This is a genomic window from Proteiniclasticum sp. (genome assembly GCF_032054185.1).
Lineage (GTDB): Bacteria > Bacillota > Clostridia > Clostridiales > Clostridiaceae > Proteiniclasticum.
Map to the genome: position 1 here is coordinate 57,672 of NZ_DAMBTF010000004.1, position 57,671 is coordinate 115,342.

61 protein-coding genes (2 of these 61 cut by a window edge) are annotated in these 57,671 nt (G+C 41.5%); 58 read left to right on the plus strand and 3 right to left on the minus strand.

What is annotated here, in order from left to right:
• The 31 genes from rplN to RTX25_RS03370 all read left to right on the plus strand — a co-directional run.
• Positions 1-239, plus strand: partial view of a 50S ribosomal protein L14 gene (gene rplN / locus RTX25_RS03220; RefSeq protein ID WP_312650430.1) — the 3' portion only. It extends 133 nt beyond the left edge of the window; 239 of the gene's 372 nt are visible here — the last part of the coding sequence; its start codon lies off the left edge, out of view; the stop codon is at positions 237-239.
• A 19-nt stretch (positions 240-258) separates the two neighbouring features.
• Complete coding sequence (gene rplX, locus RTX25_RS03225) at positions 259-573, plus strand: 50S ribosomal protein L24 (RefSeq protein WP_312650432.1); 315 nt, start codon at positions 259-261, stop codon at positions 571-573.
• A gap of 24 nt (positions 574-597) precedes the next feature.
• Positions 598-1,140: a 50S ribosomal protein L5 gene (gene rplE / locus RTX25_RS03230; RefSeq protein ID WP_312650434.1), complete on the plus strand. Its 543-nt coding sequence runs from the start codon at positions 598-600 to the stop codon at positions 1,138-1,140.
• A gap of 15 nt (positions 1,141-1,155) precedes the next feature.
• Complete coding sequence (locus tag RTX25_RS03235) at positions 1,156-1,341, plus strand: type Z 30S ribosomal protein S14 (protein ID WP_207599291.1); 186 nt, start codon at positions 1,156-1,158, stop codon at positions 1,339-1,341.
• A 28-nt stretch (positions 1,342-1,369) separates the two neighbouring features.
• Positions 1,370-1,768, plus strand: coding sequence for a 30S ribosomal protein S8 (gene rpsH / locus RTX25_RS03240; protein ID WP_312650437.1), 399 nt, complete (start codon positions 1,370-1,372; stop codon positions 1,766-1,768).
• A 39-nt stretch (positions 1,769-1,807) separates the two neighbouring features.
• Complete coding sequence (gene rplF, locus RTX25_RS03245) at positions 1,808-2,347, plus strand: 50S ribosomal protein L6 (protein ID WP_312650439.1); 540 nt, start codon at positions 1,808-1,810, stop codon at positions 2,345-2,347.
• 23 nt (positions 2,348-2,370) lie between these two features.
• Positions 2,371-2,730: a 50S ribosomal protein L18 gene (rplR, locus tag RTX25_RS03250; protein WP_312650442.1), complete on the plus strand. Its 360-nt coding sequence runs from the start codon at positions 2,371-2,373 to the stop codon at positions 2,728-2,730.
• A gap of 16 nt (positions 2,731-2,746) precedes the next feature.
• A complete protein-coding gene (gene rpsE / locus RTX25_RS03255) occupies positions 2,747-3,244 on the plus strand; it encodes a 30S ribosomal protein S5 (protein ID WP_312650444.1) in 498 nt (165 codons plus the stop codon).
• A gap of 12 nt (positions 3,245-3,256) precedes the next feature.
• A complete protein-coding gene (gene rpmD / locus RTX25_RS03260; RefSeq protein WP_312650449.1) occupies positions 3,257-3,436 on the plus strand; it encodes a 50S ribosomal protein L30 in 180 nt (59 codons plus the stop codon).
• A 23-nt stretch (positions 3,437-3,459) separates the two neighbouring features.
• The gene (gene rplO / locus RTX25_RS03265; protein ID WP_312650452.1) at positions 3,460-3,900 is read left to right on the plus strand and encodes a 50S ribosomal protein L15; all 441 of its coding nucleotides are present in this window, start codon (positions 3,460-3,462) and stop codon (positions 3,898-3,900) included.
• Positions 3,900-5,177, plus strand: a complete 1,278-nt coding sequence (gene secY / locus RTX25_RS03270) for a preprotein translocase subunit SecY (RefSeq protein ID WP_312650455.1) — start codon at positions 3,900-3,902, stop codon at positions 5,175-5,177. Before rplO ends, secY begins: the two co-directional genes overlap by 1 nt.
• Before the next feature lie 24 nt (positions 5,178-5,201).
• A complete protein-coding gene (locus tag RTX25_RS03275) occupies positions 5,202-5,852 on the plus strand; it encodes an adenylate kinase (RefSeq protein WP_312650457.1) in 651 nt (216 codons plus the stop codon).
• Positions 5,849-6,598 (plus strand): type I methionyl aminopeptidase, encoded by a 750-nt coding sequence (gene map / locus RTX25_RS03280; RefSeq protein WP_312650460.1) that lies wholly within the window; start codon positions 5,849-5,851, stop codon positions 6,596-6,598. Before RTX25_RS03275 ends, map begins: the two co-directional genes overlap by 4 nt.
• Positions 6,599-6,613: 15 nt before the next feature.
• The gene (locus RTX25_RS03285) at positions 6,614-6,886 is read left to right on the plus strand and encodes an RNA-binding protein (protein ID WP_312650463.1); all 273 of its coding nucleotides are present in this window, start codon (positions 6,614-6,616) and stop codon (positions 6,884-6,886) included.
• 7 nt (positions 6,887-6,893) lie between these two features.
• Positions 6,894-7,112, plus strand: a complete 219-nt coding sequence (infA, locus tag RTX25_RS03290) for a translation initiation factor IF-1 (protein WP_312650465.1) — start codon at positions 6,894-6,896, stop codon at positions 7,110-7,112.
• A gap of 18 nt (positions 7,113-7,130) precedes the next feature.
• Positions 7,131-7,244 carry a 50S ribosomal protein L36 gene (gene rpmJ / locus RTX25_RS03295; RefSeq protein ID WP_003373491.1) on the plus strand — a complete coding sequence of 38 codons (114 nt, stop codon included), beginning with the start codon at positions 7,131-7,133 and terminating at the stop codon, positions 7,242-7,244.
• 45 nt (positions 7,245-7,289) lie between these two features.
• Entirely contained in the window at positions 7,290-7,658 is a 369-nt protein-coding gene (rpsM, locus tag RTX25_RS03300) for a 30S ribosomal protein S13 (protein ID WP_312650468.1), read from the plus strand.
• Between the two features lie 12 nt (positions 7,659-7,670).
• Positions 7,671-8,072, plus strand: a complete 402-nt coding sequence (gene rpsK / locus RTX25_RS03305) for a 30S ribosomal protein S11 (RefSeq protein WP_312650470.1) — start codon at positions 7,671-7,673, stop codon at positions 8,070-8,072.
• Positions 8,073-8,167: 95 nt separating this feature from the next.
• A complete protein-coding gene (locus tag RTX25_RS03310) occupies positions 8,168-9,115 on the plus strand; it encodes a DNA-directed RNA polymerase subunit alpha (protein ID WP_312650473.1) in 948 nt (315 codons plus the stop codon).
• 14 nt (positions 9,116-9,129) lie between these two features.
• Complete coding sequence (gene rplQ / locus RTX25_RS03315; protein WP_312650475.1) at positions 9,130-9,471, plus strand: 50S ribosomal protein L17; 342 nt, start codon at positions 9,130-9,132, stop codon at positions 9,469-9,471.
• A 151-nt stretch (positions 9,472-9,622) separates the two neighbouring features.
• Positions 9,623-10,489, plus strand: coding sequence for an energy-coupling factor transporter ATPase (locus tag RTX25_RS03320; RefSeq protein ID WP_397428511.1), 867 nt, complete (start codon positions 9,623-9,625; stop codon positions 10,487-10,489).
• Positions 10,474-11,343, plus strand: a complete 870-nt coding sequence (locus RTX25_RS03325; protein ID WP_312650479.1) for an energy-coupling factor transporter ATPase — start codon at positions 10,474-10,476, stop codon at positions 11,341-11,343. Before RTX25_RS03320 ends, RTX25_RS03325 begins: the two co-directional genes overlap by 16 nt.
• On the plus strand, positions 11,336-12,151 hold the full coding sequence (locus RTX25_RS03330) for an energy-coupling factor transporter transmembrane component T (RefSeq protein ID WP_312650482.1): 816 nt from the start codon (positions 11,336-11,338) through the stop codon (positions 12,149-12,151). The genes RTX25_RS03325 and RTX25_RS03330 overlap by 8 nt, the downstream gene beginning before the upstream one ends.
• Positions 12,152-12,222: 71 nt before the next feature.
• Positions 12,223-12,975, plus strand: coding sequence for a tRNA pseudouridine(38-40) synthase TruA (gene truA, locus RTX25_RS03335; protein WP_312650485.1), 753 nt, complete (start codon positions 12,223-12,225; stop codon positions 12,973-12,975).
• A gap of 226 nt (positions 12,976-13,201) precedes the next feature.
• The gene (locus RTX25_RS03340; protein WP_312650488.1) at positions 13,202-14,335 is read left to right on the plus strand and encodes a GGDEF domain-containing protein; all 1,134 of its coding nucleotides are present in this window, start codon (positions 13,202-13,204) and stop codon (positions 14,333-14,335) included.
• A 323-nt stretch (positions 14,336-14,658) separates the two neighbouring features.
• Positions 14,659-15,093: a 50S ribosomal protein L13 gene (rplM, locus tag RTX25_RS03345; protein ID WP_312650491.1), complete on the plus strand. Its 435-nt coding sequence runs from the start codon at positions 14,659-14,661 to the stop codon at positions 15,091-15,093.
• A gap of 19 nt (positions 15,094-15,112) precedes the next feature.
• Positions 15,113-15,505 (plus strand): 30S ribosomal protein S9, encoded by a 393-nt coding sequence (gene rpsI / locus RTX25_RS03350; protein ID WP_312650494.1) that lies wholly within the window; start codon positions 15,113-15,115, stop codon positions 15,503-15,505.
• 343 nt (positions 15,506-15,848) lie between these two features.
• A complete protein-coding gene (locus RTX25_RS03355; protein WP_312650497.1) occupies positions 15,849-16,121 on the plus strand; it encodes a CD3324 family protein in 273 nt (90 codons plus the stop codon).
• A gap of 228 nt (positions 16,122-16,349) precedes the next feature.
• Entirely contained in the window at positions 16,350-16,952 is a 603-nt protein-coding gene (locus RTX25_RS03360; RefSeq protein WP_312650499.1) for a DUF1062 domain-containing protein, read from the plus strand.
• 346 nt (positions 16,953-17,298) lie between these two features.
• The gene (locus RTX25_RS03365) at positions 17,299-18,894 is read left to right on the plus strand and encodes a Na/Pi cotransporter family protein (RefSeq protein ID WP_312650684.1); all 1,596 of its coding nucleotides are present in this window, start codon (positions 17,299-17,301) and stop codon (positions 18,892-18,894) included.
• Positions 18,895-19,095: 201 nt separating this feature from the next.
• Positions 19,096-20,736 (plus strand): Na/Pi cotransporter family protein, encoded by a 1,641-nt coding sequence (locus RTX25_RS03370; RefSeq protein WP_312650502.1) that lies wholly within the window; start codon positions 19,096-19,098, stop codon positions 20,734-20,736.
• Between the two features lie 225 nt (positions 20,737-20,961).
• On the opposite strand, the gene RTX25_RS03375 is transcribed toward RTX25_RS03370, so the two are convergent.
• On the minus strand, positions 20,962-22,557 hold the full coding sequence (locus RTX25_RS03375) for a helix-turn-helix domain-containing protein (RefSeq protein ID WP_312650505.1): 1,596 nt from the start codon (positions 22,555-22,557) through the stop codon (positions 20,962-20,964).
• A gap of 204 nt (positions 22,558-22,761) precedes the next feature.
• Between RTX25_RS03375 and RTX25_RS03380 the strand changes: the two genes are divergently transcribed.
• Positions 22,762-30,189: a SpaA isopeptide-forming pilin-related protein gene (locus tag RTX25_RS03380; protein WP_312650508.1), complete on the plus strand. Its 7,428-nt coding sequence runs from the start codon at positions 22,762-22,764 to the stop codon at positions 30,187-30,189.
• Between the two features lie 275 nt (positions 30,190-30,464).
• On the opposite strand, the gene RTX25_RS03385 is transcribed toward RTX25_RS03380, so the two are convergent.
• Positions 30,465-31,412 carry a P1 family peptidase gene (locus RTX25_RS03385; protein WP_312650511.1) on the minus strand — a complete coding sequence of 316 codons (948 nt, stop codon included), beginning with the start codon at positions 31,410-31,412 and terminating at the stop codon, positions 30,465-30,467.
• A 538-nt stretch (positions 31,413-31,950) separates the two neighbouring features.
• Here RTX25_RS03385 and glmS point away from each other — a divergent pair.
• The 23 genes from glmS to RTX25_RS03500 all read left to right on the plus strand — a co-directional run bounded on the left by glmS (position 31,951) and on the right by RTX25_RS03500 (position 55,545).
• Positions 31,951-32,379: a methylaspartate mutase subunit S gene (gene glmS, locus RTX25_RS03390; RefSeq protein WP_312650513.1), complete on the plus strand. Its 429-nt coding sequence runs from the start codon at positions 31,951-31,953 to the stop codon at positions 32,377-32,379.
• A gap of 5 nt (positions 32,380-32,384) precedes the next feature.
• Positions 32,385-33,773, plus strand: coding sequence for a methylaspartate mutase accessory protein GlmL (gene glmL / locus RTX25_RS03395; protein ID WP_312650515.1), 1,389 nt, complete (start codon positions 32,385-32,387; stop codon positions 33,771-33,773).
• 10 nt (positions 33,774-33,783) lie between these two features.
• On the plus strand, positions 33,784-35,244 hold the full coding sequence (locus RTX25_RS03400) for a methylaspartate mutase subunit E (protein WP_312650518.1): 1,461 nt from the start codon (positions 33,784-33,786) through the stop codon (positions 35,242-35,244).
• Entirely contained in the window at positions 35,244-36,491 is a 1,248-nt protein-coding gene (locus RTX25_RS03405; RefSeq protein WP_312650521.1) for a methylaspartate ammonia-lyase, read from the plus strand. Before RTX25_RS03400 ends, RTX25_RS03405 begins: the two co-directional genes overlap by 1 nt.
• A gap of 95 nt (positions 36,492-36,586) precedes the next feature.
• Positions 36,587-37,429 (plus strand): fumarate hydratase, encoded by an 843-nt coding sequence (locus tag RTX25_RS03410; RefSeq protein ID WP_312650686.1) that lies wholly within the window; start codon positions 36,587-36,589, stop codon positions 37,427-37,429.
• On the plus strand, positions 37,429-37,998 hold the full coding sequence (locus RTX25_RS03415; RefSeq protein ID WP_312650524.1) for a Fe-S-containing hydro-lyase: 570 nt from the start codon (positions 37,429-37,431) through the stop codon (positions 37,996-37,998). Before RTX25_RS03410 ends, RTX25_RS03415 begins: the two co-directional genes overlap by 1 nt.
• Positions 37,999-38,202: 204 nt before the next feature.
• On the plus strand, positions 38,203-39,219 hold the full coding sequence (locus RTX25_RS03420) for a hypothetical protein (RefSeq protein WP_312650526.1): 1,017 nt from the start codon (positions 38,203-38,205) through the stop codon (positions 39,217-39,219).
• A 21-nt stretch (positions 39,220-39,240) separates the two neighbouring features.
• On the plus strand, positions 39,241-40,722 hold the full coding sequence (locus RTX25_RS03425) for a hypothetical protein (RefSeq protein ID WP_312650529.1): 1,482 nt from the start codon (positions 39,241-39,243) through the stop codon (positions 40,720-40,722).
• Positions 40,723-41,351: 629 nt separating this feature from the next.
• Positions 41,352-41,924 carry a citrate lyase holo-[acyl-carrier protein] synthase gene (gene citX, locus RTX25_RS03430; RefSeq protein ID WP_312650531.1) on the plus strand — a complete coding sequence of 191 codons (573 nt, stop codon included), beginning with the start codon at positions 41,352-41,354 and terminating at the stop codon, positions 41,922-41,924.
• A 62-nt stretch (positions 41,925-41,986) separates the two neighbouring features.
• Positions 41,987-43,603 (plus strand): phosphoenolpyruvate--protein phosphotransferase, encoded by a 1,617-nt coding sequence (ptsP, locus tag RTX25_RS03435; protein ID WP_312650533.1) that lies wholly within the window; start codon positions 41,987-41,989, stop codon positions 43,601-43,603.
• A gap of 204 nt (positions 43,604-43,807) precedes the next feature.
• A complete protein-coding gene (locus tag RTX25_RS03440) occupies positions 43,808-44,065 on the plus strand; it encodes a hypothetical protein (RefSeq protein WP_312650535.1) in 258 nt (85 codons plus the stop codon).
• 313 nt (positions 44,066-44,378) lie between these two features.
• A complete protein-coding gene (gene trxA / locus RTX25_RS03445; protein ID WP_312650538.1) occupies positions 44,379-44,693 on the plus strand; it encodes a thioredoxin in 315 nt (104 codons plus the stop codon).
• A 232-nt stretch (positions 44,694-44,925) separates the two neighbouring features.
• On the plus strand, positions 44,926-45,777 hold the full coding sequence (gene cdaA / locus RTX25_RS03450) for a diadenylate cyclase CdaA (protein WP_312650541.1): 852 nt from the start codon (positions 44,926-44,928) through the stop codon (positions 45,775-45,777).
• A complete protein-coding gene (locus tag RTX25_RS03455; protein ID WP_312650543.1) occupies positions 45,744-47,027 on the plus strand; it encodes a CdaR family protein in 1,284 nt (427 codons plus the stop codon). Before cdaA ends, RTX25_RS03455 begins: the two co-directional genes overlap by 34 nt.
• 47 nt (positions 47,028-47,074) lie before the next feature.
• Positions 47,075-48,667, plus strand: coding sequence for an FAD-dependent protein (locus RTX25_RS03460; protein ID WP_312650546.1), 1,593 nt, complete (start codon positions 47,075-47,077; stop codon positions 48,665-48,667).
• A gap of 223 nt (positions 48,668-48,890) precedes the next feature.
• Positions 48,891-49,982, plus strand: coding sequence for a butyrate kinase (gene buk, locus RTX25_RS03465; protein WP_312650549.1), 1,092 nt, complete (start codon positions 48,891-48,893; stop codon positions 49,980-49,982).
• Positions 49,983-50,016: 34 nt separating this feature from the next.
• On the plus strand, positions 50,017-50,871 hold the full coding sequence (gene ptb / locus RTX25_RS03470; RefSeq protein ID WP_312650688.1) for a phosphate butyryltransferase: 855 nt from the start codon (positions 50,017-50,019) through the stop codon (positions 50,869-50,871).
• Positions 50,872-50,925: 54 nt separating this feature from the next.
• Positions 50,926-51,993 carry a butyrate kinase gene (buk, locus tag RTX25_RS03475; RefSeq protein WP_312650552.1) on the plus strand — a complete coding sequence of 356 codons (1,068 nt, stop codon included), beginning with the start codon at positions 50,926-50,928 and terminating at the stop codon, positions 51,991-51,993.
• Positions 51,994-52,259: 266 nt separating this feature from the next.
• A complete protein-coding gene (locus RTX25_RS03480; protein ID WP_312650554.1) occupies positions 52,260-52,928 on the plus strand; it encodes a P-loop NTPase in 669 nt (222 codons plus the stop codon).
• Between the two features lie 18 nt (positions 52,929-52,946).
• Complete coding sequence (locus RTX25_RS03485) at positions 52,947-53,156, plus strand: 4Fe-4S binding protein (protein WP_312650556.1); 210 nt, start codon at positions 52,947-52,949, stop codon at positions 53,154-53,156.
• A gap of 12 nt (positions 53,157-53,168) precedes the next feature.
• On the plus strand, positions 53,169-54,239 hold the full coding sequence (locus tag RTX25_RS03490; protein ID WP_312650559.1) for a 3-methyl-2-oxobutanoate dehydrogenase subunit VorB: 1,071 nt from the start codon (positions 53,169-53,171) through the stop codon (positions 54,237-54,239).
• A complete protein-coding gene (locus RTX25_RS03495) occupies positions 54,239-55,003 on the plus strand; it encodes a thiamine pyrophosphate-dependent enzyme (RefSeq protein ID WP_312650562.1) in 765 nt (254 codons plus the stop codon). Before RTX25_RS03490 ends, RTX25_RS03495 begins: the two co-directional genes overlap by 1 nt.
• The gene (locus RTX25_RS03500) at positions 55,000-55,545 is read left to right on the plus strand and encodes a 2-oxoacid:acceptor oxidoreductase family protein (RefSeq protein ID WP_312650690.1); all 546 of its coding nucleotides are present in this window, start codon (positions 55,000-55,002) and stop codon (positions 55,543-55,545) included. Before RTX25_RS03495 ends, RTX25_RS03500 begins: the two co-directional genes overlap by 4 nt.
• A gap of 99 nt (positions 55,546-55,644) precedes the next feature.
• On the opposite strand, the gene RTX25_RS03505 is transcribed toward RTX25_RS03500, so the two are convergent.
• Positions 55,645-55,830, minus strand: a complete 186-nt coding sequence (locus RTX25_RS03505; RefSeq protein ID WP_312650565.1) for a hypothetical protein — start codon at positions 55,828-55,830, stop codon at positions 55,645-55,647.
• A gap of 362 nt (positions 55,831-56,192) precedes the next feature.
• Between RTX25_RS03505 and RTX25_RS03510 the strand changes: the two genes are divergently transcribed.
• The 3 genes in view from RTX25_RS03510 to RTX25_RS03520 are tightly spaced (at most 15 nt apart) and all read left to right on the plus strand, a layout consistent with a single transcriptional unit that may run on beyond the window.
• On the plus strand, positions 56,193-56,813 hold the full coding sequence (locus RTX25_RS03510) for a DUF4004 family protein (protein WP_312650568.1): 621 nt from the start codon (positions 56,193-56,195) through the stop codon (positions 56,811-56,813).
• 15 nt (positions 56,814-56,828) lie between these two features.
• The gene (locus RTX25_RS03515) at positions 56,829-57,548 is read left to right on the plus strand and encodes a polymer-forming cytoskeletal protein (protein ID WP_312650570.1); all 720 of its coding nucleotides are present in this window, start codon (positions 56,829-56,831) and stop codon (positions 57,546-57,548) included.
• 12 nt (positions 57,549-57,560) lie between these two features.
• Positions 57,561-57,671, plus strand: partial view of a hypothetical protein gene (locus RTX25_RS03520; protein ID WP_312650572.1) — the 5' portion only. It continues 81 nt past the right edge of the window; only the first 111 of its 192 coding nucleotides appear in the window; the start codon lies at positions 57,561-57,563; its stop codon lies off the right edge, out of view.

The window sequence follows — 57,671 nt, forward strand, 5'->3', positions numbered from 1 at the left end:
GTGCAACACCAGGCGGAGTTGTTAAAAAGGGTGAAGTCATCAAAGCCGTTGTTGTAAGAACCGTTAAGGAATCAAAGAGACCAGACGGAACATACATCAGATTTGATGAAAACGCAGCAGTAATCATAAAAGACGATAAAAACCCAAGAGGTACCCGTATTTTCGGGCCAGTTGCAAGAGAACTTAGAGACAAAGACAGTTTCTCTAAAATACTTTCTCTAGCACCTGAAGTTCTTTAGAAGGAGAGGTGGCTAAGAGATGAAAATACATGTTAAGAAGAATGATAAAGTTATGGTAGTTTCAGGTAAGGACAAGGGTAAAGTATCCGAAGTCGTTGCTGTATTACCTAAAGTTGGTAAAGTGCTTGTAAGAGACGTAAACATGGTCAAGAAGCACAAGAAACCAAGCAAGACAAACATGCAAGGCGGAATCATTGAGACGGAAGCTCCAATATTCAGCTCCAAGGTTATGCTTTACTGTGACAAGTGCAAGGCTGTAACAAGAATTGCAAAGAAGATCACAGAAGACGGAACAAAAGTTAGGGTCTGCAAGAAGTGCGACACCGTACTTTAGTAAATATTGAAAGGAGGACCACTGATGATTCCAAGATTACAGGAAGTTTATAATGATAAAGTCATTCCACAGATGATGGAGAAATTTTCATACAAGAATGTTATGGAAGTTCCAAGACTTGAAAAGATCGTAATTAATATGGGTGTTGGTAAGGCTAAGGAAAATGCAAAGATTCTTGAATCTGCTGTAGCTGACCTTACACTTATCGCTGGCCAGAAGCCGGTAGTGACTAAGGCTAAGAAGTCTGTCGCTAACTTTAAATTAAGAGAAGATATGCCAATTGGATGCAAGGTTACTTTAAGAAAGGCACAAATGTTCCAATTCGCCGACAAGCTGATCAACATCGCTCTACCAAGAGTAAGAGACTTTAGAGGAGTATCCGACAAGTCATTTGACGGAAGAGGAAACTACTCAATCGGTATCAAAGAACAGCTTATATTCCCTGAGATTGAGTATGACAAAATCGATTCAATCAGAGGAATGGATATCGTATTCGTAACAACAGCGAAGACAGATGAAGAAGCACGAGAACTGTTAAGGTTCCTCGGAATGCCATTTGCTCAATAATAAGGAGGGAATATCGTGGCACGTAAGGCTATAATAGAAAAATGGAAAAAAGATCCTAAATATCCAACACAGGCTTATACCAGATGTAACTTATGCGGAAGACCTCATTCAGTACTGAAGAAGTATGGTATCTGCAGAATATGTTTCAGAGAACTTGCATACAAGGGAGAAATTCCTGGTGTCAAGAAGGCAAGCTGGTAAACTTTAATTAGTGAAAGGAGGCAATTAAATGGTTATGACTGATCCTATAGCAGACCTTTTAACGAGAGTTAGAAATGCGAATTCTGCTAGACATGAAGTTGTTGAAGTACCATCTTCTAAAGTAAAGAAGGCGGTTGCAAATATATTACTTGAAGAAGGATACGTAAAGGGAATTGAGGAGTACAACGATGGTGTAGTTCCAATGATGAGAATCGCCCTGAAGTATGGTAGCAACAAAGAAAAAGTTATCACTGGACTGAAGAGAATATCTAAGCCAGGCCTTAGAGTATACTGTAAAGCTGAAGAAGTTCCAAAGGTATTAAACGGTCTTGGTGTTGCTGTAATATCAACATCTAAGGGTGTATTAGCCGATAGAGAAGCAAGAAAGCTTGGACTAGGTGGAGAAGTAATCTGCTACATTTGGTAGTCATTTGATTACTATCTTAATTAACAGGAGGTTAGATGAATGTCAAGAATTGGTAAAATGCCAATAGCAATTCCTGCCGGAGTAACCTTTAATGTAACACCAGAAAATGTTGTAACAGTAAAAGGACCTAAGGGCACACTGGAAAAAGCTATGCACAAGAATATCACAATAAACGTTGAAGATGGTCAGATCAATGTGACCAGACCAAACGACGAAAAAGAGAACAGAGCACTTCACGGACTCGTGAGATCTCTGGTAAACAATATGGTTATTGGAGTTTCCGAAGGATATCAGAAGACTCTTGAACTGGTTGGTGTTGGTTATAGAGCACAACTCCAGGGAAAGAAGCTTGTTATGAACCTAGGCTACTCACATCCGGTTGAATTTGATGCCATCGACGGTATCGATTTCGAAATCGTAAGCCCAACCAAGCTGATCGTAAGAGGTATCGACAAGGAACTTGTTGGTGATGTCTCAGCTGACATCAGAGCCTGGAGAAAGCCAGAGCCATACAAGGGCAAGGGTATCAAGTACGAAGGCGAAGTTATAAGACGTAAGGTTGGTAAGACTGGTAAGTAGAAATAAGAAAGGAGTGAAGCTTAATGTTTAAAAAGGAAGATAAGAGAGCGAATCGTGTAAGACGTCACGCCAGAGTTCGTAAGAAGATCAGCGGAACGACTGAAAGACCAAGACTTTCTGTTTACAGAAGTGAAAAGAATATATATGCTCAAATCATCGATGATGTTAACGGAGTAACACTTGTTTCTGCTTCATCAGTTGATAAGGATTTTGATGGAGTTGGAAGCAATAAGGACGCTGCCGTTAAGGTTGGAGTTCTAGTTGCAAAGAAGGCACTAGATAAGGGCATCAAGGCAGTAGTATTCGACAGAGGTGGATATATCTACCACGGAAGAATTGAAGCCCTAGCCCAAGCAGCAAGAGAAGCTGGACTAGAATTCTAAGAAGGAGGAAATAATAGTGAAGATAGATCCTAGCACACTAGACCTAAAAGAAAAAGTTGTAAATATAGGTAGAGTTACTAAAGTTGTTAAGGGTGGTAGAAATTTCAGATTCGCAGCTCTAGTAGTTGTCGGAGATGAAAACGGCCACGTTGGAGTCGGTATGGGTAAGTCCATCGAAATTCCAGAAGCGATCAGAAAAGGCGTCGAAGATGCCAAGAAGAACCTGGTTGCAGTTAAGATCGACGGAACCACTGTTCCTCATCAGATCGACGGTATTTTCGGTACAGGCCAGGTTGTAATCATGCCTGCTGCTGAAGGTACAGGAATCATCGCTGGTGGACCAGCCAGAGTAGTGCTTGAGCTTGCAGGATTCAAAGATGTAAGAGCAAAGTCACTTGGATCAAACAACCCAAGCAATATGGTAAAAGCTACAATCAACGGACTTTCAAGCCTTAGAACTGCAGAAGAAATCGCTGCACTAAGAGGAAAGTCTGTAGAAGAAATAAGAGGATAGGAGGGGTTTAACTTGTCTAAAATTAAGGTAACACTGAAGAAGAGCTTAATTGGAAGAAAGAAGGACCATATCGCTACAGCCAATGCACTTGGACTGAAAAAGATTGGCAAGTCTATGGAACATAATGATACTCCTCAAATTAGAGGTATGATTAAGAAGGTTGAATATCTTCTGCTTATAGAAGAAGCGTAAAAGAAAGAGGAGGTGTAAAGAATATGAAACTTCATGAGTTAAAGCCAGTTGCTGGTAGCAGAAAGGCTCAAAAGAGAGTTGGTAGAGGTACCGGTTCAGGTCTGGGAAAGACTTCAGGTAAGGGACAAAAGGGACAGAATTCAAGATCCGGTGGTGGAACAAAGCCAGGATTTGAAGGTGGACAGATGCCACTTTACAGAAGACTTCCTAAGAGAGGTTTTACCAATATTTTTGCTAAACATATCGTAGAGGTTAACGTTGAAAGACTTAATATCTTCGAAGACGGCACAGAAGTAACAGAAGCACTGCTGAAGGAAAGAGGCGTTGTTTCCAAGATCCTTGACGGAGTCAAGATCCTTGGTAATGGAGAGCTGACAAAGTCCCTGACAGTTAAAGTTAGTAAATACTCAAAGTCAGCACAGGAAAAGATAGAGGCTGCCGGAGGAAAAGTTGAGGTGATTTAATGTTACAGACGTTGAAGAATGCTTGGAAACTACCAGATTTGAGAAAAAGAATACTTTTCACAGTATTTATCGTTTTCATATTCAGACTGGGAAACTTTATTGCTGTCCCCAATATCAATACGGACGCATTACAAGATCTTGCAAATTCACAGACACTGGTCGGCTTTTATGATCTGATCTCCGGTGGAGCGTTTAGCAGCTTTAGCATATTTGCTATGGGTGTTACACCTTACATTAATGCATCGATCATCATGCAGCTGATGAATGTAATAATCCCCAAACTAGAACAACTTTCAAAAGAAGGACAGGAAGGAAGAGCAAAGATACAGAACTACACAAAGTATCTTGCTGTAGTCATTGGTATAGTACAGGCTTACGGTACTTATGTACTGATCTATAATGCCGGTGCTGTAGAAAAGGATACATTCCTGAACACAGTCCTCATTGTCATGACACTACTTGCAGCATCCATGTTCCTGATATGGCTCGGAGACAGAATTACGGAGAAGGGAATCGGTAACGGTGTATCCGTTCTGATTTTCATCAATATCGTATCACGTATCCCTATGATGGCTACTCAGGTAGGCGTCCTGTACTCAGGCGGATCTGTAGATATCGTCAGTTTAGTACTGTTTATACTTGCTATGGTGGCACTGTTTGTTGGTACTGTTGCCTTCTCCCTCGGAGAAAGAAGGATTCCAGTTCAGTATTCAGGAAGAGTATCTGGAGCAAAGCAGATCAAAGGTCAGTCTTCACATATTCCAGTCAGCATCAGCTCAGCATGCGTAATCGCAATCATCTTTGCAATGTCCGTAATGCAGTTTCCAGCGACACTGGCAGAGTTTTTCAGAAGCTCCAAAGTGCTCACCTGGCTGACTACAAGTAACTGGAGCGTCTTCAAGGTAAATTCTATCGGATATGCAGTAATGTATGTTGTCTTAGTTATCGCCTTTGCAGTGTTCTACACACAGATTACGATGAAACCCGAAGAAATGGCTGAAAATATGGCCAAATCAGGTGGGTACGTTGCAGGAATAAGACCAGGCGTTGCGACAGCAAAATACCTGGAAAGAATCCTTACCAAAGTGGCAATAATCGGCGGTATTTTCGCAGCACTTATTGCAGTCTTCCCGATCGTTCTTGAAGGATATACACCATTTAAAGGTCTTGCCTTTGGTGGTACCGTAATCTTCATCATGGCCGGTGTTGCACTGGATACAATGAGACAGCTTGAATCACAGCTTGTTATGAGACACTATAAGGGATTCCTGAAATAGTAAAATTATTTGGAGATGATACCGTTGAGAATTATTTTATTGGGTCCTCCTGGTGCCGGAAAAGGCACTCAGGCACAGTCGATCAGCAACAAGTATGTCATTCCTCATATTTCTACTGGAGACATCTTCAGAAAGAACATTACGGAAGGTACAGAACTTGGAATATTGGCCAAAAGTTATATGGATAAGGGACTCCTCGTTCCAGACAATGTAACCATCAACCTAGTAAAGAGCAGACTGAAAGAACAAGACACCAAGAATGGATTTTTGCTTGACGGATTTCCAAGAACCATAAATCAGGCCGAAGTCTTGGAAGAGCTTTTGGCAGAGGATCATGAAGCCATAGAAGTGGCACTGCTCATCAAGGTTCCCAGAGAGTTTATTATCAAGAGGATGACCGGCAGAAGGGTTTGCCCCAGCTGCGGTGCCTCCTATCATCTGGAGTTCAATCCACCGATGATCAAAGGTATCTGTGATGACTGCGGATCGAAACTGATCCAGAGAAAAGACGATACCAAGGAAACGGTACAGGAAAGACTTGAGATCTATGATTTCCAGACTTCACCCCTTATAGATTACTATGAACGAAAAGGAATCCTTAAGGCAGTGGATGGAACAAAGGCGATCAATGAAGTCTTTGAGGAAATCATCGGAATATTAGGAGACAACAAATGATCATAATCAAAAACGAGAGGGAAATCGAGCTCATGAAGGCAGCCGGAAGGCTGGTCGGAGAAACCCTGAATCTCATGGAAAAAACTGTTAGACCAGGGATTTCGACATTGGCACTGGACAAAATCTGTGAAGAATTTATAATGAAACATGGAGCAATTCCATCTTTCAAGAATTACAACGGATTTCCGGGTTCCATATGTGCTTCTGTTAATGAGGTGGTTGTGCATGGCATACCCAGTAAGGATATCATTCTTAAAGAAGGGGACATCATAACCGTTGACTGCGGTGCATTACTGAACGGATATCATGGTGATGCTGCCAGAACCTTTAAGGTCGGTAAAGTCAGCGAAGAAGCGGAGAGACTCATAAGAATTACTGAAGAGAGCTTTTTCAAGGGCGTAGAACAGGCACGAGTCGACCAGAGACTGGGCGACATATCAAGTGCCATACAAGAACACTTGGAATCGAACGGTCTGAGTGTAGTTAGAGATTTCACCGGTCACGGTATCGGGAGAGACCTCCATGAAGGTCCAAGTATTCCTAACTATGGCGTAGCACATAAGGGTCCAAAGCTTAGGGCAGGTATGGCACTAGCCATCGAACCCATGGCTAATCTTGGTACTTATCATGTAAAAGTACTGGAAGACAACTGGACAGCTGTAACACGAGACGGTAAACTGTCTGCTCAGTATGAAAACACGGTAATTATTACAGAGGATGGACCTGTGATCACGACACTTGTTTAAACGGGAGTTGAGTAATTGGACAAAGATTTGATCGGACTGATTGTAAAATCAAAAAAAGGCAGAGACAGCGGGAAGTACTACATCATTGAGAAGGGCATCGACCCCTATTTTGTAGCCTTGATTGACGGAAAGAAGTTTGATTTTAAAAGACAGAAAAGAAAAAGCAAAAAACATCTTTGTATTATTACAAAAGCAGAGGATGAAATAATTCAGGGAATTATCCATCAAGAGGAACAATGCTTAAAAAATATATTCGAGCGTCTGACGCTTGAGGCAAAGGAGGTATGATTACCTTATGTCAAAAGAAGATGTTATAGAGATGCAGGGTGTGGTCAAAGAATCACTTCCCAACGCACAATTTGTGGTGGAACTGGAAAGCGGTCACGTCATAAATGCACATCTCTCAGGAAAGTTAAGAATGAACTTTATCAGAATTCTTCCAGGGGACAGAGTGACTCTTGAATTGAGTCCATACGACCTGTCAAAGGGACGTATAACCTGGAGAGCAAAGTAATTAAGGAGGGTTAGCGAGATGAAAGTTAGACCATCAGTTAAGCCTATTTGCGAAAAGTGCAAAGTCATTAAGAGAAAAGGTAGGGTTATGGTCATTTGTGAAAACCCTAAGCACAAGCAAAAGCAGGGCTAATAATAAGTAAATTTTTTCAAATTATACCAGGAGGTGTAGAGTTTAATGGCAAGAATATCAGGTGTTGACCTGCCAAAGGCAAAAAGAGTTGAAGTAGGTCTTACATACATTTATGGCATCGGTTTATCTACTGCAAAGAACATCCTCAAGGAAACAGGTGTCAATGGTGACATCAGAGTAAAGGATCTTTCAGAAGAAGACGTTAATGCAATCAGAGAGTACATCGTTAAGAATATCAAGGTCGAAGGTGACCTTAGAAGAGAAATCGCTCTTAACATCAAGAGACTCGTTGAAATTGGATGCTACAGAGGAATCAGACACAGAAAGGGTCTTCCTGTAAGAGGACAAAAGACTAAGACTAATGCTAGAACAAGAAAGGGTCCTAAGAAGACCATAGCAAACAAGAAGAAGTAAGGAGGGAAGACAATGGCAGCAGCTAAGAATACAAAAAGAGTAGTAAGAAGAAGAAGAGAAAGAAAGAACATTGAACATGGGCAAGCTCATATTCAGTCAACTTTCAACAATTCAATCATTACCATCACAGATGCAGCAGGTAACGCTCTTTCCTGGTCAAGCTCAGGATCACTAGGATTCAGAGGTTCAAGAAAGAGTACTCCATATGCTTCACAGATGGCGGCAGAAACAGCAGCTAAGGCAGCCATGGAGCACGGCTTAAAGAGTGTTGAAGTTTACGTTAAGGGACCTGGTTCAGGTAGAGAAGCAGCTATCAGATCACTGCAGGCTGCAGGACTTGAAGTTACACTTATCAAGGATGTCACACCAATCCCACATAACGGATGCAGACCTCCAAAGAGAAGAAGAGTATAATTTAAGTTCTAAGTTACCTGGACGACAGATCTGGGACCTTAAGAATCAGTTGCCCTCGAGATTAGTTGCCAATATTCTTTAGGAGGGTTTAATAAATGTTTGAAATCGAAAAGCCAAAAATTCAGTGTGTAGAAACAAGCGAAGATGGAACCTATGGTAAGTTCGTAGTAGAACCACTAGAAAGAGGCTATGGAATTACTTTAGGTAATGCATTGAGAAGAATGCTTTTATCCTCACTACCAGGTGTCGCACCGACATCAGTGAAAATTGATGGTGTGCTTCATGAGTTTTCAGTAGTCCCAGGAGTAAGAGAAGACGTAACAGAGCTTATTCTTAACCTTAAGGGATTATTCATCAAAATGAATGGAGAAGGTCCAAGAAAAATCTATATCGATGCTAAGGGACCTGGCGAAATCACAGCTGGAGACATCAAGACTGATGGAGATGTGGAGATCATCAATAAGGATCTTTATATCGCCACTCTTGAAGAGGATGCTAAGCTATATATTGAAATCAATGTGGACAGAGGAAGAGGTTATGTTTCTCAGATGAGAAACAAATCAGAAGCTCTGGCATTATCCACAATCCCAATGGATTCAATATATACCCCTGTGAAGAGAGTTAATTTCACAGTGGATAACACAAGAGTCGGTCAGGTCACAGACTATGACAAGTTGACTCTTGAGATATGGACCAATGGTACCATTTTGACAGAAGAGGCCATAAGTCTTGCTGCAAAAGTACTTATTGAGCACTTTAAGCTGTTCATGACACTGACCAATCATGCCAACGATGTTGAAGTCATGATTGAGAAGGAAGATGACAAGAAAGAAAAGGTTCTGGAGATGACCATCGAGGAACTGGATCTATCCGTCAGATCCTATAACTGCTTGAAGAGAGCAGGTATCAATACCGTTCATGAGCTGACAGAAAAGACCATGGATGATATGATGAAGGTAAGGAATCTAGGAAAAAAATCTCTTGAAGAAGTCGAGAGAAAGTTAAAGGACTTGGATTTATCCTTAAAGTCCACTGACGAGTAAAGGAGGTAAGTTAAATGGCTACATTAAGAAAGCTTGGTCGTCCAACCGACCAGAGAACTGCTATGCTTAGAAGTCTTGTTACAAACTTTTTAAAGCATGGTAGAATAGAAACTACATTCTACAGAGCTAAGGAAACTAAGAACATTGCAGAGAAGATGATCACTCTTGCAAAAAGAGGAGACCTTCACGCAAGAAGACAGGTACTGAGCTATGTACATGAAGAAGAGGTTGTAAAGAACCTGTTTGACAATATCGCACCTAAGTATGCTGAAAGAAACGGTGGTTACACCAGAATCTACAAGGCAGGCCCAAGAAGAGGCGACGGTGCCGAGAAGGCAATACTGGAACTGGTTTAATATTAAAGAGGAAGCTTGACTTCCCTTTTTAGTGAAGTAAGGGGATTAAGGAAACTTAGTCCCTTTTTTCCTTAATTATGATAAGATTACATTGATAAGTAGTAAAGTCATCAGGTGATATGCCTTTAGTGCTTATCTTAGGAGGATCAATATGCAGCAGAATAATAACCCCCATGATAAAGAAATGATCAGAGCAGTGGACCTTACCCATTATTATGATGATGGTCCTGAAGGCGAAAAAGAGTATTCCCTAAACGGGATCAATATCACCGTCAAAGAAGGCGAATTTGTCGTTGTTCTCGGCCATAACGGCTCAGGCAAATCCACCTTTGCAAAACATATGAATGCACTCCTCCTTCCAACTGGAGGCAAAATATACATCGACTCCATCGATGCGACCGATCCTGAGAATACCTGGGAAGTGCGTAAGAGAGCCGGTATGGTCTTTCAGAATCCGGACAACCAGATGGTTGCGACGGTTGTTGAAGAGGATGTGGCTTTCGGTCCGGAAAATCTGGGTGTAGATCCGATCGAGATCAGAAAAAGAGTGGATCAGTCTCTAAGGGAAGTCAACATGTATGACTTCAGGAAGCATGCTCCACACCTTCTCTCAGGCGGTCAGAAGCAGAGAGTGGCCATTGCAGGGATCATCGCCATGAGGCCTAAGATCATCATCCTTGACGAGCCTACAGCCATGCTGGACCCATCGGGAAGAGCTGAGGTCATGAAGACCATTAAGGAACTGAACAGGGAATACAATATCACCATTGTCCATATCACACATTTCATGGAAGAAGCTGTGCAGGGAGACAGAATTGTTGTTATGGAGGAAGGAAAGGTCATCATCGATGATACTCCTCAGAATGTATTCAAGAATGTGGAACTTCTGAAATCCATCGGACTGGATGTTCCTCAGGTTACAGAACTTGCCCATGAACTCATCAAAGATGGCGTTCACCTTGAAGAAGGCATACTGAATATCGAAGATATGGTGGAGGCAATATGTCAATTAAAATAGAAAATCTGACCCATGTATATATGCCTAAAACGCCTTTCGAAACCATCGCTCTGGACAATATCAATCTGGAACTGGAAGAAGGAAAGTTTTATGCGCTGATCGGTCATACCGGTTCAGGTAAATCAACCCTCATTCAGCACCTTAATGGTCTTCTTAAACCCACATCAGGTAAGATCATCGTAGATGGGATAGATATTACCGACAAGAAAACCGTCATGAGTGAAATCAGAAAAAAAGTGGGACTGGTTTTCCAGTACCCCGAATATCAGCTTTTTGAAGAAACCATAGAAAAAGACATCGCGTTCGGTCCTCATAATCTGGGACTCAGCGAGGAGGAAGTTCTGGTGCGCGTAAAGCGTGCCATGCTTATGGTGGGACTTGATTATGAAAAGTACAAGGATCTTTCCCCGTTTGAAATTTCAGGGGGACAGAAGAGAAGGGTAGCCATTGCTGGGGTTGTGGCCATGGAGCCTAAAGTGCTGATTCTTGATGAGCCTATAGCTGGACTTGACCCAAGAGGTAGAGATGCCATCCTGAATCAGATCAGGTTGCTCCATGAAGAATATAAGCATACCGTCATCCTCGTCACCCATTCCATGGAAGACGTGGCGGAAATCGCTGAAGAGGTCATCGTCATGAGTGACGCCAAGGTGATCATGAAAGGAACACCAAGAGAGGTATTCACGAAGATTGAGATGCTGGAAGAGGTTGGCCTTGGTGCGCCTCAGATCACCTATCTCATGAGGGCGCTCAGAGAAAAGGGAATCCCCGTAAGAGAGGATATCTTCACTGTTCGCGAAGCGAAAGAAGAAATCAGGAAATATCTTACCAAGGGAGGACAGAAGAATGATTAAGAATATCACCATCGGACAGTATATCCCTGGAGACTCCTTTATTCATAAACTGGACCCCAGAACAAAGATACTGGTTTCCATCCTGTTCATCGTCAATCTGTTCCTTGTACAGAATTTTACCGCATACGTACTGATTCTTGGATTCATTCTCCTTATGGTGAGAGTGGCCAGGCTTTCACCGAAGTATCTGTATAAAGGGGTTAAGCCTGTATTCGTACTCATCCTTTTCACGGCTTTTCTCAATATGTTTGTGACAAAAGGTACTCCGGATACACTGGTCCTTGATTTCTGGATTTTCAGGATCTACAGGGAAGGGATCTATCAGGCGCTGTTTATGACCTTCCGTTTGGTGTTCCTCATCATGGGTACTTCAATTCTTACTCTGACCACATCGCCCATTGAGCTCACTGATGGTATCGAAAGCCTTTTAAAGCCTTTCAAGAAGATCGGTGTTCCTGCCCATGAGCTGGCTATGATGATGAGCATCGCCTTAAGATTCATCCCAACGCTCATGGATGAGACAGATAAGATCATGAAGGCTCAGATGGCTAGAGGAGCAGATTTTGATTCTCCGAACATCATCAAGAAAGCCAAGAGCCTTATACCGCTACTTGTTCCGCTGTTCATCTCTTCCTTCAGAAGAGCCGAAGAGCTGGCAATGGCTATGGAAGCTAGAAGCTACAGAGGCGGAGAAGGAAGAACGAGAATGAAGCAGCTGAAATACGAGAGACGCGACATCGGCGCATTTCTCATCATATTCCTGCTCATCGCCATTACCTTCAGTCTGAGATATACAAATATTTTCTAGAAGATGAATGAGAGACCATTTCCGTAAAGGGAATGGTCTCTCATGGAATAAAAAGTAAAAGGAGGGCTTCCATGAATATACTGCTTTATATAGAATATGATGGTACCCATTTTCATGGATATCAGAGACAGAAGGAGGAGAGGACAGTTCAGGGTGAACTGGAAAAAGCACTTTTTCATCTTCTTAAAGAGGACATCAATATATCAGGGTCATCAAGAACAGATGCCGGAGTCCATGCAAAATTCTATCCTGTGACGTTCAGGACCAAAAGCAGCATTCCGCCCGCTAAAATTGCTGTCGCGCTCAATCAGTATCTTCCCGAAGATCTTAAAGCGCAGAGCTCGATTGAGGTTGCTGAAGAGTTCAATGCGAGGTTTCATGCCAGAGGAAAAACGTACGCTTACAGATTCCTGAGAAGAAGTCAGCCCTCGGCTCTTCATCGGAACTATGCATATCTCGTGAGAAACGAGCTGGATCTTCGTCTTATGCAAGAAGCGGCTGACGCATTCATCGGAGTACATGATTTCACGGGTTTCAGATCGGTGGGCAGTAGTGACCCTAATCCTGTGAAAGATATGAGAAAGATCATCGTTTCAGAGGAAGGCGAATTTCTGACCTTATATATCACAGCGTCGGGGTTTCTATATAATATGGCAAGAATCATAGCGGGAACGCTTCTTGACGCCGGACTTGGCAGAGTAAGTGGTGAGGAGATCAGGCAAATTCTTGAGACAAAAGAAAGAGGAAAATCTATGGTGCTGCCGCCTTGGGGACTGTATCTTGAAAAAGTGTATTATGATGAAGAGGACCTTCTGATCGAGTAGATGCTGTGAGATGGATACTGATCTCTCAGCGTTTTGCTTTATTTCTATGAAATGAATCAGGCCAGATGTAAAAAACTTATAGCTAATTGATAATTATTATTGATAAAGTGCAATTGTTTTGATATCCTTACATTAAAACGAATTTATGCGTGAGATTGTGAAGTGCTGACTCTTTGTGACACTGAGGGATCTGCATGCGGATAGGTTTGACAACAGGAGTTGAATCATGGATTATTTTGTACAGTTTCAGATCAATATTTTTGCGCTTTTTATTCTTTTCAGTCTCTATCTCTTTGTCAGGCATTCTAAAGTGGTGACCTTCAGCAGCAAGCTCCTTCAGGTCATCATCGTCGCGACTGCGATTTCCATCATCATGGAGCCCTTGACCTGGATTTTTGACCGGATGCTTTTCAGGGGTGCCTTTCTGCTTGAATACAGTACCAATTTCATTCTCTTTCTCATCGGACCGGTTATCGGCGGGCTTCTGCTCTCCTATATCGATTTGCGAACGTTCAGGCATCCCGGAAGGGTCCGTGCGAAACTCTACTATCAGCACGGTGCATTGTTCACCCTGATGATTCTTGTCGTGAATCTTTTCTATCCAATCTACTTTAAGGTTGATCCCGTGATCAACAGCTACATCAGCGGAGATTATAAAGACCTGCATTATTTTCTTCTTGCCGGAATATATATCTATATGCTGTATTTCATCATCAGAAACAGGAATCTGACAACAAGGACCGAATCCCGGATCTTCATTCTGTGTTTTCTGGCACCAATCATCGGAATGGTGGTTCAGCTTTTTGATTCAAAGCTCCATTTTTCGTGGACATCAATTGTCATCGGTCTACTGATTATTTATATCTTCCTGGAAACGACACCTTCTGAAGAAGATTATCTGACAAAGCTGTATAACCGTAAGAACTATGAAAGCCAGCTGAATTATTTCACACAGATCAGAAAGTCTTTTGGTGTCGCATTATTTGATCTCAACAATTTCAAGCAGATCAATGACACATATGGGCACAGTAAGGGCGATGAGGTGCTCATTTCTTTCGGACAGGCACTGAAAAAGACCTTCGAACGGAGAGGCTTTGTTTCAAGACTTGGAGGAGATGAATTTGCAGTCATTGTAGAAGGCCGTTATGACGATATCGATGGACTGATTGAAGAACTGGCTGAGCGGATTCTTGCTGAAGAGGATGAAGTGGTGAGCACACTCGAATTCAGTTTCGGGTATCAGAGGTATGAGGATACAGTTACGCTGGATGAACTCTACAATCTGGTGGATCACAGAATGTATGCCCATAAAGAATACATCAAAAAAAAAAAGGCGATTCATCAGGAAAAAGCACTGTAAAGCGCTGAGAATCTGATGGAAAATCACAGGTGAATTTCAGATTTCAGTATGATTCCGTAGTTAAAATCCGTGCAACGACAATAATTTGGAATTAGTGTGTAAAACGTGAAAATTACCCTTTTATTCCAAGGGAAAATCGTGTATAATAGGTGAGTATCAGAAAAAGATATTGAATATTATTGACTTCTAGTGGTGGTTGTCTTATAATATTTATGTTTGTAAATGCTTGTGTTGATCCACTAGCCCCGGGTCACGCAATTGAGTAAAACCTAAGAATGAATAATTAATAGGAACCCCAGTTGTGGAGTTTCGGGAGGAAAAAAATGAAGTCATATTACGCAAAGCCAGGAACATATCAGCCAAAATGGTATGTTATTGATGCAGCTGGAAAGCCTCTCGGTAGAGTAGCCAGCCAGGTTGCAACAATTTTAAGAGGAAAAAATAAGCCAATATTTACACCAAGTGTTGATACAGGAGATTTTGTTATCATCATCAACGCAGAGAAGGTTGTACTGACAGGTAAAAAACTTGATCAGAAGATGATGAGACATCATTCACAGTATCCAGGTGGACTTAAGGAAACTCCTTATAGAGAAGTACTTGCTAAGAAGCCTGAACTGGCATTCACAGAAGCAGTCAGAAGAATGCTTCCAAAGGGTGTGCTAGGAAGAGCTCAGGCAAAGAAACTTAAAGTGTACAGAGGAGAAAATCATCCTCACGACGCTCAGAACCCAGAAGTTCTAGAGCTGAAGTACTAAGCGGGAGGAGGAAAAAATAATGGCAAAAGTTCAATACATAGGCACTGGTAGAAGAAAGAAGTCAGTTGCAAGAGTAAGACTTGTACCTGGTTCAGGTGAAGTGACAATAAACAAGAGAGACATCAAGGACTATTTCGGTCTTGAGACATTAATGCTTGTTGTTAATCAGCCGCTGGTTTTAACTAGCACAAAGAACTCCTATGATGTTCTTGTAAATGTACACGGTGGTGGACTTTCAGGACAGGCTGGAGCAATCAGACATGGTATTTCCAGAGCGCTTCTTAAAGCTGATGAAACCCTTAGAGGTGAGCTTAAGAAAGCCGGATTCCTTACTAGAGATCCTAGAATGAAGGAAAGAAAGAAGTACGGTCTTAAGAAAGCTAGAAAGAGCCCACAGTTCTCAAAGAGATAATATTTGCATTAAAAGCAGACCTTGGAATCTTAGGATTCCAGGGTTTTTATTTTCGGGTGTCTGTCATTTATTCTGAAGGATTAAGATGACTCTATATATCGTCATAAAAATCTATAAGGTCCTGCCGGATGAAAAATTCTGATTTCTCTGATATAATACTAGCAAGAAGTTACATTGAATGTGATTTTCAGGAGATCAGAGAATCTGTAAACACAAAAAAATCAGGAGGACACCTTTATGAGGAAATTAGTTATTATTGCATAGCATCAGCTACTGCAATTACAGAATTGAATTGTTATAGCTGCTGCTGACCTAAAAAGCATTAAATTTTTAGGAGGCAAATATGAGCTATATGAGAGCAGAACAGATACTGCCAAGAGAGCTGATCGAGCTGATTCAGAAGTACGTAGATGGAGAAAACATCTATATCCCCAGGAAAGATAATGAAAGAAAAGAATGGGGACAAGGAACAGCGATACGCAGAGAGCTTGACGAGAGAAATCTAAGCATCTACAGAGATTTCACGAAAGGTGATTCGGTTAAGGATCTGGCAGAGAAATACTTTCTTTCCATTAAGAGTATTCAGCGCATTCTGCGTATGAAGAATAACGGTTGATAAATTGAGCATGTACATTAAGCTGTACCGGCTCATCTTTTTTTGTAAAAATCCTTAAGGTGGATATTAAGGCACTCATATTCTATAGTAAAAGAAGAAAATAACAGGAGGACTTAACTATGACTACACCTGAATGCTCTGCATAGCAAAGGCTATTGCAGATGAATCTTAATTAAAAAGTTGTAATAGCACTTTGCAGATCCGAATTAATTTATAGGAGATGCAAATATGAGCTATACAAGACAAATAGGATATAAAATCACACCCGATGAATCGTTCAGAATCATCAGGAACTGTTCCGGATGCGGGAAAAAGTCTGGGTTCCTGAACACCAGCTGTTTTCGGGTCAATGCGAACGGGAGAAAAATCGATATCTGGCTTATCTATCAGTGTGAGAACTGTAAGCATACGACTAATCTGACAGTCTATGAGAGGAGAAATCCGCAATCGATCGAGCGTGAGGAATACGAGAAGTTTCTGAGTAACTCTTCTGAGCTGGCATTAAAGTACGGCACCGATTCTCAGTTTCTCTCGCGAAATAAAGCTGAGATCGACTGGACATCCATCAGATACAGTTTCATACGACAAGACGGTGCTTTGCAGGGCGATAGTCAGTTCTTTCAAAAAGATGATCTGCTGGTGATTGATAACACCTGCATGCTAAAAATCCGCAAGGAAAAGGTTGCAGGAGAATTACTGAAGGTATCGGGTTCTAAAATAAAGGAGCTGGAAAAATCAGGCATTATCACGGTTGAAGAATGCAGGATGAGACATCATATCAGGATTGAAATCCATGAAGAACTTAGATGGGAGCTCGATGATCCAGCCTAAATCATAGTCGTGTTAAATAAGGTTAAACTGAAGAATTCTGAAGCGTCTAACCTCTCATAATTTATGAGAGGTTTATTGTATTTAAAGAATGATCAAAAAGAATTATAATGCCTGTGAAGTGGTAGAAAATATATTGCTATATAGCATCACGTGATTATATTTATGTAATAATGAAATGGTATTCAGAGAAGAAATTCGTAAAAAATGGGTAGAAATGAAACAATTTCAGGAATAGGGTTAATTCTATGTTAAATTTAGTAACATTAAGTTAACATTAACCGCATTTCGCGGTATCATAAACTAGGAAATATACGAATTCAATGGAGGTATTCTTTTGAATATTAATATGATCATTGCACTCTTCGGTGGTCTTGGATTATTCCTTTATGGAATGAAGATGATGGGAGATGGTCTGGAAAATGCAGCTGGTTCAAAGCTCAAGTTTATTCTGGATAAGGTAACGGCTAATCCGATCAGTTCAGTACTGGTAGGTACGATCGTCACCATACTCATGCAGTCTAGCTCTGCGACTACAGTCATGGTTATCGGGTTTGTCAATTCGGGTCTTCTGAATCTTGTACAGGCAACCGGAATAATTATGGGTGCAAATATTGGTACCACAACAACAGCATTTTTAGTTTCACTTAATATCGATAATTTAGTTCCGATTCTTATTTTCGCAGGATCATTCCTCTATCTCTTTACTAAAGCCAAAAAGAGAAGAGATGTGGCCGGTATCCTCCTGGGATTCGGTATCCTTATGTTGGGTATGAGCCTTATGAGTGATGCGATGTATCCATTAAGAGATTCAGAATCCTTCAAGAATCTGATTGTAGCTGTAGGAAACAAATGGTACCTTGGCATACTCATCGGTCTTGGTATCACTCTGGTGGTACAGTCAAGTTCTGCGACTACGGGAGTTCTTGTTGCACTAACGACTACAGGAAGCATAACCATACAGGTTGCATTTCCCTTTATATTGGGTGCAAACATCGGTACCTGTATCACAGCGCTTCTGTCATCTATTACAGCAAACAAGATGGCAAAGAAAGCTGCGGTCATTCATCTGCTTTTCAATCTCATCGGAGCGATCATCTTCCTCCCGCTGGGAAAATATCTCATCAACCTGGTTTCAGTCATCTCACCGGAGAGTATTAAACTTCAGATCTCATTCATTCATCTGATTTTCAATGTTTCCAATACACTTCTTCTTCTTCCGTTTTCCGGACTTCTGATTACAATAGCAAATAAGGTGGTCGGTAAGGAAGATGATAAGGTATCTGAAATTCTTGACAGAAGACTTCTTCAGACACCAAGTATAGCTGAAGGACAGGTTATTCTTGAAACTGTAAAACTTGCCGAACTTGCACAGGAAAATGTCCGAATGGCGACAGAGGCTTTCATAGACGATGACCTTAAGAATGAGGATCTTGTCTATAAAAATGAAGAGAGAATCAATGAAGTGACTGAGATCATCACAAATTTCCTTGTGGAACTTTCAGGAAGCGATCTGGATGTCAATGAGTTTGCAAGAATCGGTGATACCTATCATGTAATCAATGATATCGAAAGAATGGGAGACCATGCTGAAAATATCATGGAGCTTGCTCAGGAAAGAAGCCGTAAGAATGCCTTCATTTCAGATGAAGCACGGGAAGAAATCAGAGCCATATACAACTATACAGATCTTGCAATGAATATCGCCATTGAAAGCTATAAAAACAACGACAAGGAAAAAGCGATATCTGTCATTCATGCAGAAAAACGGATAGATGAGCTTCAGAAAGAATACCGTGATGCCCATATCCGAAGACTGAATGCCGGAAGGTGTACAGCGATTTCCGGGATTCTGTTCCTTGATCTGATCTCAAACCTTGAAAGAATAGGAGATCATTCCAAGAATATTGCGGATACTGTCGCAGAAATTAAAGAAAGAGACTAATAACACCCCTTATAAGTCTAAGACAACCTTTAGGAAAACACCTGAAATCTAACGATATCAGGTGTTTTTATTTTCAGTTTTTTTGAAAGTCAGGTCTCGTTAATTCTAGGTTAATTCGGTGTTCAACCTATTCCTCTAACGTTCAATTGGGAGTAGAATGAGCGAGGATAATAAATAGATGATTTCTAATGGAGGAAAGATATGGATATAAATATGTTGATTGCATTACTCGGTGGGCTTGGACTCTTTTTATACGGTATGAAAATGATGGGAGATGGACTTGAAAATGCAGCAGGGTCAAAGCTGAAGTTCATCCTTGAAAAAGTTACTTCTAGTCCGTTAAAAGCAGTGGGAATAGGTGCACTGGTTACTGCCATCATTCAGTCAAGCTCGGCAACAACTGTCATGGTCGTCGGGTTTGTCAATTCAGGCCTTCTTAACCTTGTACAGGCTACAGGGATTATCATGGGTGCAAATATAGGTACGACAGTCACTGCATTTCTGGTATCAATGAAGATTGATGCTCTGGTTCCTATACTGCTGTTTACTGGATCGGTTCTTATGCTCTTTTCGAAGGCAAAGAAGAGAAGAGATGTATCTTCCATTATTCTTGGATTCGGTATTATGATGCTGGGGATGAGTCTTATGAGCGATGCCATGTATCCGCTGAGAGACTCGGAAGTGTTCAAAAATCTTATCATCTCGTTAGGAAATAAATGGTATCTCGGACTTCTGGTCGGACTTGGAATCACACTGCTGATTCAGTCAAGTTCAGCAACTACAGGTATACTTGTTGCACTGACTTCAACTGGAAGCATTACCATCCAGATCGCTTTTCCACTCATTCTTGGTGCAAATATCGGAACCTGTATCACTGCACTGCTCTCCTCCATTACCGCAAACAAGACAGCAAAAAAAGCTGCTGTCATCCATCTTCTGTTCAATGTGACCGGAGCGATCATCTTCCTTCCTCTAGGACCGATACTGATTTCTATAGTCACTGCCATAGCGCCTGAAAGCATCAAGTATCAGATTTCATTTATTCATCTGATCTTTAATGTATCCAATACCATTATTCTTCTTCCCTTTGCCGGAACACTCATAAAAGCCGCTAATGGAATTATCGGTAAGGATGCTGAAGCTGCAAATGAAATACTGGACAGAAGACTGCTTCAGACCCCAAGCATTGCAGAAGGTCAGGTCATCCTTGAAACGGTGAAACTTGCAGAACTTGCGAGGAAGAATGTTCAGCTTTCTATAGAAGCGTTTATCAACAACGATCTCACTCATCATGACCTGGTCATAAAAAATGAAGAGAGAATCAATGAAATCACTGAGATCATCACGAACTTCCTGGTGGAACTGTCCAGCAGTGATCTTGATGTCAATGAATTCAAGAGGATCGGAAATACCTATCATGTCATAAACGATATCGAAAGAATCGGAGATCATGCTGAAAATATCATGGAACTTGCAACCGAAAGAAACAAGAAAAATGCGGAAATTACTCCCGAAGGGAAAATAGAGCTGGAAAACATCTTCGGATATACGGATAAGGCGATGAAAACAGCCATCGAAAGTTATAGAAACAACGATACGGTGATTGCTGATACCATCAATGATACCGAAAGAGAAATCGACAAGCTTCAGAAAGAGTATCGTAATGCTCATATCTCAAGACTGAATGCCGGAAAATGCACTGCACTCGCAGGAATACTTTTCCTTGATCTCATTTCTAATCTAGAAAGAATCGGGGATCACTCAGTGAATATCGCTGAGACCATTTCAGGAGTTGACTATGATAAAGTCGTGATTGAGATCGGCAGTAAAGGAATAGCCTAGAATTAAATCGCAGTAAGGTGATGAAACACCTTACTGCGATTTTTTGCGTTGATGATCACTTGGGGCGAAATACGACTAGATAGTTGATATAATTTATAAAAGAGAAATGTAATGAATATACGGAAACGAGTAAGAGTGAACGAGTGTGCCCAACAGACTTAATCATGTAGTTGGATTAATTCACGGGTCGATGACTTCTAGAATAATTCAGTATCCTATTAAGGACTAAGTTAATGAGCGAATATATGTATGGATATTGCGTTTGTTCTCAGTTACGATTTCATCAATCAGAAGGACTAAAGGCTGTACAAAAGGGCCATGGATTTTGTAGTGCAGGTACTGAATCTTTTGCGGAATATCAAGCGACAAGGTGGTGCTTGATACGAGAATATCGAAACTGTATTTGGAAAGTTGTTTTTCAGAAATTGATGACCCTTTGTAAATTTCAATATCCATTACTCGATTGGTATTCGCATGAAGCGAACTAACAATATTTTCAGCATGAGTGTAATTGAGATGACTATATACAAGTACTTTGCAGATGCTGAATTTTTTAAACAGTGTAGCTGTAAGATCTTCCCATTTTGTGAGCAGGATATGCATCATTGATTCGATAAGTTGATCACATGGTTCTAAATCTCTCTCTATACAGATTGATTTCATCTTTTCTTCTGCCTCTTCGTAAAAAAAGAAATAAGAGCATTTAAAAATCTCTATAAGATAGTAATCTCTAGGCTTGAACAGGATGTAATCTTTGGCAATTATTCTGTTCGGATTCCTGCAATATAGTTCAAGATAGGTATCGAGATCTTTCAGAATATTTGTTTTGTCAAAAGCTGGAAGATCAAAAATATCGGCCAACTCATTTATGGGTTTTTCTATAGACGAAATTCTTCTGCCGTAATGAGGATTCTCGCTGAGATAAACTTTAAAAAATGCTGGTGAGTAATAGATATTCCAGTAAGCCATCTGATCTGCATATAACTGTGTGTCTTCAGAGTCAACACCTGCATTGCAGATTATTAATTTAAGTTCACTGCTGATTCTACTGTGCTGAACTTTAATATTATGAAAGGGGAATTGTTCATCCATGACTGAATAACCTTTTTTGTTACGTATGAAATTAACGGTGAAATGCATACGAAATAAACTGTATTCATAGAAGGTTTCTCCAATATCACTACTGCTTAAAAACACATGAAGTAGTTTATTTGCGTTATTTTCGGAGATTTCTTCAAAGGGCCATTCTGAAGACGAATAGGCTTCCTGGAAGTAGGATGAATAAAATCTTCTGATTAGAATTTCTTCACCAGTTATACGGTAAGGGTTGGGATCAATGGATAGTCCATATGATGAGAGTATTTCTTTAAGAGAACGGATTAACCTGTTAAAGGTAGAGGAACTTAAAAAAAGCATATCAATCAGGTCAGTACTGCAGAGGTGGTTATTATGAAATATGAGTTCAAGAAGGACTAAACCAGGTGTATTTTTGAACATCTGTCTTTCAAATAGGTCGAGTCCGATATTTGATGGAAGATGTAGCTGGATACCATCGTTTGATGTTTCAATGGAACCGCCAAGGGAAGTCACTGTACTTTTGAGCTCTGAAAGATAGTTCTTAATACTTCGTTGAGATGAGGAAGTTTCTATGGAAAGTGTTTCTATCGTTACAGGCTTTTTAGCCTGAAATAGATTCTTTATGATTTTATACTTAATCTGATCTTTAACCTGAATTAATTCCCACATAATATCACACCGTCCTCTAAAAACTAACAAACCATTAATTTCAATTATAACATAATCCTTCTTACAAAATCCCATTTCTTGCACTGCTCAAGGTAAATATAGAGAAGTCATAACAGGAACGATTTGGTAAGATGGATTAATAGCGAATCATTATCAATTTGTAAAGGTTATATATTAAATGATCTGATATCTAATCAGCATATTTAAAATTTATGAAATCAGTGATCCAAATCGTTGGTAAAATGATCAAATCAAGAAAATGGACTTTAGGAGGAAAAAATGAAACTTGTTACTCGAAAATTATGTGCCGTATTTTTGACCGCAGTCATGCTTCTGCAATTTGTCTTTACCATCCCTGTTAGTGTATTTGCTGATGCAGGTACAGTTCATAAAGGGATAGTGGTAGAGTCAATTTTATTGTTACAAGAAAATGGTGAGGATGCCATGGAAATCAAATCAGGTGAGGCGCTTGTGCTTCAGATTGACTGGTCTCATTCATCTGATGGAGAACTCTCAGCAGATGAAACAATTATCAGTTTACCTGAAGAGCTGATGATTGAGGCTGGGGAAATGAAAATTACTGATGGTCTGGGCATTCCTTCCGGAAGGATAGAACTGAAAGGAAATGAGATCAAGCTGATCATTGATCCCTCCGTAGTGGGAAAAGAGGGTTCGTTGGAAGTTGTCCTTTCGGTAGGCGTAATTCCGGCAGGCAATCATACTTTTCAGATCTCTATAGATGATACCATTAAGACTATTGACGTTATCATTCAAGAAGATGAAAAGCTAGAGACAGAAGAAATCGAGATATCCGAAGAAAAGAATGGTGAAAATGATACCGATATAGTGAACGAGGGTCTTGGTGTAGAAGTACCGAAGGGATCTATTGGCTTAAATGACATGCAATTAGAAGGAAGCATGGCGTTGGGCATGTTCTCCGAGGTTGGACTGGACCAGTTCAAGTTCAACAACATCTATTTTCTCGATAATGATTATGACCCTCTGATGCATGATATAGAAGACTACATATACTCTGCAGATAAACCATACGATTTAAACGTACCAAACAATTATGGGCTTCTATATTTTGATTTTGACCTCATTGATGGTCATGATGTGAAAGCTTATGACACATTCACTTTTAAGCTTCCAGAAGAACTCAAACCTGTAAGCGGAATTATGGGGGAGCTGGGTTCCATAGGGCAATGGTTTGTTCAGCTGGATGGAACCGTAAGGTTTGAATTTGGTGAAGGTGTCAACGGGGACGATGTCAGAGGTTATTTCTGGTTCTCCGTAAAGCTCGATGAGAGTGAAATGGATGATACCATCATTCAGGAAATCCGTTTTGAAGTCTATCCGGATTTTGAAATGAGATTCCCTGTAAAACCCAAAGGTGGTTCACTGCTGAATAAAAATGGAACCATCAACAACAACGGATATAATTCCAGTGAAGCATACTGGAGTATTGATCTCAATACATCCCTAGACAAACTGGATAATACTTCGGTAAAAGACGTCATTCCTGTAAATATGATCCTCAAAAAAGACAGTCTGATCGTCTATAGACTTGATGTCACATCAGGTGGTATAAGGTCGGAGGGAGAAGTTCTTGAAGGAAATCGGTATGAATTAAGCATAGACGAAAGCGGGAATCCTACAATTTTATTTAATGGGCTTACAGAAGAGGAGAAATCAGCAGCCTATAGAATCAAGTACACCACTGAAATTGTTGAACCTTCTGAAGGGTTCGATGGAACACAGACCTTTAAAAACAATGTTGTGTTAATTAGTGGTGGCAAAAGCTATACTTCAGCTTCAACCGTATCCAGTGGATATGGAAAAGCGCTTGATAAACTGAATCCAAGTTATGACTGGTCCAGACAGGAGTTTCAATGGACCATCAACTATAATTTCAACGAGAAATATATTGATTCCGATGAAGCGTTCCTAACGGATACATGGACAGCAAACAATAACGTTGAGATGAAGTTTCAGTTAAGCGAGTTTGAGATTTACCCTGTCGCCATGAACCAGAGTGGAAATGCAATTGTATCAGACACCCCTATCGATTCATCTCTATATAATCTGGTGGGAGGAAGTACAGGGTTTATCTTAAATTTCACCAATGATATTGATCGCCAGGCCTATCAGATCAGATACAAAACAAGGATTCTTGGCTCACAAGGTTCGGGTATCGTTGACGGCAGCGGATCCTTGACCAATAAAGTGGAAACAGGTACAGGAAAAGAGGACGGAAGCAGCGGAAGCTGGACACAAAGAGGCATCATCAAATCTTCTACTGGCACTGATGTGAACAAAAAAGAGATCGGCTGGAGAGTTCTCCTTAATCAGAACAGTTACCTCATGGAAAATCTTGTGGTGACAGATACCTTTACAGGAGATGGACTGACACTCCTAGAAGATACGCTGATCATTACAGGAAAAGAGAAAACATATCTCTTAGGGACTGACTACGTGCTGGTTTATACTGCGCCTGTTCCAGGGGTATCATCAGGAGGATTTGTCATAAGTTTCAACGGCTCTGTGAATGAACCTGTGACTTTGACCTATACGACCCATTTTGAGAGAAATTCAGGCGGTACTGCGTCTTATGTGAATAAAGCAAAAATCAGCTGGAATGAAGGCGATAAGGAATATAGCAGCGAAAGCGGTTCGATCACTGTAAGACCAGCCGGTTATACTGGTCCAAATGGCGTGAAGAACGGGAACTACAATGCGAGGGACAAAGAAATTACCTGGAGTATTCATACTAATTATGCAAGGCTGCCTATTGAAGATGGATATAAAATTTCAGATTCAATCCCTCAGAACCAGGAGCTGGTCGAGGAATATTTAGAAGTATTCAGTTACAATGTGGACAACAGGGGGAATATCACCGGTGAGGCGCTTCTCGATGAAGACAGTTACACTGTGGTTTATCCTGAAGCAGACAACGGATATAAGCTTGAAGTAAGTCTGCTTAATCCCCATATTGGTGAAAAGACATCAGTGGGTATCCGATTCAAAACCAGGTTTTTAAATGGCTGGATTCAAGATCCGAAGGTGAAGAATACAGCTGAGTTTACCAATGGTAAAAACAGCTTCAAGCTGGAAGCGACAGTGACAATACCCTACGGTGGTGAATATGTGCACAAATCCGGAATACAGACAGGATTCTACAACGAACGAGTTGACTGGACAGTTTACATCAACAGAAGCCAGTCACTGATCAAAGAATATACATTGAAGGACAATCCAGACCTTAATTCAGTTCTTCTTGAAGATACCTTCAAACTGTATAGAGCGGTGGTGCAGACAAATGGTGCAGTCACAAAATCGACTGATTTCCTTGTTGAAGGAACGGATTACAGTCTTGTCATCAATACCGATAATGAAACAGGCAAACAGGATTTTGTTTTAAGTTTTGTCTATGATATTGATGATCCGTATATTCTTGAGTACAGCTCTTATATTGATCCACTGGTCGGTAAAGGAGAAGCAATTACCAATGCCTATACTGCTGAAGGAATCACATCAGAAGAGATTACAGATGGTGATACGAGCAGTGAAGTGAAGAATGTGAATTCTGGTGGTGCCGGTGGAACAAGTATCCGCGGAGGACTGATCATCAGAAAAACAGATGAAAGCAATCCTCAGGCAGTCCTTGAAGGCGCTCTGTTTAACCTCTATACAAAGGACGGAAAGCAGCTTCTAAGGACCGGGATAACCGATACAGAAGGAGTTGTGAGGTTTGGGGGTCTGAGGCGTGGTGAGTATCTATTAAAGGAAATACAAGCCCCTAAAAGGTATGTGATCAGCAAGCCTCTTGCAGAAGGAATTATAGTGACGTTAAACCATTCAAGTCAAGATGAGTTCAAGCTGTTCGATTATGCTAATTCACTGTCAAAAATCAGTCTAAGAAAAATAGACGAATCTGGCAAAGTGATCAGTGCTGAAGCCGTTTTTAATCTCTATGCAGAAGATGGAACACTGATCCGTCAGGACCTGAAAACGGTGAATGGACTTCTGAGTGTTTTCGATCTTGATGAAGGAAAGTATTATGTGAAGGAAACAAAATCACCTGAAGGATTTATTCTGAATCCTGAAAAGTTTACTTTCGAGATTAGAATAAATGAAGATGGAACACAGAGCGTCCCAACGGTAAACGTGGTGAACTACAAAGGCAAAGCTGAGTTTGTCAAAGTAAATGAGCAGGGAGAGTATCTTCCGGGTGCAGTTTTTCACTTATACAGTGGTGAAGAAAGGGTGAGAACCAATCTGGTTGCTGATGAACGTGGAGCTGTAGTCATTGATAATCTGGCACCAGGGACATATCAGGTCAGAGAAATTTCTGCACCAGAAGGTTACCTGCTAAACACTGAAGAGATTCAGTTTACAATTCCAGAGAGTGTTCTAGGTAAACCTCAGACCTTTAAGCTTAAGCAGTTTATGAACTATGAAGGTATGGTCAGACTGTTTAAGGCTGATGAGAAAGGAAATCCGCTGGAAGGCGCACAATTTAAAATCGTCGATGACCAAAATAATAATGTAAAAACAGGAATGACAACAGGTGAAGATGGACGTGTTTATGCCTCTGGACTTGCGCCTGGAAAGTACAGTTTCATCGAAACCAAGGCGCCTTCAGGATATATACTTGAACCAACGCCTATAGATTTTGAAATTGGAACAAGCGCAGAAGGTATGCCGGTTATAGTCACAGCTGGTCATAAAGAGAACTATAAGGGATCTGCTGTGCTGAAAAAAATGGGTGAAAATGGAAATCTTTTGCCTGGTGCCGTGTTTGACCTATATGAAATAATATCGGGAGATCAGGTGCAGCGTATACTTGAAGGTGCCTATACCACGAATTTCAAAGGTGAAATCAGGGTCACAGAACTTTCACCAGGAAACTATGAATTTGTGGAGAAGACTGCACCGGTTGGATACATCCGAAACACTGAACCGATTAAATTTATAATAGTCAGTGAAACCGTAGGCAAGCCGGAAATCGTCAACGCTGGTGATGCGATCAATTACAAGGGATCAGCAGTGATGGTAAAGACTGATTCAAAGGGCAATCCATTGAATGGTGCTGCATTTGAAGTAATCACTCAAGAAGGAGAGACAGTTAGAACTGGCCTGATATCCGACGAAGAGGGAAGAGTAACGGTAACGGAACTTGTACCTGGACGCTACAGCTTCAAAGAAGTTGGATCTGCAGAGGGCTATATTCTGAATCAGGAGCCGCTCAACTTTGTTATTGAGAACGAAAGTGAAGGAAAGCCGGAAATAGTTGAAGCCGGAAACTTAATCAACTATAAAGGCAGCGTTGAACTGACCAAAAAGGACAAAGATGCTCATCCCCTGGAGGGAGCATTGTTTACCCTATATACTGAGAAGGACGAAGCTGTTGCAGAAAATCTGAAATCCGATGAAAACGGAAAAGTCTTTGTGGATGAACTTTCCTCTGGAAATTACTATTTCCTGGAAGAAAAGGCACCAGAAGGATACATAAAGAATACTGAAAAAATTGCCTTTACCATTTCTGAATTTGCTGAAGGTAAACCTGAACAGGTAACAGTGGAAGCTGTAAACTATAAAGGGTCGGTTATGTTTGTTAAAGTCAGTGAGTCTGGAGACAAGTTAGAGGGTGCTGAGTTTGAACTGAAAGAAAAAGAAACTGAACTAGTCATCGTAGAAGGCTTAAAGACTGATGAAAATGGAACAATCCTCGTTTCAGGCCTTGTACCAGGCGAATATACATTCGTTGAGGTAAAAGCGCCCATAGGATTTGTGACAAATAACGAGCCTATGCATTTTACAGTGGATACTGAATATAGAGGTGAACCTGCAGTCGTAATTGCTGGAGAGTTTAAAAACTATAAAGGTACAGCTGTTTTAGAGAAGGTCGATGCCAATGGAAATCCACTAGAAGGAGCAATATTTGAGCTTCAGGATGAAGAAGGCAATCTTATCCTTACGGATCTCAGATCTGATGATGAGGGCAAGGTAATCGCGCTTAATCTCTCTCCTGGAATATACAGGTTTGCAGAAAAGCATGCACCTGAAGGTTATCTCGTAAATCTTATGGTGAAAACTTTCGAAATAAATGAAGAAGCTTATGGAGAACCGCTAGCTGTAGAAGCAGGAAATCTGATCAATTATAAGGGTAAGGCTGTGCTGATGAAGACAGATGAATCGGGCAATCCATTAAAAGATGCTCAATTCCGTGTGACTGACAAATATGGCAAGATTGTCATTGAAGGCCTTTATTCTGATGAAAATGGAATGGTTTCTGCGGAAGAGCTTAATCCTGGCGAATATTTCTTTGAAGAAATAAAGGCGCCAGAAGGATTTATCCGAAATCTTGAAAAAGCGGCCTTTGCCATCTTGGATATGAGTCATGGAGAACCTGAAATCATTGATGCTGGAAGCTATATCAATTACAAAGGATCAGCTGAGTGGTTTAAAGTTAATGAAAGTGGAGAAGCCATGCAAGGTGCACGCTTTAATCTAACTGATGAAGAAGGAAATATCGTGTACAAAGACCTGATAAGTGACGATACCGGGAAAGTCATGGTTGAAAATCTGGCACCTGGTGAATATACGATAATTGAAGTGGAAGCACCGGAAGGATATATTCTAAATCTTGATAACAGCTCTTTCATCATCAATGATGAGGAAGGGGGGAATCCTCGGACAGTTGCAGCGGGTAATTTTATAAATTATCAGGGCAGTGTGATCCTCACCAAGACAGATGCATCAGGAATTCCTTTGGAAGGAGCGGTATTTGAGCTTAAACTGGATGGAGAGAAGAAGGGTGAATGGACAACCGATGAAAAGGGTAAGATATTCATTGATGAACTGAGACCAGGGAAATACACACTGGTTGAAATCAAATCACCTGAAGGTTATATCCTAGATCAGACAATCTATGCGTTTGTCGTTGCACCAGAAGAAAAGGGTGAGCCGAGCACAATTTATGCGGGAAATGCAAAAAATCATAAGGGGACCATGGAATTCATTAAGACAGATGAGACAGGTATGGTCCTTGAAGGTGCACATTTTGAGATCAGAGATGAAGAGAACAATCTTGTTGAGAGAGCTGTTTCTGATGTTGAAGGCATGGTAAAGGCTGAAAATCTTGCGCCAGGAAAATATAGTGTAAACGAAATAGAGGCACCAGCAGGATATATCATAAATACTGAAACTCTGGACTTCGCCATAGAAGGATTATCCATGGGTAAACCTGAAAAGATCGATCTTGGGGTTTTTGTAAACTACAGAGGCGTTCTGCGTATCGAAAAGGTAGACGGGAAAGGAAATCCGCTGGCTGATGCAGAATTTAAACTCCTCGATGTAGAGGGGAAAACCTACCGAGAAAAGCTTGTCAGTGATGAAAGCGGTAAAATTATGATTTCAGGAATTGCTGAAGGTAAATATACTCTTGTTGAAGTTAGAGCACCAAAGGGGTATTTTGAAAGTGATGAAGTGTATCCGTTTGAGATTGCAGCATCACATGAGGGAAGACCTTCTGAGATTCTCATCAGAGTGATTAATGAAGAATTGCCTGAGGAAGAGTCTGTTGAGTCTCTGCCAAATGCAGGGGATGCGGATACCGGGTTTTTGTTTACATTAATGGGGCTTCTGTTTATAACAGGTGGTCTGACATTTCTTAACAAACATAAAAAAAGAAGAATCGTGTAACCTGTAAAATAATCAAAAAAAAGAGAATGCAGTCGTTTTATTTAACGGTCTGCATTCTTTTTATTGGTACCCGGATCATGCACCATCACTGATAAAATGGATGCTTTTTAAGCAGCCGGGTAAATGGAGAGCTTAAGCTGTCTTGCCATTGGTTTTGGTGAAAACTCGTCCAATGGGTAACACAGTAATTTTGATCTGGTCATTCTTTGTGAAGAATGATGTTTCTTTTAATTCTTTCAAAACAGATGAATAACAATATTGATGTAAGGTGTAACTTAATGAGCCGCATTGAGGTTTGAGAAGGTTTCGAGTATGCCACATGTTGCAGATTTCACTGCGGCATGGATGGCCTTTTCCATGACCATGGCAGACAGTGAACCGAGGATATTGAGGTCACAGATTTCCTCGCCCTTAGCCATAACAAATATCGTGTCTCCATCGACCAGGGTATGTACCGGTCTTATGGCTCTTGCGTAGCCGTCATGACTCATGCTGGCGATCTTGTTGGCCTGGCTCTTGTCAAGCTTCGCATTGGTCAGAATGCACCCGATGGTTGTGTTTCCTTTAAAACTGGCCTCAAGACCCTGGAAGAGCATTTCTTCGGTACTTTGCACCACCTTGTACATAAGGGGGCCTGCAAGAGCATTCTCACCCTCATAGATGGTGCCGAATGCGTTCACTGCCACAATGGCTCCGATTTTAAGAGAACCGATCTTTACAGCGTAGGATCCTATACCGGACTTCATCGATGAAGCTGGACCGAGGATCTTTCCTACTGTAGCACCTGTCCCGGCGCCGTATGAACCATCTTTGTAATTTCTGGTATAGGCATTCTTGCTTGCATCGTAGCCCATCTCTTTGTCTGGTCTTCTGGAAGAGTCTTTGTAGCCGAGATCAAAGAGCACAGCACCAGGGACAATGGGCACCTTGGCAAAACCTGTATCAAATCCCATACCTTTCTCCTCCAGATACTTCATGACACCGGAGGCTGCATCAAGGCCATATGCGCTTCCGCCTGAGAGAAGAAGAGCGTTGACTTCCTGTATCATTTCCTCCGAACGGATGAGATCCGTTTCTCTTGTTCCCGGCGCGCCGCCCCTTACATCCACTCCGGGAACGGCACCGTTTTCTGCGATGATAACGGTGCATCCCGTCCCGCCTTCCTGATCTTCGCTGTTTCCGATAAGGAACCCTTCAATTTCATTGATATCAATTATTTTCATTTATGAGCCTCCTGATCACTGTATTTTATTATCATCATAGCATAGCATGAGGTGACAGAGGAGAAAGACTTTCAGGATTTCGGTTAAGGATTTCTTAAGAAGTATTGAAGTTCTAAAAGTTCACAAAAATAAATTAAAGAATATTTATGCAATTATACGAAAAATTATATAATATTTATGACTGTACCTGGTGAATAAGTTGGCGGTTGTAATTGCAAAAAAACAGGGAATATTGCAGGATTTGATTCATAATCGGATGTTTATGAAGGATGCTGTTAAAGTAAATTCATAACCTTTGAGAATAGAAGTAACCGTTATCTTAGAAACCTGTATGTTTATGGAAACCTTGTAATTTCAATGGTTTTCATAAATAAATTAGCTCTTGTATACTCAGAAACTTGTGCTATTATTAGGGTATAGAAAGACAGTTAAGGGCATAAAACATGAAGGATTTATCATCACGATGAAACCCCGTAACTGGCTAACTGACAACATAAAATAATAATAATCATTCACTTATAAGGAGTGTAAAAAACTAATGGGTAAAAAAACAATCGTTCTAGGCGTCATAGGTGCAGACTGTCATGCAGTGGGCAACAAGATTCTTGATTATTCACTGACAGAAGCTGGATACAATGTGGTCAATATCGGTGTTCTTTCTCCACAGGAAGATTTCATCAATGCCGCAATTGAAACCGACGCAGATGTAATCATGGTATCTTCACTTTATGGACACGGAGAGATAGATTGCAGAGGTATGAGAGAAAAGTGCGATGAAGCGGGACTTGCAGGAATCAAGCTTTATGTCGGTGGAAACATCGTCGTAGGCAAGCAGGATTTCAGCGAAGTAAGAAGCAGATTTGTACAGATGGGATTTGACAGGGTTTATCCACCAGGTACATCTGTAGAAACAGCATTGAAGGATCTGAATGAGGACATGGGTTTACTTGAAGTAATTGGAGCATAATCATTATGGAAGCATTTCTATTTATTGATTTTGGGAGCACTTATACTAAATTAACTGCAGTAAGTGCAGAGGATGATGTCATCCTTGCAACAGCGAAGTCATATACAACAGTGGAGACGGACGTAATGGACGGGTACAGAAAAGCATTAAGCGATCTTATGACTCGTCTGGATAATGGAATAGAATTCACAAAAAAACTCGCCTGTTCTTCGGCTGCAGGCGGGTTAAAAATTGTCGCAATCGGCCTTGTGCCTGAACTGACCATGGAAGCGGCCAAGCGTGCTGCCCTTGGCGCAGGTGCTCGTGTAACAGATGTGTTCAGTTTTAAACTGAACAGCAGCGAAGTGAATCAGATCAAAGCCTCAAAGGCAGATATGATTCTTCTGGCGGGCGGAACCAATGGCGGGAATACAGATGTCATCGTGCACAATGCGAGGATGCTGAGGGATGCGAAAATCAGCATTCCAGTGGTGGTTGCAGGAAACAAGAGCTGCAATGACGAGATCATTGAACTTTTCGAAGGTCATATGAACTATTTCATCACTGAGAATGTGATGCCAAGCCTCAACAACATCAATGTGGAACCGGCTCGTGAAACCATCAGGAAGATATTCATGGAAAATATTGTCAAAGCAAAAGGTATGGTCCATGTGAAGGAATTCATCAGCGGTATCCTGATGCCTACGCCTGCAGCTGTACTTAAGGCTGCAGAAGTGCTCAGTGAAGGAACGAAGAATGAAGACGGTATAGGGGATCTTGCCGTCATCGATATCGGAGGTGCAACTACAGATGTACACACGGTCTGTGAAGGTGCACCAAGCAAACCATCAGTCATCCTCAGGGGACTGGAGGAACCTGTAGCCAAGAGAACAGTGGAAGGGGACCTTGGCATGCGGTATTCCGCAATGTCACTCTATGAAGCTGCAGGTAGAAAATACATCAGGAGACACAAACTCAAGAACATCGAAAACATCGATGTGGAAAAGGAATTTGAAAAGAGAAATCATGAGACTGATTTTGTGCCGACCGAAGAAAAGGATATCCATTTCGATGAAGTCATGGCCAAGATCTGTGTGGATATCTCCATGACAAGACATGCAGGTACTGTGACTCAGGTCTACTCACCCTTAGGGATGATGTATTCTCAGGAGGGAAAGGATCTCATGGAGCTGCCTTATCTAATCGGTACCGGTGGAGTCATCGTGAATTCGAAGGATCCTTCAGGGATTCTGAAAGCGGGACTTTTCCATGAAGAGGATCTGGAATCCTTAAAACCGAGACATCCGAAATATCTGCTGGATGAGAAATATGTCCTGTCTGCCCTTGGCCTTCTTGCCATGGTGGATGAAGACAAAGCCTTACGAATGCTCAAGAAATATATTGTGAAGTGTTAGGAGTTAAATAATGGATTTAAAAAACAGGAAACTGACCGAAGACGAATTTTTCGGGATCAGAAAAGACGTACTTACCCACTGGCCTACAGGAAGTGAAGTGGATCTTCAGGAAGCTGTGGACTATCTCAAAAAAGTTCCGGATGAAAAGAATTTTGCGAAGAAGCTGAGAAAGGCGAAGGAAGAGGGAATCACTCTTGCTCAGCCAAGAGCGGGCGTTGCGCTCATCAGTGAGCATATCAAGCTTCTGAACTACCTGGAAGATGAAGGCGGAGCGGATCTTCTGCCCTCAACCATCGATTCCTATACAAGACAGAACAGATATAACGAATGCCAGATCGGGATCGACGAGTCACTAAAAGCCGGCCGTTCACTTTTAAACGGATTCCCTGCAGTAAACCACGGCGTCAAGGGATGCAGAGAAGTTTACGAATCCATCAAGAATCCGATTCAGGCAAGACATGGCACACCTGATGCAAGACTTTTAAGTGAAATCATCACCGCTTCAGGATGGACATCCAATGAAGGCGGCGGAATCAGCTACAACATTCCATACGCAAAGAGCGTATCCATGGAAAGAACCATAAGAGACTGGCAGTACTGCGATAGACTTACAGGCTGGTATGAAGAGCAGGGCATAGAGCTCAACCGTGAACCTTTCGGTCCACTGACAGGCACACTTGTTCCTCCATCAGTATCCAATACTGTTGCCATCCTTGAAGCTCTTCTTGCAGCCGAACAGGGCGTAAAGAACATCACTGTAGGTTACGGTCAGTGCGGAAACATGATTCAGGACATCGCTGCCATAAGAGCCCTTGAGCAGCAGACAGAAGAATACCTCAAGCGTTTCGGCTACAATGATGTATTTGTCACCACAGTTTTCCATCAGTGGATGGGCGGATTCCCTGCAGATGAAGCCAAGGCATTTGGTGTCATCTCCGTGGGCGCGGCAACAGCAGCCATGGCAGGAGCCACAAAGGTCATCGTAAAGACGCCTCATGAGGCTCTTGGTATTCCTACAATGGAAGCCAATGCACAGGGTATAAGAGATACAGTCATGACACTCAATATGCTGAGAGGCCAGAGAATGCCTATGAGCAACGAACTTCAGAGCGAAATCAACATCATAAAGGCAGAAACCAGATGTATGCTTGAGAGTGTCTATGAAGTGGGTAAGGGAGACTTTGCTCGTGGAACGGTTGAGGGATTCAAGCTCGGAATCATCGATATTCCATTTGCACCTTCCAAGTACAATGCGGGTAAAATGATGCCTGCCAGAGACAATCAAGGTGCTGTTAGATATCTTATGACCGGAAATATTCCATTTACGAAGGAAATCATCGATTTCAACAAAGACAAGCTGATCGAAAGAGGAAAGTTTGAAAAAAGAGACGTTACATTCCAGATGACAGTAGACGATATATTCGCCGTAGGTAAAGGAAACCTGATCGGCAGACCGGAGGAAAAGAAGTAATGAAAATTGTAGATATTGTATGCTCAGAAGGCAGAACAGGGTTTTATTTTGATGATCAGCGTGCCATTGTAAACGGTGCTGAACATGACGGATTTATGTACATCGGAGAAACGGAAACCGAAGGATTCAGCGCCATAAGACTTCCAGGAGAAAGCATTTCTGTAATGCTGATCCTTGAAAACGGAGAAATCGCTCATGGAGACTGTGCAGCTGTTCAGTATTCGGGAGCCGGCGGAAGAGATCCTCTGTTCATTGCAAAGGACTTTATCCCTGTAATTGAAGAAGTGGCGAAGAAGCATCTCATCGGAAAGGATGCCTCCACATTCAAGCATCTGGCAGAAGAGATCGACAGCCTTGTACATAACGGAAACAGACTCCATACTGCCATCAGATATGGTGTTACACAGGCGCTTCTTGACGCGGCTGCAAAATCCAGAAGACTGACCATGGCTGAAGTGGTCAAAGAAGAATATGGAACAGGTGTGGAACTTGCCCGTGTTCCGATTTTTGCTCAGAGCGGAGATGACCGTTATACCAACGTAGACAAGATGATCATCAAGGGAACAGACGTTATGCCTCATGCGCTCATCAACAATGTCAAAGAGAAGCTCGGCGAAAACGGCGAAATCCTCAAGACATACATCACATGGATGAGAGACCGTGTCATTCAGTATAGAACTGATGAAGCTTATGCACCGATATTCCATATTGACGTATATGGCACAATCGGAAGAATCTTCAACCAGGATCTTGAAAAAATGGCTGAATACCTGAAAACACTTGAAGAAGCGGCAAAACCTTTCCTTCTCAGAATCGAAGGACCAATGGATGTGGGCGACAGAACAAGGCAGATGGAAGCTTTAAGAGATCTCACAAAGATTCTTGATGACAGAGACATCAAGGTTGAGCTTGTGGCAGATGAATGGTGTAACACATTTGATGATGTGGTATACTTTGCAGACAATAAAGCCGGTCATATGATTCAGGTGAAGACTCCGGATCTTGGCGGCGTGAACAATTCCATCAAGGCGATCCTTTACTGTAAGGAAAGAGGCATCGGTGCCTATCTTGGCGGTACATGCAACGAAACCAACAGAAGTGCGGAAGTCTGCACAAACATCGGTATTGCCTGCGGTGCCAAGCAGGTTCTTGCAAAACCTGGTATGGGATTCGACGAAGGATTCATGATCGTAAACAATGAAATGAACAGAGTGCTGGCTCTAGCAAAGAGAAGACAGGAAAACTAAGATAAAAAAGATATGCCGCACATATGGAATGAAATTCCGGATATGGCGGCATTTTTCCTATAAAAGGCTGAATGAAGAATAAAGGTGGAAAAATGATGAAGAGTATAGATGTCAGACGTGTCACATCTGAAGTCAGAAAACTGGTCATGGATGCAAACTATTTCCTTCCGGATGATGTCATGGCATCCCTTAGAGAACAGAAGAAGAAAGAAAAATGGATTCTTGCCACGAACACTTTAGGTATGATCATCGACAATGCCGAAATTGCAGAACGAGACATGGTACCCATGTGCCAGGATACCGGAATGGTTGTGGTCTTTGTGGAAATCGGACAGGAAGTCCATATCGAAAACGGGCTGCTTGAGGATGCCATCAACCAGGGCATCCGTGAAGGCTACGAGGAAGGCTACCTCAGAAAATCTGTGGTCTCCGATCCTCTGAACCGTAAAAATACAGGAGACAATACACCTGGGGTCATCCACTACACTCTTGTTGCCGGCGATCAGCTGAAGATCATGGTTGCACCGAAGGGATTCGGCTCCGAGAATATGTCCAGACTTAAAATGCTCAAGCCTTCAGAAGGAATCGAAGGGGTCAAGGCATTCATTCTTGAGACTGTTGAGCTTGCAGGCCCCAATGCGTGTCCACCTATGGTCGTCGGGGTTGGTGTCGGCGGAACGTTTGACAAGTCAACGCTCCTTGCGAAAAAAGCGCTTATGAGAAGACTTGAGGAGTATAACGAGAATCCCTTCTATAAAGAAATGGAGATCGAGCTTCTTGAAAAGATCAATGCCATGGGTATAGGGCCTCAGGGATTCGGTGGAGAGACCACAGCACTTAAAGTGAGCATCGAGTACTTCCCGACTCATATTGCAGGACTCCCTGTAGCGGTCAACATCAACTGTCATGCCACAAGACATAAGGAGGTCGTTCTATAATGGAGATCAGACTGAAAACACCATTGACCAGAGAATCTGTAGCGGATCTTAAACCTGGTGACAATGTACTGATATCAGGAGTCATCTATGCGGCGAGAGATGCGGCGCATAAAAAACTCATGGAACGCCTGGATAAGGGGGAAGCCCTTCCATTTGACATCAGCGGAGCGGTAATCTACTATGTGGGACCGACTCCGACTAGAGAAGGCGAAGTCATCGGATCAGCAGGACCAACCACAAGCCTTAGAATGGATGCCTACACACCAAGACTTCTTGATCTTGGGCTAATGGGCATGGTGGGAAAAGGAAAGAGAAATGACGAAGTGAAAGCAAAGATGGTAGAGCACGGGGCTGTATACTTTGCCGCCATCGGTGGAGCCGGAGCGCTGATAAAAAAGACCATTCTTTCTCAGGAGACCATAGCCTATGAGGAGCTTGGACCTGAAGCGGTAAGGAAGCTCGTGGTGAAGGATTTTCCGGTTACCGTCATCATTGACAGTAAGGGAAATGATCTGTATGAACTTGGAAGAGAAGAATACCTCGCGTGGAAAAAGGACGAACAGAAATAGAAAGATTATGGAACTGTTTAAAGTCTCGGCTTATGTCGCTGAGGCTTTAAATTTCTTCATTTTAAGGTAGAAATGATTGGAATCTAATTTGTAATATATCCATCAGAATTTTCAATATGTTAATCTTGTCAGATTATATGGCAATTTTTCCGCATAAGAGTATACTAATAGTAGTAAATGTAATAAAAAATAGGGAGGTTAATTATGCAGACTATATACTCATGCATTCATGATATTGATATTGATGGTAACCAATGCATTAGAAAAGAAGTAAATCAAAAAGATGCAAGTGACTATACGCAAAGACTAATTAATGAAATTTTAGGGAATCCTAACCGAAAAGAGTATAAAATAACGAGTGAGAGAACTGAAGTGGTATCCATTGTTCTTGAGGCTTCAAAACAGAGTTTGATTGAAAATGATAACGCTGATTTAATAGCACTTCGACTACTCGATAAGGAACGTGATAGACAAAAGGATGTTAATAGACTTCGTATTGAAATAAGGCGAGGTAGTTTGTTTCAGTCATTGATACAAGAAGATGACCACTTTTATTATGTGATAACTAAGATTGAAAATGTGGATATTTTAGATATTCAAGATTTATACAAAAAATCGGGTCTACCCTATGAAAACAAGTCCTTTAAGAACTGCTTGTTTAAGATTGCAGATGATGGCGAAATAATTCAAATATTTTTATCTGACAAAAATGGTCCTATTGCAGATTACTGGGATAATTTATTTCTTGAGTTAGAAGCACTGTCTAGTGATGAGTCAAATACAGAAAGTCTTTTTAGAATTGTGTCTGCGAAGTTGAAAAAGGAAATAGAGAAAATTTCACCAACCGATTACACATTGTATAGAAACCAAGCTTTGGGCTTTTTTAAAACACAAGAAAAATTTACGATAGACGATTTTTTAAATTATACTTTCGGGAATCAAAACCCAGAGTCTAGCCAATTAGATATCGATAAGATAAAAGAAAGTATTTCAAAAAAGATAATCGATTCCGGTACTGACACAGAGTTTACTATTGTTTCCTCTGCGATCAAATCAAGAAAATTTAGAGAAACAAAGAAGATCAATAATGTCGCTTCAATTATTATCGATGGTTATGATGAAGAGATTAAAACAAATGTTCAATCAGTTGAAGAAAATGGAGATAAGTATATAAGAATTAAATCAACGGATTTGGAAACTTTCAATAGATTTAAATGGTAGCTTGAAATAGGAGGGAATATTTTGAATATAGGTATAAATAAATTAATTTCATACGAAGATCACATTCAAATGAAATTAAAAACTTGTCTACCTGTTAATGATGAACTGAGTGATACGATTACAAATTTTATTGTTCAAGTATTCCATTTAAAAAACAAAAGGGATAGTCTGATTGTATCTAATGAGTTGTTCGGATTTGACATCAAAATCCGAGATGACTTTGATGAGGATTCTATTAATACATTCATATCGGATATAATTAGTAGCATAGATAATGAATACGAAGTTATAGTGGATTGCATTTTCTATAAGAAAATTGTGGAAAATACGCTTTCCCTATATTCACTGGAAAAATATGGGCAATATCTACAGTCATTGTCTATTGAGAATATTATAGGAAAGTACAATGAATCGTTTATAGATTTTGAGTATATAATATTCGATTTGATAATTGATGATGGATGTTTTTATACGAAAAAGTTTTATTTTATGAATTCTGATAATAAGAATAAAATTAGGATAATGATTGATGATAGAGCCGAAATAATAGATAAAAGAGATAATCTATGCAATTTTGTAGGGGCAATAAAAAATAATTATCTCCCTGATGATTTCTATTTTCTAAAGAAAACAAATGATATAGAAATCAACAGGATATTTGATAGGTTGACTCTTGCTGTATCATTAACGTATATTAGCAATATTTCAAATATTAATGGAGATGAAGTATCTTATAAAATTGAAGGATACAAAACCGTCAAAGAAATTTTTGATGTTAAATCATTCGATGAATATTCAGAGGTCTCATCAACACTATGGGAGATATATGATTGGGTTTATTCAAATTTGAATAATGTTTCTGATAAAATTGGTATTGCAAGAAATATTCTGTCACTAAATTTAAAGAATAATACAATCAAGGATATTGATAGGTCTGTCCTTGGCTCAATCAGGTCTGGTTACGATATATACCTAAAAGAAAACGCTGCAAGGTATATTGAAGTTATGAATCAACAACTCATCTTTATAAACGATATCAATGCTAGTATTCAAAAGTTAGCGTTGGATTTTTCTCACAAGTTCAGAAATAACTTCATTGGTTTTTTCAGTTTCATATTTACTACAATAATTATTAATGTGATTTCTACGGGGACGATTAATAATATTTTTACATATGAAATTACAATGATATGCATTGTTATGTTAATTATATCTATTGTATACTTGTACTTCAGTTTGTTTGAATCAAATCTAAGTGTAGAAAGAATAAAAAAACAATATGATAGGAATAAATCTTTTTATAAGTTGATCCTTGATGAACAGGATTTAACTAGAATTTTAAATAATGATAGTTACTATAATGAGGACAGGCAATATTTAGATAGATATGTAAAAAAGTATAAATGGATGTGGATAATTGTAGTGGTGATACTATTAGTATTTTTGATATTGGTCGGAACATTTGTCAAAGTAGAAAGTATACATTACATTCTAAGTGGTTGATTTAAAATGGATTCAGATTGAGCTGTTTATATACCATATTAGTATACTTTCAGAAATTTAAGGTTCAAAACTAGATGATATTGTTAAGTTTGCTGCACATTAGTTTCACTATCTAGAATGTTAGTTATGAGTGATTTATGTGCTACAATTCATTCAAATGCATGTAAAATGAAACCATATGAGATAAATCATTTGTATGACGTTGTTGTAGGACAGAATAGCTTTATTTAATTTTTTGTGAGAAGCGTAAAAGTATTCTTGATTAACATTCACTTGTCATATAAACTAAGAGCAGAAGAATAATAAGTTTCAAGCTGAAATCACCGGGGGGGATTAGATTTGGTTCCTTTTTGGTGTTTTCTTTTTTTTCGATTTATTGAAAAATTCCAAATATCAGTTGTGTTATAATAATAGTAACTCTGCAACGGGAATGATGCGTTTCTGCCGTGTAAACTGACTTGAGACAGCCTGATCTGGCCGCGGATGCAGTGAGTACCCGAGGCGTTTCTGCTCGTCTTTAATGGATACCCAGGATTTTCTTTGAATGAGCTTGTACAATTCTTTGATGTTTCATATACAATGTTCTGGCCGATGGTATTAATTTTGTGAAAGAGCAAGGAGAAGATCACTTGGAAAAACAGAGAACGAATGAAAATGCAGTTATGCCTGTAGTGCAGCATGCGAGGAGAATGACAAAGGAAAAGTACGAAGAGATTCAGAATTACCGTGTCCGTAAATGTCAGACCATTGAAGAGCTACACAGAATTCATGAAAAACCTGTGATGACCTTAAGGGCAAATTATCCTGGAGAAGATAAAAACAACGAAATCACCAGGCTGGTCAATCGGGAAATCGCCAAGACTTTCGATGAAATCTTTCAGACGAAGATCCTGGCCGTGGAAAATTTTGACACACCGGAAGGTCCCACCACATTCTATGTGGTCAAGGGAGATGCCCGTACTCTGAAAGAAAACGCAATTTATATCGAGCAGAGTCATGAACTGGGCAGATTCGTTGATATCGATGTCTACGATATCGATGAAGAATACGCAGTGACAAGGGTTGAACTTGCTTATGAGCCAAGAAAGTGTTTTCTTTGCGATGAGCCTGCTAAAGAATGCAGCAGAAATAAAACCCATAAAACACAGGATCTTGTCGACTATATGATTGAAGAGGTCCGTGAATACCTGGAAAATATATAAATTATGATTCCCATCAGTTTGTAAGCCAGAAAACAATAAAGTAATTTTTTTGGAGGGTTAAAATGAAAATTGGAATACCAGCGTCACGAGGATATGCCATCGGACAAGCCTACATCAAGAAACATGAAGAACTGAAGATCACAGACGAGCCAGTAGAAGATGTGCTTGTTGAGAAAGATCGACTGAAAAAAGCGGCAGATGTTTCGAAAGTGCAGCTTGAGAAAATCAGAAAGAAGGCTTTAGATTCCATGGGTGAAGAAAAGGCCATGGTTTTTGATGCCCATATGATGTTCTTTGATGATCCGGAATTCATAGGAGCCATCGAAGCGGAAATTGAAAATGGCAGGAAAAATGCATTGAAAGCGACAGACGATGTATCCAGAAGTTTCGTTGCGATCTTTGAAGCCATGGAAGATGAATATATGAGAGAAAGAGCTGCCGACATCAAGGACGTTTCCAAACGTCTGATGAACAACCTGGCAGGTATAGAAGACAGTTTCAATATTGAAGACACCAATACCATCGTCATCGCAAATGACCTGACACCTTCTGACACAGCACAGCTGGACAGAAATAAGGTCATCGCATTCCTGACCAACATCGGCGGAAGAACTTCCCATAGCGCCATCATGGCAAGAACACTGGAAATTCCAGCCGTTGTCGGCCTGAACGACATCACGGAAGTGGTGAAGAACGGAGATATTCTTATTGTTGATGGAATCGAAGGAACAGTCATCATCGATCCTGATCACGATACAGTAACAAAGTATGTGGCACTTCAGGAAGCCTACAATCAGGAGAAAGAAGAACTGAAAAAACTCATCGACGTCAAAGCGGCAACAAAATCGGGAAAGAGAATTGAAGTTGCGGGCAACATCGGTAAGCCTGAAGATGTGCATAAGGTGCTGGAAAACGGAGCTGATGGAATCGGTCTTTTCAGAACTGAGTTCCTTTATATGGACAGAGATGAAATGCCGACAGAGGAAGAACAGTTTGAAAGCTATAAGTATGTACTTGAGCGCATGGAAGGAAAACCTGTGGTCATCAGAACGCTGGATATCGGCGGAGACAAGCAGCTTCCCTACCTCGCTATGCCAAACGAGATGAATCCGTTCCTTGGATATCGTGCCATCAGACTTTGTCTGGACCGCACCGACCTTTTCAAGGTTCAGCTGAGAGCACTCCTGAGAGCTTCTGTATTCGGTAATCTTAAGGTCATGTTCCCGATGGTTTCTTCTCTTGATGAATTTACAAAGTCAAAGAAGCTGGTGGACGAATGTACAGTAGAGCTGAAAAATGAAGGAAAAGAAGTAAGCGACAGTATCGAATGGGGCATCATGGTGGAAATCCCGTCCGCTGCAGTTATGGCAGACGAACTGGCAAAGCATGTTGATTTCTTCTCCATCGGAACCAATGATCTCATCCAGTACACTTTAGCTGCTGACAGAATGAGTGAGAAGGTATCTTACCTCTACGATCCTATGCATCCTGCAGTACTTCGTCTGATCAAGATGACCATTGACGGAGCTCATTCACAGGGCAAATGGTGTGGCATGTGCGGAGAGATGGCAGGTGATGAAACAGCCATTCCGACACTGATTGAATATGGTCTGGATGAATTCTCCATGTCCGCTTCCTCAGTTTTAAGAGCGAAGCAGATCATACTTGAACAGGAATAAGTGAATAGAAAGTCATGACAGAAACCGGTGAAAGCCGGTTTCTTTTATTAAATTTCTGTATGAAATCAATATTGAAAATATAATACTTTTCGCAGCATTTACTGTATGATATATGTATATTGTTACCTGAAATATTCTTTCGGTTATGTCTTGTCATTATGATTATCTTCCGTAAAAAGTTATGATCGTGAAAGGAGGAAAAAGATGAAAGCAGTTATTGGAGTAGTGATATTTTTCTTGCTGGCCATGACAGCAGGTGGGGGATTATTCGCAATGTTTTTCACTTCCATAGTTGGTGGTGGAGTGGCAGAATCCTATCTGTATCCCATATATGGAGGCATTGTCCTATTAGCTGGGTTAATTGTGATTTGTACTGTGATTGTTCTTGATGAAATAAAACAGCTGAAAGAAACCCTGAGTGAAAATGAGAAAGAAGCTGAAAACAGTCAGAAAATAATATGATTCATAACATGGGCAGGATCGAGGGGATTCAATTTTGAGTCCCTTTAATTTGCTCTATTTTCATTACATCAGAGAGTCTTTTCCGGAAGAAAAACTCAGTAAGAGTCTTAAAGCTGATGCTTAAATTGAAGCTTAGAATTGCCTCACTTCAATAAATAGACGAACCTCAAGAGGCTTCATACCATCAATTGTAATCGTTTTTCAAAGATCGGGACGGCTGTATTTTTCAGGTGAATTTTTTTATCTCCCCTACAAAAGAGGACCGGAATGTGTATAATGAATAGTATAATGTTTTTGAGGAGGATAAGAGAAAATGATTAAAGAAGTCAATAAAGAAAGTTTTGAAAAAGATGTACTGGAAAATGATAGATTGGTTCTTGTGGATTTCTGGGCACCATGGTGTGGACCCTGCAAAATGCTTGCGCCACTATTTGAAGAGCTGAATAACGAAATAGAAGATGTGGAATTTGTTAAGATAAATGTGGATGAAAATCCTCAGCTCGCAGCAAAGTACCGCGTTGCCAGCATTCCGACACTACTTGCAATCAAAAGCGGAACAGTTGTTGGACAGCTTGTCGGATTCAGACCTAAAGAAGAACTGAGAATGTTCATCGAAAAGAACAAGTAATCCTTTAACACCTGAGGAAGAATCTCTGATTCTTTCCCAGGTGTTTTTTCACATAGTGAATCTTACGAGAATGAGGATGTTTTTCCCGATACGTTAAGCAATCTTAACGAAAGCCTGTAGAATTCATGAAGAATATCGGAAAATACGAAAATTGTGCACAACTGAAGCAGGTTATATTGTATAATTTAGGTATATTGACTAAAAAACGAGATAAAATTTGGGGAGGTGTAACTTGGAAACGCTCAATACGATACTAAATACCGTTCGAAACATCAGTATTTCGGCCATTATTGATATTCTCATTGTCGCCTTTCTGCTTTACAGGACTTATAAGCTGATCATCGAAACAAGAGCGGAGCTTCTCCTAAGAGGAATCATATTTATACTGCTTCTCATCCCCATCAGCTATATTTTCAATCTCACCATGGTCTATACGATCATTTCAAAAACCATTACCATCGGAGTGCTGACGCTGGTCATCATATTTCAGCCGGAAATCAGAAGAATGCTTGAACACATCGGCCGTTCAGCTTTCAGTGACCGGAGAGTGCTTCGGGATACAGATATCCTGACAAGGGTTGTGAATGACATCGTCGTCGCTATGGATAACCTCAGTCATTCGAAGACCGGTGCGCTCATCGTCATCGAGCAGGATACAGGACTCGGCGACATCAGCGAAACTGGCACAAAGATTGATGCGCTCGTTTCTACATCGCTTCTCGAAAACATATTTGTACCCAATACGCCTCTACATGATGGTGCGACCATCATAAGAGGAGACCGTATACTTTCCTCGGGCTGTGTTCTGCCGCTTACTGCAAACAAAGACATCAGCAAGAAACTGGGTACAAGGCACAGAGCTGCTCTTGGGCTGAGCGAGGTATCTGATTCTCTCATTCTGATTGTTTCTGAAGAGACAGGGACCATCTCGCTGGCACTCAACGGCAAGCTTGTCAGAAATTACGACAAGGACAGACTGCAGAAGATTCTCGTGAAGATTCTGACCACTAAGATCGAACGAAAACAAACATGGAAGGAGAGGATGGATCAGTGGCTAAGCAAAAAGGATCGGACCTCTTCCTGAAAATCGCAAGCCTGATTCTTTCTTTCAGTCTTTGGATCTATATCATCAATGTGGAGAATCCCATTAAGACCATGAAAGTCTATAATGTTCCCGTAAGACTGGAAAACCTTGAGAATATAGAAGAACAGAATCTGGCACTGCTGCCCAATCAGGACATCATGGTCACCTTGCAGGTGACAGGCCCCGCATCAGAAGTGTACAGAAGTGTGGCCAGCAACTTCAGAGTGATTGCGGATCTTGATGATCTGGCCCTGAAGGCAGGACCAAATGAGATTCCCATTGAAATCACATCCTATCCGTCTGATCTGGATATTACCCCAAGCAGCAATGTGAAAGCGGTTATTTATCTCGATGATTATCTGGAGAGGGAAGTGAACATCGTCTCACAGTATGAGACGATTCCCGAAGATGGATTTTTCGTATCGGGCGTTTCCTTCAATCCTGGGAGAGCTATTGTTAAAGGACCTGCCCAGTATGTCAATCGTGTCACTGCACTTGCAGCAAGAGGCAAAAAAGAGGGACTCAATCAGAATTTCAAGGAAATCATTTCTCTTGTCGCCATCGACGAGAATCAAAATCAGGTGGACCATGTGGTTGTCACACCACTGTATGTAGAAATCACTGCTGAAGTTTTTGAAACCAAATCCGTTCCGATCGTTGTGGATACGGGAGGAGAAATTTCAGAGGGGTATGAACTTATCGGCACCTCAGTTGCGCCGGCAGAGCTGCTCATTGCGGGCCCTGAAAGTCTTCTTGATCAGGTAAGTGAGATACTTACTGAAGAAGTCGATCTTTCAAAAATAAAGGAATCTACGGATGTCATCATGAATCTTGTGATTCCTCAAGGTGTCATCTCTGTGAACGGAGGAACAACGGCAACGGTCAGTGTGGAACTTGAAGCCTATGAAACAAAGACCATATCGAAGAAACTTACCACAATCGGCCTGAAGGATGGTCTTATGGCAGAACTCAGTTCCAATTCCATAAACATCATCGTGAGCGGAGCGCAAAGTGCGCTGGAAGAAGTCACTGAAGAGAGCATAACTGCTGATCTTGATCTATCCGGGCTTGATGTGGGCGAGTATGAGCTGAGTCCGAATATCGTTCTTCCTGTAGGCATCCTGCAGGTATCCTATACACCGAACGTGATTTCGGTGAATATAAGAAACGCAGCTGAAACACCGGGAAACGGGACTGGACAGAATCAGAATCCTGATGAAGAAACGCCTACCAATGGCAATGCACCATAAAATATAGTGGAAGCCTTCGGGCTTCCATTTTTGGAGTGAAGAATAAAATGATTAAAATAAGCAATATCGAGATTCATCTCGATGAAGATAAAGAAGAACTCCTGAACAAAACCGCGGCAAAACTCAAGATCGCCCCGGAAGCGATTGAGGAGCTCAGAATACAGAAAGAATCTGTGGATGCACGAAAAGAACCGCTTAAGTTTGTCTACACGATTCTCGTCAGAACTGCAGATGAAGAGAAAGTTCTAAGAAAGATTCATGACAGAAATGTCTCGATTTATGAAGAACAGAAACCGATGGCACTGAGAAGAGGAGACAGAAAACTGGAAAAGAGGCCGGTCATTGTCGGGTTTGGACCCTCTGGGCTTTATGCGGCACTTAAACTTGCTGAAGAAGGATACAGACCTCTCGTTATAGAACGGGGAGATGCTATTCCGGAAAGAGACAGGAAAGTGGATGTCTTTATGGAGAAGGGAGTACTTGATTCTTCCTCCAATATCCAGTTCGGTGAAGGGGGAGCAGGGGCATACTCGGACGGAAAACTGACCACAAGAATCAAGGATGGAAGGGTAAGAGAAGTGGTGGACAAACTCATAGAAGCGGGGGCGCCTGAAGAGATAGCAACCCTTGCAAAACCCCATGTGGGTACGGACCTCCTGAAGAATGTGGTGATGAACATGAGAAAGAAAATCATCGCATTGGGGGGAGAAGTGCTTTTCAAGTCAAGGCTGGAGGATATCAGAATCCTAAACGGAAAAGTCGTATCGGTAACCGTCAATAAGGAGGAGATTCCCTGCGAAGTGCTCATTCTTGCTCTGGGTCACAGTGCAAGAGATACCTATGAAATGCTCTTTGACAGAGGATTTACCATGATCGCCAAATCCATGGCAGTGGGCGTCCGGGTGGAAAATCTTCAGTGGAGAATCAATGAGAGCCAGTATGGAAGTGCGCATAAGCATCCAAGGCTGAAGCCTGCAGAGTATACACTGACAGCCAAGGCACCTGACCTTCGGGGGGTGTACAGCTTCTGCATGTGTCCGGGAGGAATCGTAGTGCCTGCGGCAAGCGAAGAAGGCATGCTGGCTGTAAACGGCATGAGCTATCATGCCCGTGATGGCGTCAATGCAAACTCAGCTGTAGTCGTTGCGGTCAGTCCCGAGGACTATGGTCCTCATCCTCTTTCTGGAATAGAATTCCAAAGAGAGCTGGAGAGAAAAGCGTTCCTTATGGGCGGGTCTTCCTATCATGCCCCAGTGCAGAAGGTTGAAGATTTCCTATCAGGAAGAATCACCACCTCTTTCGATGAAGTGATTCCAAGTTATCTACCGGGGGTACAGGCAGGTAATCTGGCCGATCTGTTCCCAAGGTTTATCACAGAAGGTTTAAAGAAGGGGTTCACAGAATTTGACAGAAAGATCAAAGGCTTTGCCCACCATGGAGCGGTGATGACGGGGGTTGAGACAAGAACTTCTTCTCCGCTTCGCATCGTAAGAGGAGAAAATCTGGAAAGCGTGAACATCAAAGGAGTCTATCCTGCAGGAGAGGGAGCGGGATATGCGGGAGGAATCATATCCAGTGCTGTGGACGGACTTAAGATCGCTGAAGCGGTGATCGGGAAATACCAGCCTGGCGGCCTTTAAAAGTCAAGAGAACAAGACATATAGGCACTATCGTAATTCGATGGTTTTTGTTCATTAAACTCAAATTAACGGGGAAATTGACAAAAATTGAGAATCATATAACGATAGTCCTATTTTTTTTGGGATTTTATACCATATGCCCTTAAAATAAGAGAGTTTTAGGTGTTTTCAAGTGTAAAGGATTTCTGTTATGATTAAATGGAAATAGTTTGGGGGTGAAGTCATGAAATATGTGCTTGTTATCAATCCGGGATCGACTTCTACAAAGATCGCCATCTACAGCACGGAATCCGTTGAGATCCATACTGAAGTCGTAGACCATAACGCGGAAGAACTGAAGAAGTTTGATCATATTATCGATCAGGCAAAGATCAGAAGAGAGGCCATCGTCCGAAGTTTACGTGAAAAAGGAATAAACAAGGAAGATCTGGCTGCAGTTGTCGGACGAGGTGGACTTCTTAAACCGATCAGAGGTGGAACTTACCTTGTGGACAGAGAGATGATCAGTGATCTGGAGATGGCTGTACAAGGAGAACATGCTTCAAATCTGGGACCGATCCTTGCCAAAGAGATCGCTGATGAAGCTGGTGTCAATGCCTATATTGTGGATCCTGTCTCCTGTGATGAGATGGATGATCTGGCAAGATTTACCGGTATCAGAGGAGAAGAGAGAGGATCTCTTGCTCACTATCTGAACATTAAGGGCGTAACAAGACGAGTCTGCAGACTGAAAGGTTACTGCTTTTATGAGGATAATTTTATCGTGGCGCATCTTGGTGGAGGTTTCTCCATCGGACCGCTGAGAAAAGGAAAGCTTGTGGATGTCAACAATGCAAACCATGGCGGACCTTTCAGTCCTGAACGTGTCGGCACGCTGCCTCTGGGTATTGTTGTGAAGTATGCTTTCAGCGGTGAATTCGATATGAAGGGTCTGCTTAGAAAATTCCAGAGAGGTTCAGGTCTTGCCTCACATCTTGGAACCAGCGATGCCAGAGAAGTGGAAAGAATGATTCATGACGGTGATGAGTATGCAGCGAAAGTCTATCAGGCTATGGCCTATCAGATTGCAAAAGAAATCGGAGCGAGTGCTGCCGTGCTCAAGGGCGATGTGAAGGCGATCATCCTTACAGGTGGTCTTGCCTATTCGAGCATGATGACCGGAATGATCAAGGAATATGTTGAGTTTATTGCACCGGTGGAAGTCATTCCAGGGGAACTTGAAATGAAGTCTCTATATGAAGGCGCAAGAAGAGTACTGAATCATGAAGAAGAGCCATTGCGCTATGGGGAGGAAATACTGAGTGAAAAGTTTTGATGAAATCTATGAAAAAGTGAAAGGCAATGACCGTATGCGTGTCATTGCGGTTGCCGCGGCAGAAGATGAGCCGGTGCTTCAGGCAGTAGCAAAAGCAAGGGAACTTAGACTTTGCGATGCACACCTTGTCGGAGACAAGGAGAAGATCGAGAAGCTTCTTTCGGAGCTGAAGATCGAGGGAGAGTTTACCATCACCGATGAGAAGAATCCAGCGAAAGCGGCAAAGATTGCAGCGAATCTGGTTCGTGAAGGTACCTGCGATATTCTGATGAAAGGCCTTGTGGATACAAAGTCCCTTTTAAGAGCAGTACTGGATAAGGAAACCGGTCTTGCCACAGGAAATCTCATCAGCCACCTGGCTGCTTTTGAAGTACCGGGATATGACAGAATGCTTTTTGTGACAGATGCGGCAATGAACACCTATCCTGGTCTTAAGGAGAAAATGGGTATCATGACCAATGCTGTGGGATTCGTAAGGAGTCTTGGTATCGAAACACCAAAGGTTGCTGTAGTATGTGCCGTTGAGGTCGTTAATGAAGCGATGCAGGCGACAATCGATGCGGCAATGCTTTCAAAGATGAACGATAGAGGACAGATCAAGGGCTGCATAGTGGACGGACCACTTGCGCTGGACAATGCGCTGAGCGTCGAAGCTGCCGAACATAAGGGCATCAAGAGTCCGGTTGCAGGTCATGCCGATATCCTTCTTATGCCGAATATCGAATCCGGAAACGTTCTGTATAAAGCGCTGACCTATACAACGGAAAGCAAGTCAGGCGGTGTCCTTCTTGGTGCGAAAGCGCCTGTCGTTGTCACCTCAAGAGCGGACACATTTGAAAGCAAAGTGAACTCCATAGCCATGGCCGTTCTAAATGCTTCAAGGATGTAACAGGTAAATCAGTTAAGGGTAAAAGGAAATAAAATTAAAAAAACGGGGGAACAAATGAATAAATTACTCATCATCAATCCAGGATCAACATCGACCAAAATCGGTATCTTCGAAGACAACAATGAAGTGAAGTCATTCACACTCAGACATGAGGCCTCAGTGATCAACGGGTTTAAAAGCGTCATTGATCAGTATTCATGGAGAAAAGAAGAGATCATAAAAATTCTTGTGGACAACAACGAGAATTTGGAATCCTTTGATGCTTTCGTAGGAAGAGGCGGACTTTTAAAGCCGATCAGAAGTGGAACCTACAGAGTCAATGAAGCAATGCTTGCCGATCTTAAAAAGGGTGTCAAGGGAGAGCATGCCTCAAATCTTGGTGCCATGATCGCTGACGGACTTGCAAAAGACTTCGGAAAGGAAGCTTTTATCGCGGATCCTGTTGTAGTGGATGAACTGTCTGACCTGGCAAGAATCACAGGACACAAAGCATTTGAAAAGGTCAGTATTTTCCATGCACTGAATCAGAAGGCTGTTGCAAAGAGATACGCCAAGGAAAAGAATGTCAGCTACAATGACCTCAACCTCATCGTAGTTCATCTTGGCGGCGGAATCAGTGTAGGGGCTCATGAAAAGGGTAAAGTCATCGACGTGAACAACGCACTGAATGGTGATGGTCCATTCTCGCCGGAAAGAGCAGGCAGTCTTCCCGTAGCTGATCTTGTGGATCTCTGTTTCTCAGGAAAGCACGATAAGGGTGAAGTACTGAAAATGATCACAGGAAAAGGCGGATTTGTATCTTACCTTGATACCAATGATGCAAGAGAAGTGGAAAACAAAGCGGAAGCAGGAGATGAATATGCGAAGCTCATCTACTCTGCAATGGCCTATCAGGTAGCAAAAGAGATCGGGTCTGCTGCATCGGTGCTCATGGGTAAAGTCGATGCGATTATTCTCACAGGGGGAATTGCCTACTCGAAGCTTATGGTCAGAATGATCAGGGAAAGAGTGGAATATATCACTGAGGTTGTCGTTTATCCGGGTGAGGATGAGCTTCTTGCGCTTGCTGAGGCGACCAACAGAGTGCTGTCCGGTGAAGAGGAAGCGATCGTTTACGAATAATTAGTGAAAATGAGAAAGACTGACATAAAATTATCAAATTAATAATTAAGAGTGAAAAAATCTTATAAAAGTTAAAAATCGTGATTTGTAAAGGTATACAGATATTTTGATAACAGATTGCGGTTTCTGTTGTGAAAAATTGGTCCGCTGACCTCTGTAACCATTAAACTTCAAACCATTTCCTGATTTTGTGATGAAACTGGAAATTAGATTATGCTCTGTTTTTGTAATAGAATAAGATTACAGAATAAATGGAGGTATGCCACTTGGAAAGAATCACGATTGTTACAGGGCATTTTGGCAGCGGCAAATCGGAGATTTCGATGAATCTTGCTAAAAAAATGAATAACGAAGGAAAAAAGGTGGCACTTGTCGATATCGACATCGTCAATCCTTTTTTCTGTATAAGAGATTTTAAGGATGTTTTAGCTAAGGAAGGCATCGATGTCATTGCAGCCAATCCGGAGTGGTCCAACGCAGAACTTATGGTTGTGCCAGGAGAAGTTTCAGGTATTTTTGTCCGAAAAGATACACACTTCGTCATGGATATCGGTGGAGATGATATGGGGGCTACAGTGCTCGGTCAGTATAATGCCGATCTGAAAAAATCAGAATATAACATGCTCTTTGTCATCAATACGCAAAGACCGCTTACACCGGATGAAAAGGGGATCAGAGAATACATCACAAGTATCGAAAGAACCTCAAGACTGAAGGTGACTCATCTTGTTTCAAACACCAATCTCTCCTACGAGACCACTGTGGAAGAGATCATCAAGGGAGATGAAATGGTCCATACTCTGTCTAAGGAGCTTGGCATACCTCATCTTTATACGGTCGTCAGACGTGATCTGGCGGAATCGGAAACGCTTAAAAGCCAGTTACATGGGGAGTTACTGCCCATAGATATTTTCATGAAAACGCCATGGAGCTAAATTAAAGGGGGAAATCGTATGCCAAAAGTTGTATTTAGAGAAGAACGATGCAAAAGTTGTGGACAGTGTGTGATTGCTTGTCCTGTGAAGATCATCGGCTTCACAGACCACCTCAATGAGAAGGGTTACAGACCCGCTGGTATCCCAGCAGAACTCATGGAGAAATGCATAGGATGTACATCCTGTGGAAGAATGTGTCCAGATCTTGTCATCACAGTGTATAAATAGGGGGTAGAAGTTATGAGCCAGAAAGTACTCATGAAGGGTAATGAAGCAATCGGAGAAGCGGCTTTAAAAGCAGGCTGCAAATGTTTCTTCGGATATCCGATCACACCACAGACAGAAATTTCAGCATATATGGCAAAGAAGATGCCTACAATGGGAAGAGTGTTCCTTCAGGCGGAAAGCGAAATCGCGGCAATCCATATGATCTATGGCGCTGCAGGTACAGGAACAAGATGTATGACCAGTTCATCATCACCAGGAATCAGCCTTAAAGCTGAAGGTATTTCCTATATCGCTGGAGCTGAGCTTCCATGCGTAATCATCAATATCGTAAGAGGCGGCCCAGGACTTGGCGGAATTCAGCCTGCACAGTCAGACTATTTCCAGGCAACAAAGGGTGGAGCACATGGTGACTTCCATATGCCGGTATTCGCACCTTCATCCATTCAGGAAATGGTTGACCTTATTCAGGAAGCCTTTGATGTAGCGGACCAGTACAGAACCCCTGTTATGATCATGGGTGACGGTATGCTGGGACAGATGATGGAGCCTGTTGAATTCAAGGAATCCACATCAACAAGACAGCTTCCAGAGAAGACATGGGCAGCAAACGGAAGAAACGGAAGAGTACATCATAATGTCATCAATTCTCTGTTCCTTAAGAGTGAAGCTCTTGAAGAACATAACATCCATCTTCAGAAGAAGTTCGATGCCATTACGGAGAATGAGACCAAGTATGAGCTTATGAATACAGACGATGCGGATCTTATCCTTGTCGCTTACGGTACAACCGCAAGAATCTGCAAAAACGTCATAAAGCTTGCTAAGGCACAGGGGATTAATCTTGGCCTGATCAGACCGATCACTCTTTGGCCATACCCAGCAGCTGCATTTGATGCGACCATCGGAAATACCAAGTTCGGTTATCTTGCAGTAGAAATGAGCATGGGCCAGATGGTTGAAGATGTAAGACTTTCAGTTGAAGGAAGAAAACCTGTACACTTCTACGGAAGATCAGGTGGTATGATTCCTGCACCTGAAGACATACTGAATAAAGTAATGGAAATCGTAGGGGGGAATAAATAATGGAAAATAATAGAGAAATTCTATTTAAGCCTACCAGCGGCCTTTTAGATGTTCCAACCCACTATTGCCCAGGATGCACACATGGTGTAATTCATAGGCTCATAGGTGAGGTTATGGAAGAGCTTGATATCGTGGATAAGACAATCGGTGTTGCACCTGTCGGATGTTCCGTTCTTGCTTATGACTATTTTGCATGCGATATGTTTGAAGCGGCTCATGGTAGAGCACCGGCAGTTGCTACAGGAATAAAGAGAGCAAATCCGGATAAGATCGTATTTACTTATCAGGGAGATGGAGACCTTGCAGCGATAGGAACAGCAGAAGCGGTTCACGTAGCAGCAAGAGGAGAGAAGATCGTAACGATTTTCGTAAACAACTGTATCTATGGAATGACAGGCGGACAGATGGCGCCTACAACACTTCCTGGACAGAAGACTGAAACATCGCCATATGGCAGAGATGTCGCTACACAGGGGTATCCAATAAGATTCTCCGAAATGGTTGCTCAGCTAGACGGTTCATACTACATCGAAAGAGTATCAGTAGATAAGGTTGCCGGTGTTGCAAAGACCAAGAAAGCAATCAAGAAAGCCTTCCAGAACGCAATTGACGGTAAGGGATACAATCTTGTAGAAGTATTATCCATATGTCCGACCAACTGGGGACTGAACACTGAAGAATCTCTGAACTGGTTAAGAGAAAATATGATTCCTTACTATCCACTGGGTGTGAAGAAGGACCTAAGCAAGGAGGAGGCGAAATAATGACACAGGAAGTTATTTTTGCAGGATTCGGCGGACAGGGTATACTGTCTATGGGTAAATTCCTCGCTTTTGGTGGAATGGATGTTGGGATGAATGTATCCTGGTGCCCAAGCTATGGCCCGGAAATGAGAGGAGGAACAGCAAACTGTTCAGTTATCCTTTCAGATGAAGAAATCGGAGCACCAATCATCACCGCTCCAGATACGATCCTTGTCATGAACAGACCTTCACTGGATAAGTTTGAACCTACAGTAAAGCCTGGCGGACTGATCATTATCGATTCAAACCTCGTCACAAGAGATGTGGAAAGAGATGACGTTACCGTTATCAGAATCCCTGCACAGGATATCGCAGCTTCAATCGGATCAGTCAAGATTGCCAACATGGTACTTCTTGGTGCACTGGTTGCAAAGACTGGAGTCATTTCCGTTGACGCACTTCTTGAATCCTTAAGGGGACATGGTAAGGAAGCATTCTTCGAAATGAACAAGGCTGCCATCGATAAGGGTGTAGAATACGCAAACACACCAGTTATGGCATAATCACATAAAAAATCAGGACCCTTTGAGGATTTTAATTCTCAAAGGGTCTTTTTGACGAAATCTTAAAGAAATATTGACATAAATCCTTTACGGTGCGTTCTATTTCTTTTTACGACTGCCTCTATTTCTTGAACCGTCCATGGCTGCGCCGACGGCAACGCCTAAGGTAATTCCGATGGGGATATTTTTAAATGCGACGCCCAAGGCGACTCCGATTGCGATACCTACACCTACATAGGATCCATCCATTGAATTCTTTTCATTTTTATGATCTCTCTCTTTCATTACAGTCTTCCTTTCACTGGGTTTCTACTTCAATTTTACTATAAACTGGTGGGAATGAGTATTCACCAGTAATTTTACAGATAATCACATCTCACATAAAATCTATACTACAGCAATAATAAGTTCAGGTTTGTTACGCTCAAGCATACATATGAAACAAACATAACTTCCAAGGGTAGGGTTGTTTCGCTGATAAACTATAAATACTGGAGTCGTTTTTCTGATTAATATCATCAATATTGAGTTTATTAGTGCAATAAACACTGATATCCATAATAAAATACTGTTTCAAAGAAAATATGCGATTAAAACATTTACAACGTAACAATGTTATGTTACATTATATTCAAGAGGTGAGAAGTATGGAAGATTTAATCTCCAAGAAAGATTTGCTCATAGAAACCAACATATCGTATGGACAACTGTACAGATGGAAAAGAAAGAAACTGATTCCAGAAGATTGGTTCATGAAGAAATCGACATATACAGGTCATGAAACATTTTTTCCAAGAGAAAAAATTCTGGAGAGGATCGAACAGATTTTAAATATGAAAGATGGTGCTTCTCTGGATGACCTGGCTGACAAATTCTCATCAGATATTCCTGAGGAAATGGTCAGAAGGAAAGAAGATCTTCTGAATCATCAGATTCTAAGTAAAGAGATTGTCAGTCTCTACGAAGAGATCTTCAAGGGAAAAGAGGAGTACAATTTCCAGGACATCCTCTATATGTATATTTCTGAAGACCTTCTGAATCAGGGACAGCTAAGCATAGAGGATATGTCGAGGATTCTCAGGATGCTCAGCGACAATTATGAATCCATTAAAGACAAGGACCCAAGTTTAAGCGTCTATCGCAAGTTCGGTGTAAGCATATCTCTTCTTCATAAAAACGACGAGATTTTCTTCTCCGATCAGATGCCTATCGTGAACAACTACAGCATCAGAAGCGCTGTTGAAAAACTGAAAATGAAACTCATATAAATGGAGGAGATTATCATGGAGAAAAGAGATCTGAGACTGTCAGGTGCCACAGTGGCAACCGGTGGAGAATATAGAGATGTTAAAGTGTCAGGAGCAAGCAAAATCACATCGGATATCCTGTGCGAAACGATGAACCTCTCGGGTGCAATAACAATAGACGGAAATGTAGAAGCGGAAAGCTGTAAAGTGTCTGGAGCCTGCAAGATCAATGGAAACGTGAAATCTGATGAAATCAGAATCTCAGGAGGCTCTTCCATAACCGGAACACTGACCGGAAAAGAGATCACTCTTGCTGGAGGCATTAAGGTCGGTGGAGACATCAAAAGCAATATGCTCAAACTTTCAGGAGAAATCACAGTTGACGGAGATATGGAATGTGAAGAATTCAGACTCACAGGCGGAATAAACTCAAGAGGCGTGGTCAACTGCGAAAAATGTGAACTGGAGCTTGCAGCAAGGTCTGAGCTCAATGAACTTGTAGGCGCGTATATCAGTGTCAGAGAAGGAAACGGTGTTACAGGTGGAATCATTAAGAGCCTGCTTGGAAAAGGCAAAGGAAGTCTCAAGGTGAACCTTGTAGAAGGAGATGAAATCTATCTTGAGAATACCACCTGTGAAATGGTCAGAGGTGAAAAGATCACCATCGGTCCTGGATGCAGAATCGGAACCGTAGAATATGCGGAGCTTCTGGAAATCCATTCTGACTCAAGAGTGGAGAATAAAATTGAAAGATAAGGAGAAAATAAAATGAAAAAATATGATATGCATTATATTACCCACGAAGGCGAAATCCTTGCACCGGACAAAACCGAAGGGATTTCATGGAAGATGAAAAATCTTTTAAACGGTAGAGACAGT

Excerpts from the sequence above, each read along its gene's own strand:
- rplX (WP_312650432.1), top strand. The coding sequence starts at position 259 with ATGAAAATACATGTTAAGAAGAATGATAAAGTTATGGTAGTTTCAGGT.
- rplE (WP_312650434.1), top strand. The coding sequence starts at position 598 with ATGATTCCAAGATTACAGGAAGTTTATAATGATAAAGTCATTCCACAG.
- rpsH (WP_312650437.1), top strand. The coding sequence starts at position 1,370 with ATGGTTATGACTGATCCTATAGCAGACCTTTTAACGAGAGTTAGAAAT.
- rplF (WP_312650439.1), top strand. The coding sequence starts at position 1,808 with ATGTCAAGAATTGGTAAAATGCCAATAGCAATTCCTGCCGGAGTAACC.
- rplR (WP_312650442.1), top strand. The coding sequence starts at position 2,371 with ATGTTTAAAAAGGAAGATAAGAGAGCGAATCGTGTAAGACGTCACGCC.
- rplO (WP_312650452.1), top strand. The coding sequence starts at position 3,460 with ATGAAACTTCATGAGTTAAAGCCAGTTGCTGGTAGCAGAAAGGCTCAA.
- secY (WP_312650455.1), top strand. The coding sequence starts at position 3,900 with ATGTTACAGACGTTGAAGAATGCTTGGAAACTACCAGATTTGAGAAAA.
- map (WP_312650460.1), top strand. The coding sequence starts at position 5,849 with ATGATCATAATCAAAAACGAGAGGGAAATCGAGCTCATGAAGGCAGCC.
- infA (WP_312650465.1), top strand. The coding sequence starts at position 6,894 with ATGTCAAAAGAAGATGTTATAGAGATGCAGGGTGTGGTCAAAGAATCA.
- rpmJ (WP_003373491.1), top strand. The coding sequence starts at position 7,131 with ATGAAAGTTAGACCATCAGTTAAGCCTATTTGCGAAAAGTGCAAAGTC.
- rpsM (WP_312650468.1), top strand. The coding sequence starts at position 7,290 with ATGGCAAGAATATCAGGTGTTGACCTGCCAAAGGCAAAAAGAGTTGAA.
- rpsK (WP_312650470.1), top strand. The coding sequence starts at position 7,671 with ATGGCAGCAGCTAAGAATACAAAAAGAGTAGTAAGAAGAAGAAGAGAA.
- RTX25_RS03310 (WP_312650473.1), top strand. The coding sequence starts at position 8,168 with ATGTTTGAAATCGAAAAGCCAAAAATTCAGTGTGTAGAAACAAGCGAA.
- rplQ (WP_312650475.1), top strand. The coding sequence starts at position 9,130 with ATGGCTACATTAAGAAAGCTTGGTCGTCCAACCGACCAGAGAACTGCT.
- RTX25_RS03320 (WP_397428511.1), top strand. The coding sequence starts at position 9,623 with ATGCAGCAGAATAATAACCCCCATGATAAAGAAATGATCAGAGCAGTG.
- RTX25_RS03325 (WP_312650479.1), top strand. The coding sequence starts at position 10,474 with ATGTCAATTAAAATAGAAAATCTGACCCATGTATATATGCCTAAAACG.
- RTX25_RS03330 (WP_312650482.1), top strand. The coding sequence starts at position 11,336 with ATGATTAAGAATATCACCATCGGACAGTATATCCCTGGAGACTCCTTT.
- truA (WP_312650485.1), top strand. The coding sequence starts at position 12,223 with ATGAATATACTGCTTTATATAGAATATGATGGTACCCATTTTCATGGA.
- RTX25_RS03340 (WP_312650488.1), top strand. The coding sequence starts at position 13,202 with ATGGATTATTTTGTACAGTTTCAGATCAATATTTTTGCGCTTTTTATT.
- rplM (WP_312650491.1), top strand. The coding sequence starts at position 14,659 with ATGAAGTCATATTACGCAAAGCCAGGAACATATCAGCCAAAATGGTAT.
- rpsI (WP_312650494.1), top strand. The coding sequence starts at position 15,113 with ATGGCAAAAGTTCAATACATAGGCACTGGTAGAAGAAAGAAGTCAGTT.
- RTX25_RS03355 (WP_312650497.1), top strand. The coding sequence starts at position 15,849 with ATGAGCTATATGAGAGCAGAACAGATACTGCCAAGAGAGCTGATCGAG.
- RTX25_RS03360 (WP_312650499.1), top strand. The coding sequence starts at position 16,350 with ATGAGCTATACAAGACAAATAGGATATAAAATCACACCCGATGAATCG.
- RTX25_RS03365 (WP_312650684.1), top strand. The coding sequence starts at position 17,299 with ATGATCATTGCACTCTTCGGTGGTCTTGGATTATTCCTTTATGGAATG.
- RTX25_RS03370 (WP_312650502.1), top strand. The coding sequence starts at position 19,096 with ATGGATATAAATATGTTGATTGCATTACTCGGTGGGCTTGGACTCTTT.
- RTX25_RS03375 (WP_312650505.1), bottom strand. The coding sequence starts at position 22,557 with ATGGGATTTTGTAAGAAGGATTATGTTATAATTGAAATTAATGGTTTG.
- RTX25_RS03380 (WP_312650508.1), top strand. The coding sequence starts at position 22,762 with ATGAAACTTGTTACTCGAAAATTATGTGCCGTATTTTTGACCGCAGTC.
- RTX25_RS03385 (WP_312650511.1), bottom strand. The coding sequence starts at position 31,412 with ATGAAAATAATTGATATCAATGAAATTGAAGGGTTCCTTATCGGAAAC.
- glmS (WP_312650513.1), top strand. The coding sequence starts at position 31,951 with ATGGGTAAAAAAACAATCGTTCTAGGCGTCATAGGTGCAGACTGTCAT.
- glmL (WP_312650515.1), top strand. The coding sequence starts at position 32,385 with ATGGAAGCATTTCTATTTATTGATTTTGGGAGCACTTATACTAAATTA.
- RTX25_RS03400 (WP_312650518.1), top strand. The coding sequence starts at position 33,784 with ATGGATTTAAAAAACAGGAAACTGACCGAAGACGAATTTTTCGGGATC.
- RTX25_RS03405 (WP_312650521.1), top strand. The coding sequence starts at position 35,244 with ATGAAAATTGTAGATATTGTATGCTCAGAAGGCAGAACAGGGTTTTAT.
- RTX25_RS03410 (WP_312650686.1), top strand. The coding sequence starts at position 36,587 with ATGAAGAGTATAGATGTCAGACGTGTCACATCTGAAGTCAGAAAACTG.
- RTX25_RS03415 (WP_312650524.1), top strand. The coding sequence starts at position 37,429 with ATGGAGATCAGACTGAAAACACCATTGACCAGAGAATCTGTAGCGGAT.
- RTX25_RS03420 (WP_312650526.1), top strand. The coding sequence starts at position 38,203 with ATGCAGACTATATACTCATGCATTCATGATATTGATATTGATGGTAAC.
- ptsP (WP_312650533.1), top strand. The coding sequence starts at position 41,987 with ATGAAAATTGGAATACCAGCGTCACGAGGATATGCCATCGGACAAGCC.
- RTX25_RS03440 (WP_312650535.1), top strand. The coding sequence starts at position 43,808 with ATGAAAGCAGTTATTGGAGTAGTGATATTTTTCTTGCTGGCCATGACA.
- trxA (WP_312650538.1), top strand. The coding sequence starts at position 44,379 with ATGATTAAAGAAGTCAATAAAGAAAGTTTTGAAAAAGATGTACTGGAA.
- RTX25_RS03460 (WP_312650546.1), top strand. The coding sequence starts at position 47,075 with ATGATTAAAATAAGCAATATCGAGATTCATCTCGATGAAGATAAAGAA.
- buk (WP_312650549.1), top strand. The coding sequence starts at position 48,891 with ATGAAATATGTGCTTGTTATCAATCCGGGATCGACTTCTACAAAGATC.
- ptb (WP_312650688.1), top strand. The coding sequence starts at position 50,017 with ATGCGTGTCATTGCGGTTGCCGCGGCAGAAGATGAGCCGGTGCTTCAG.
- buk (WP_312650552.1), top strand. The coding sequence starts at position 50,926 with ATGAATAAATTACTCATCATCAATCCAGGATCAACATCGACCAAAATC.
- RTX25_RS03485 (WP_312650556.1), top strand. The coding sequence starts at position 52,947 with ATGCCAAAAGTTGTATTTAGAGAAGAACGATGCAAAAGTTGTGGACAG.
- RTX25_RS03490 (WP_312650559.1), top strand. The coding sequence starts at position 53,169 with ATGAGCCAGAAAGTACTCATGAAGGGTAATGAAGCAATCGGAGAAGCG.
- RTX25_RS03495 (WP_312650562.1), top strand. The coding sequence starts at position 54,239 with ATGGAAAATAATAGAGAAATTCTATTTAAGCCTACCAGCGGCCTTTTA.
- RTX25_RS03505 (WP_312650565.1), bottom strand. The coding sequence starts at position 55,830 with ATGAAAGAGAGAGATCATAAAAATGAAAAGAATTCAATGGATGGATCC.
- RTX25_RS03510 (WP_312650568.1), top strand. The coding sequence starts at position 56,193 with ATGGAAGATTTAATCTCCAAGAAAGATTTGCTCATAGAAACCAACATA.
- RTX25_RS03515 (WP_312650570.1), top strand. The coding sequence starts at position 56,829 with ATGGAGAAAAGAGATCTGAGACTGTCAGGTGCCACAGTGGCAACCGGT.